General features: G+C 43.3%; 33 protein-coding genes and 1 pseudogene. 10 read left to right on the forward strand and 24 right to left on the reverse strand.

What is annotated here, in order from left to right; translation table 11 throughout:
* Positions 1-119 (forward strand): annotated as a pseudogene (locus V2H77_RS10820) (IS630 family transposase); the annotation flags it as partial.
* Here the strand turns inward: V2H77_RS10820 and V2H77_RS10825 are convergent.
* Positions 95-916, reverse strand: a complete 822-nt coding sequence (locus tag V2H77_RS10825) for a LysR family transcriptional regulator (RefSeq protein ID WP_341498783.1) — start codon at positions 914-916, stop codon at positions 95-97. The pseudogene V2H77_RS10820 and the gene V2H77_RS10825 overlap by 25 nt on opposite strands.
* A 156-nt stretch (positions 917-1,072) precedes the next feature.
* Between V2H77_RS10825 and V2H77_RS10830 the strand changes: the two genes are divergently transcribed.
* Together V2H77_RS10830 and V2H77_RS10835 are read left to right on the forward strand one after the other, a co-directional pair.
* Complete coding sequence (locus tag V2H77_RS10830; protein WP_341498809.1) at positions 1,073-2,305, forward strand: MFS transporter; 1,233 nt, start codon at positions 1,073-1,075, stop codon at positions 2,303-2,305.
* A gap of 189 nt (positions 2,306-2,494) precedes the next feature.
* Positions 2,495-3,514 (forward strand): hypothetical protein, encoded by a 1,020-nt coding sequence (locus V2H77_RS10835; protein WP_341498784.1) that lies wholly within the window; start codon positions 2,495-2,497, stop codon positions 3,512-3,514.
* Positions 3,515-3,681: 167 nt separating this feature from the next.
* On the opposite strand, the gene V2H77_RS10840 is transcribed toward V2H77_RS10835, so the two are convergent.
* The 12 genes from V2H77_RS10840 to V2H77_RS10895 all read right to left on the reverse strand — a co-directional run bounded on the left by V2H77_RS10840 (position 3,682) and on the right by V2H77_RS10895 (position 18,716).
* Positions 3,682-4,218, reverse strand: coding sequence for a hypothetical protein (locus V2H77_RS10840; protein ID WP_341498785.1), 537 nt, complete (start codon positions 4,216-4,218; stop codon positions 3,682-3,684).
* 361 nt (positions 4,219-4,579) lie between these two features.
* On the reverse strand, positions 4,580-5,275 hold the full coding sequence (locus tag V2H77_RS10845) for an SDR family oxidoreductase (protein ID WP_341498786.1): 696 nt from the start codon (positions 5,273-5,275) through the stop codon (positions 4,580-4,582).
* 110 nt (positions 5,276-5,385) lie between these two features.
* A complete protein-coding gene (locus tag V2H77_RS10850) occupies positions 5,386-5,568 on the reverse strand; it encodes a hypothetical protein (protein WP_265378997.1) in 183 nt (60 codons plus the stop codon).
* A gap of 60 nt (positions 5,569-5,628) precedes the next feature.
* Positions 5,629-6,552, reverse strand: coding sequence for a hypothetical protein (locus tag V2H77_RS10855; RefSeq protein ID WP_265378998.1), 924 nt, complete (start codon positions 6,550-6,552; stop codon positions 5,629-5,631).
* Positions 6,542-7,465, reverse strand: a complete 924-nt coding sequence (locus V2H77_RS10860) for a hypothetical protein (protein WP_341498787.1) — start codon at positions 7,463-7,465, stop codon at positions 6,542-6,544. Before V2H77_RS10860 ends, V2H77_RS10855 begins: the two co-directional genes overlap by 11 nt.
* Positions 7,466-7,467: 2 nt before the next feature.
* Entirely contained in the window at positions 7,468-9,285 is a 1,818-nt protein-coding gene (locus tag V2H77_RS10865; protein WP_341498788.1) for a HEAT repeat domain-containing protein, read from the reverse strand.
* Between the two features lie 461 nt (positions 9,286-9,746).
* Entirely contained in the window at positions 9,747-14,612 is a 4,866-nt protein-coding gene (locus V2H77_RS10870; RefSeq protein ID WP_341498789.1) for an RHS repeat-associated core domain-containing protein, read from the reverse strand.
* A 163-nt stretch (positions 14,613-14,775) separates the two neighbouring features.
* A complete protein-coding gene (locus V2H77_RS10875; protein WP_341498790.1) occupies positions 14,776-15,786 on the reverse strand; it encodes a hypothetical protein in 1,011 nt (336 codons plus the stop codon).
* A 23-nt stretch (positions 15,787-15,809) separates the two neighbouring features.
* A complete protein-coding gene (locus V2H77_RS10880; protein WP_341498791.1) occupies positions 15,810-16,370 on the reverse strand; it encodes a hypothetical protein in 561 nt (186 codons plus the stop codon).
* 52 nt (positions 16,371-16,422) lie between these two features.
* Complete coding sequence (locus V2H77_RS10885) at positions 16,423-16,668, reverse strand: acyl carrier protein (RefSeq protein WP_341498792.1); 246 nt, start codon at positions 16,666-16,668, stop codon at positions 16,423-16,425.
* Positions 16,669-16,680: 12 nt separating this feature from the next.
* Positions 16,681-17,457, reverse strand: a complete 777-nt coding sequence (locus V2H77_RS10890; RefSeq protein ID WP_341498793.1) for a hypothetical protein — start codon at positions 17,455-17,457, stop codon at positions 16,681-16,683.
* Between the two features lie 5 nt (positions 17,458-17,462).
* On the reverse strand, positions 17,463-18,716 hold the full coding sequence (locus V2H77_RS10895; protein WP_341498794.1) for a beta-ketoacyl-[acyl-carrier-protein] synthase family protein: 1,254 nt from the start codon (positions 18,714-18,716) through the stop codon (positions 17,463-17,465).
* Positions 18,717-19,401: 685 nt separating this feature from the next.
* Between V2H77_RS10895 and V2H77_RS10900 the strand changes: the two genes are divergently transcribed.
* Positions 19,402-20,028 (forward strand): RES family NAD+ phosphorylase, encoded by a 627-nt coding sequence (locus V2H77_RS10900; RefSeq protein WP_341498795.1) that lies wholly within the window; start codon positions 19,402-19,404, stop codon positions 20,026-20,028.
* Positions 20,029-20,067: 39 nt separating this feature from the next.
* Here V2H77_RS10900 and V2H77_RS10905 read toward each other — a convergent pair whose 3' ends face one another.
* From V2H77_RS10905 to V2H77_RS10915, 3 genes are all read right to left on the reverse strand, one after another.
* On the reverse strand, positions 20,068-20,757 hold the full coding sequence (locus V2H77_RS10905) for a hypothetical protein (RefSeq protein WP_341498796.1): 690 nt from the start codon (positions 20,755-20,757) through the stop codon (positions 20,068-20,070).
* A 112-nt stretch (positions 20,758-20,869) separates the two neighbouring features.
* Positions 20,870-21,280 (reverse strand): putative toxin-antitoxin system toxin component, PIN family, encoded by a 411-nt coding sequence (locus V2H77_RS10910; protein WP_139656532.1) that lies wholly within the window; start codon positions 21,278-21,280, stop codon positions 20,870-20,872.
* On the reverse strand, positions 21,280-21,519 hold the full coding sequence (locus V2H77_RS10915; RefSeq protein ID WP_049581671.1) for a ribbon-helix-helix domain-containing protein: 240 nt from the start codon (positions 21,517-21,519) through the stop codon (positions 21,280-21,282). The genes V2H77_RS10910 and V2H77_RS10915 overlap by 1 nt, the downstream gene beginning before the upstream one ends.
* A 547-nt stretch (positions 21,520-22,066) precedes the next feature.
* On the opposite strand from V2H77_RS10915, the gene V2H77_RS10920 reads away from it, so the two are divergent.
* Positions 22,067-23,677, forward strand: a complete 1,611-nt coding sequence (locus tag V2H77_RS10920; RefSeq protein WP_341498797.1) for an ABC transporter substrate-binding protein — start codon at positions 22,067-22,069, stop codon at positions 23,675-23,677.
* 207 nt (positions 23,678-23,884) lie between these two features.
* Here V2H77_RS10920 and V2H77_RS10925 read toward each other — a convergent pair whose 3' ends face one another.
* Entirely contained in the window at positions 23,885-32,884 is a 9,000-nt protein-coding gene (locus V2H77_RS10925; RefSeq protein WP_341498798.1) for a TcdA/TcdB pore-forming domain-containing protein, read from the reverse strand.
* Positions 32,885-33,418: 534 nt separating this feature from the next.
* On the opposite strand from V2H77_RS10925, the gene V2H77_RS10930 reads away from it, so the two are divergent.
* Entirely contained in the window at positions 33,419-33,709 is a 291-nt protein-coding gene (locus tag V2H77_RS10930; RefSeq protein ID WP_341498799.1) for a hypothetical protein, read from the forward strand.
* Positions 33,710-33,800: 91 nt separating this feature from the next.
* Positions 33,801-34,094 carry a hypothetical protein gene (locus tag V2H77_RS10935; RefSeq protein WP_341498800.1) on the forward strand — a complete coding sequence of 98 codons (294 nt, stop codon included), beginning with the start codon at positions 33,801-33,803 and terminating at the stop codon, positions 34,092-34,094.
* A 393-nt stretch (positions 34,095-34,487) separates the two neighbouring features.
* Here V2H77_RS10935 and hcaD read toward each other — a convergent pair whose 3' ends face one another.
* From hcaD to hcaE, 6 genes are read right to left on the reverse strand one after another with little or no spacing between them, the layout of a single operon-like run.
* Positions 34,488-35,657: a phenylpropionate dioxygenase ferredoxin reductase subunit gene (gene hcaD / locus V2H77_RS10940; RefSeq protein ID WP_341498801.1), complete on the reverse strand. Its 1,170-nt coding sequence runs from the start codon at positions 35,655-35,657 to the stop codon at positions 34,488-34,490.
* 1 nt (position 35,658) lies between these two features.
* Entirely contained in the window at positions 35,659-36,612 is a 954-nt protein-coding gene (locus tag V2H77_RS10945) for a 3-carboxyethylcatechol 2,3-dioxygenase (protein WP_341498802.1), read from the reverse strand.
* A complete protein-coding gene (hcaB, locus tag V2H77_RS10950) occupies positions 36,602-37,444 on the reverse strand; it encodes a 3-phenylpropionate-dihydrodiol/cinnamic acid-dihydrodiol dehydrogenase (protein ID WP_341498803.1) in 843 nt (280 codons plus the stop codon). The genes V2H77_RS10945 and hcaB overlap by 11 nt, the downstream gene beginning before the upstream one ends.
* Positions 37,445-37,446: 2 nt before the next feature.
* Complete coding sequence (gene hcaC / locus V2H77_RS10955) at positions 37,447-37,761, reverse strand: 3-phenylpropionate/cinnamic acid dioxygenase ferredoxin subunit (protein WP_139656928.1); 315 nt, start codon at positions 37,759-37,761, stop codon at positions 37,447-37,449.
* On the reverse strand, positions 37,761-38,303 hold the full coding sequence (hcaF, locus tag V2H77_RS10960) for a 3-phenylpropionate/cinnamic acid dioxygenase subunit beta (protein WP_046394601.1): 543 nt from the start codon (positions 38,301-38,303) through the stop codon (positions 37,761-37,763). Before hcaF ends, hcaC begins: the two co-directional genes overlap by 1 nt.
* Positions 38,300-39,661 carry a 3-phenylpropionate/cinnamic acid dioxygenase subunit alpha gene (hcaE, locus tag V2H77_RS10965; protein WP_341498804.1) on the reverse strand — a complete coding sequence of 454 codons (1,362 nt, stop codon included), beginning with the start codon at positions 39,659-39,661 and terminating at the stop codon, positions 38,300-38,302. The genes hcaF and hcaE overlap by 4 nt, the downstream gene beginning before the upstream one ends.
* Positions 39,662-39,797: 136 nt before the next feature.
* Here hcaE and hcaR point away from each other — a divergent pair, with 136 nt between their 5' ends.
* The 3 genes from hcaR to V2H77_RS10980 all read left to right on the forward strand — a co-directional run bounded on the left by hcaR (position 39,798) and on the right by V2H77_RS10980 (position 42,550).
* On the forward strand, positions 39,798-40,676 hold the full coding sequence (gene hcaR / locus V2H77_RS10970) for a DNA-binding transcriptional regulator HcaR (RefSeq protein ID WP_341498805.1): 879 nt from the start codon (positions 39,798-39,800) through the stop codon (positions 40,674-40,676).
* Between the two features lie 119 nt (positions 40,677-40,795).
* The gene (locus tag V2H77_RS10975) at positions 40,796-41,698 is read left to right on the forward strand and encodes an alpha/beta fold hydrolase (RefSeq protein ID WP_341498806.1); all 903 of its coding nucleotides are present in this window, start codon (positions 40,796-40,798) and stop codon (positions 41,696-41,698) included.
* Between the two features lie 69 nt (positions 41,699-41,767).
* Positions 41,768-42,550, forward strand: a complete 783-nt coding sequence (locus V2H77_RS10980; protein ID WP_341498807.1) for a fumarylacetoacetate hydrolase family protein — start codon at positions 41,768-41,770, stop codon at positions 42,548-42,550.
* A gap of 114 nt (positions 42,551-42,664) precedes the next feature.
* Here the strand turns inward: V2H77_RS10980 and V2H77_RS10985 are convergent, their stop codons facing one another.
* The gene (locus V2H77_RS10985) at positions 42,665-43,054 is read right to left on the reverse strand and encodes a hypothetical protein (RefSeq protein WP_341498808.1); all 390 of its coding nucleotides are present in this window, start codon (positions 43,052-43,054) and stop codon (positions 42,665-42,667) included.
* Between the last annotated feature and the right edge of the window lie 126 nt (positions 43,055-43,180).

A 43,180-nucleotide genomic window follows, 5' to 3' on the forward strand; every position in this document is an offset into this window, starting at 1 on the left:
ATAAACATGAATTTCGAGACAAAGTGTTCAAATTTTTCACTACAACGCTACCTGATATAGCGGACTCGCTGACGTCCAGAATTAACGACCATTTTCAGGTGCTAAAAACTGCATTTTGAAGTTTATTGGGTATATACTGGACGCCATCCACTTTCATTCGAGTAAAAGATTCCGTCACAACGCTGACGCCTAATCCAGCAGAAACCAACCCAAGAATGGTCATTGCTTCGCCTGCTTCCTGTGAAATCATCGGCGTCACGCCTGCTTGAGCAAGTAACGTGATAATTTCATCATACAAAGCAGTCCCGACATCGCGCTCAAAAAACACCATCGGATAACCCGCCAACATTTCGAGCTTTATTCCCTGCGGAGCATATTCCAGCAAAGGATGTCCATCATAAACAGCCAGCATAAAAGGTTCTCGAAATAATAACCGATACTCAAGGTTATCGGGTAATGGGGTATTACGCATAATGCCAACATCAATTCGTCCAGTCAGTAATGGCGCAATTTGCTGTTTAGTATTCATCTGATGCATATGAATAGCGACTTCCGGGTAACGTTCCCGAAACTGCCGTAAACTCAGAGTGACCTTATGCATAAACGGTGTCGTAGAGGTGAAACCAATAGATATTTCACCTAATTCTCCTTTTTGCATTCTTGCGGCCTTTGTCGCCGCAGCATCAACCTGAGCTAGGATCTGATAAGCTTCTTTTAGAAACATGTTACCTGCCGGCGTTAAACTCACATTCCGGTTATTACGTTCTAATAACTGCGCATTGATATTATTTTCAAGTGACTGAATTTGTTGGCTTAACGGAGGCTGTGAAATATTAAGCCGTTCCGCTGCACGACCAAAATGTAATTCCTCTGCCACTGCAATAAAGTAGCGTAAATGCCGCAACTCGATAGCCATAATCACCTTTGAGATCTAAGACATATTATTATTAATGATTAATATATTAGACAAAATATTTTGCAATTCATATGCTTGATCTCCATCAAGATACAAGCTAGTTAATAAATTAAGTAAGGAAATGATGTGAGCGCCAGCCCTAGTAGTAATAGTAGTATCAGTGAAAATCCAACTCTTGATAATCATCTTGTTCAAAATAAAAAAAGTTATATTCAGAAAAACGATCCTCTGTACATTAGAGTGACGTTGTCACTCTTTATCGTCGGATTAGCGACATTTGCCCTGCTCTATTTTGTGCAACCGATTCTACCTATGTTGTCGGAAGATTTTGGTGTTTCTCCCGCGACCAGTAGCTTATCTTTATCCCTTTCAACCGGCATGTTGGCGTTGGGTTTACTAATAACCGGCCCTTTGTCTGATGCCATTGGCCGTAAAAATGTGATGGTAACCGCGCTAACAACAGCGGCCCTTTTCACTTTACTCAGTGCATTTATAACCAGTTGGCATGGAATTCTAGTTGTACGCGCTCTGGTTGGTTTGTCTCTCAGTGGCGTAGCCGCCGTTGCAATGACTTATCTTAGTGAAGAAATCCACCCTAATTTTGTTGCTTTATCAATGGGACTTTATGTTAGTGGTAATTCTATTGGCGGCATGAGTGGACGATTAATATCAGGTGTTATCACTGACTATTTCTCATGGCGGGTTTCTGTCATCGTATTAGGTTTATTGGCATTAATTGCGGCAATGATGTTTTGGCGTATGTTACCTGAATCGCACCGTTTTCGGCCAAGCTCTCTTAAACCTAGATCTTTATTAATCAATCTAAGATTACATTTTCGTGATAAAGGATTGCCATTACTGTTTTTTGAAGCCTTTTTACTCATGGGCGGCTTTGTTACCCTATTTAATTACATAAGTTATCGTTTATTAGATTCACCCTATCATTTTAATCAGTCAATTGTCGGTATGTTATCTATTGTTTATTTGGCAGGGACATACGGCGCCTCCAAAGTAGGTACATTAACCCATCAATACGGGCTTGGAAAAGTGCTGATCGCGACAATAAGTATGATGCTAATCGGTACGCTTATTACCTTATTCTCATCTGTGGTGACGATTATCATTGGGATGATAGTCCTCACTTTCGGTTTCTTTGCTGCACATGCTGTTGCCAGCAGTTGGGTTGGACGTCGTGCTCGCCGGGCCAAAGCACAAGCCTCTTCTCTTTATCTGTTTTGTTATTATTTAGGCTCAAGTGTGGCAGGTACTCTCGGTGGTATATTTTGGCTCCAATTAGGTTGGCATGGTGTTGTTTTATTTATTGCCATTCTTATCTTTTTGGCCCTACTTTTAGGGTTTAAACTCGCCAAACTGCCAGAGGCAAGATAATAGAAAACAAGAATTATTCACTATCTATATTTAGCTATTTATTTAGCGTTTTTTATCCGTCAGCTAACATCCTTCATTTTCTGATTTGTCAAAAATTAATTTGTTTTTTTGCAGCAATATTAAAAATCATGACAACATTGTTCAACAAAAAAACAAACATTAATACTCATATATAAGGAAGCATTAATTATGGGAAATTCCAGATTTGAAGGTTTCACTAAAGAGGAAATAAAACTGGCATATGAATTTGATATGCTAAATCAATCTATGGTGATGGCGGAAGCAAATGCCTATGCACTGCAAAAACAGTTATGTCGTCTTAGCGAACCGCAAAAACTGCTCAATAAGATAGGTCGGAATGCACTGGTGGAGATTAAAGACACGATGATACGTTCAGTGCCCGCCTCAATATGTGCAGGATTAGCCGGCGCTGCTACAGCATCAGGTGGACCCGCCATCTCTTTTCTCGCCAGTGCAGCGGCGGGAAGTATTGGTGGCGAATTGGCAAAACCCATTACGTCAAGAACTGGTGTTCATACTCAGTTGTATCCGACCTGTGCCGGCAATACGATTAAAGATATTGAGCAAGAAGTACAGGGGAAATTACAAGGTAAATTGAGTGGCTACCCCAAATTACATGAACTATATCGTACTTATGTGAACAAAGAATATGCGCGGGATTTTGTGCTTGATACTGCACTGGCAAATACGCCTGATATGGTTACCAGCGCTGTAACAGAAGGTGTCAGTAACTGGACGGCAGGCACTTTCAGTTCCATGCTGAAATATGGCCCAATACCTGTTGTGGCTTTAACTGCGGCAGCAGGATTAGATCCCCGTGGTATTTATAACAAAGGTAAAGATACACTGCATGCAATGGCTAGCATAAAACCTGGCCCACACGCAGGAGGTAATCTGAAAGCAAAAAAACTGGAAAAACTACTGCATACTTATCAGGAATATTTACCCTATCTGGAGCAAAATTTATTACGTGCGCGAGATTGCTTAACCCAATTAATTGCGTCGTTAAACAACAATCCGAATAGAAAACTAAACATTGAAGCGTTCATGAAGAAATTCCCTAATCTAGCCTTATCACATCGCAACGCCCGCACGGCATCTGAAGAAATTATCAATATGCTTGATGTGTTAATTATGCTGGAAAAAGAGAGAAAAAATGAGGTAATTAAAGAAACCTGCTTATTATAAAGCTAAATCTTCTTTTGGGTGTGTTGACGCGACGCAGGTCAACCACCCGAGAGAGAGTTTCAATCAAGGTGATAAACTTGACGCCAAAGAGAGCTGTTCATGTAACACAGCATACCTGAAACATCCACCAGCCCCCGCAGCATCATTTGCACAACAAAGTTATGAAACTAACTAATAATAACATTAAAATCTGTGGAAATTAAATTTGCTAAAAAATTTGAACTCACTTTATTTTTTACAAAAAAAGAGAGATTTGGAAAAATAGAATCTTTACCACTATAACTTAGTTCACCCTCTTTTATAATATAACAACAGGGTTCAATTAAATTTATGCTGTACTCTCCGGCACCTGTATCATCGGAATATATGCCAAAATTATCAAAACCATTCTCAACGTATTCCCCGTTATTGAAAAACCAATCTTGAGTTGGCTTCTCTCTGGACATTTCTGCCGTAAAATTTCGTGGAGTGAAAAACTGAGCTTTAAACGTGAATGCAAGATAAAGATTTGAAATATTTGGATAACAAAATAAATTGCGAAATTCTGAAATATTCCGGCCATCCAACCATATAAATCCTGGAGTATAAATACGAAAATTCAAATTCTCCGCACTCCACTTCTCTATCTTTCTATCGGGTGCCAATGGGAATTTCATCACGATACCATTTGGAGCATATTTGTTTACATAGATATTAGTCATCATTGTGCCTCATCTTTTAATTAATTTACTTGGCTCAATAGCCCCAACCTTGTTTATTATCTCTTTTTTACAGTATAATGCCATAATCGGATTACCGCTAATATTCCACGGTCAAAATCACTTCACGCTCATCACATTGCTAAAAAAACAATAAGAAAACCGTGAAATTTATTTAGGGCAGTTGCAAAACATTCACCTGACGAAAAATTATTATCAGCACCGATATCTACCCTAATTGAAATAATATACAGCAAGATTATTCCCATGTGGAAATAAGAAAGTATCGATCATAACGATGCTAAGCTATCTTTGCCTTTATATTTTGTCAATCAAGAGTAACAGACAAGTAATACTTTATTTATGATTAACAACTAGCTATCGGCCGTAAAACAATTTCTGCCGGACAACTACCTGCTGGATGCTGAAGAATAAAAACAATCGCGTCAGTGACGGATGAAAGTGGGATAGTTCCTATATTATTTGGTAACACCGCGCCTAACACTTCAAGCTGACCCGGTGAAATTGCGCATACTCGTACACCTTGTTGCCATAGTTCTTGCTGTAACGCTACAGTAAACCCAGCGACTGCCCATTTTGATGCTGCATAGCAACTGGCCCCAGGCAAGCTGGCTTTTCCGGCCAAGGAGCTAATATTAATAATGGAAGGCTGCGTGCTTGATAATAGATGTGGCAAGGCGAGATATGTCATGTGAATTAAAGCAGTGATATTAGTCGTAATAACTTGATCAATTTCTTCCGGTATTAAATCCATCAAATTGCCAAAATGGAAAGCACCGGCATTATTGATTAATACATCCAATCCACCCAACTTTGCACAAGTGAAATCTATCAACTGCTGGCGGAAATTATCATGACATATATCCCCAGAAAATGAGTATATTTCGCAGTTATCCTGATATTTTCGGGACAATTCTTTAAGCCGATTCTCACATCTTCCCGTTATCACCATTCGAGAACCATTGCATGCAAGCATTTCAGTGATTGCATGACCAAGCAAGCCACTGGCGCCGGTGAGTAATACACGTTTACCATGCAACATCTTCCCTCCCTAATAACGCAAAATAGCGGACCTCCATCCGGTGGTATTTATTCGCCAATTAGAAATCCGCTCAACCTTATATTGCTATCAAATAACTACAGAGTTATTTATCACTCGTTTTTTGATGATTCGGTACAAGAACGACAACCAAAACCAATCACCCTTCCCGCTTCACTACCAGATAAAGTGCGCGGTACTGCCCCAGCCAGACTCACCGGTTGGGAAAAAGTCGCTAACCGGAGAGAATTTTCCATTTGGCTTGTTTCAATCTTGCCCAGATTAGTGTTTTTCATATGATTTACCTCTTTTTTTATATTAGTGCGTCTGGTATGACGCGGTACTATCAACGCTCGCTAGGCCAGCGCTAACATACATTGCTGAGCTTGCACACGGACATAACTACTGGGATCATTCATGGCAAGGTGATAAACCTGATCACGATATTGTGTATCGGTAGCAAAACTCAGCATGGAAACAAAAGCGATAGAACGTAGCTCTTCACGGGTGTGGCTGCTGGCAATTGTATGCAGTAACTCTCTGCTACGTTCATTGCCCTCTTTCATCAAAACAGAAAACAAGGCTTTATGTGCGCGAAATCGTTCAAACCGCCCGTTTTTAATACGTGCAACCTGAAAGCCAGAATTATTTTCCCTATCCAGATCAAATTCATATTGGCGCTGTCCATTCCCTCTAGGTTGAATGATGATATTGATAGAGACGGATAAATTTGGTGGTGGAAATTGAATATGCATATCTTTACTGCGAAAGAAAAATATGACTTTGCCTGGAGATAACATCTTTTCGCCAAAGTAATTCATAGCGACTTCTTCACCCTCAGCGCCATCAACGCTGCCATAGTCGTACTCATAAAGACGTGTCGTATAACCATCACCAAAAAAGTTAGTCGTCAAAAAATCGAAATTATGGTCATGAGGTTCTAACCAGGAAAATGGCGCAGGCGCGGACTGAGGTCCAAGTGGTAACCATAGAACCATGCGAATGGCAAATCTCCGTTCGCTGTATAGAATAAATGTCGGCGGCTGAACATCGTTTCCAGACTGGAATTGGTTGGGGAATACCAATTGGTTACAGATGATGTCCAATATTTCTTGCTTGTTAGCCGCAAAATCCACCAACCATTGACTGGCTATCTCTATCTCTTCCCGCTGGTAATGACCACAGGAAACGTTATCCACCATACTACTGGTCTTCAAAAGCTGAACCAATTCAGGCAATGCCAATGGCTTACCCGGTTTAGGCGTGAATTCAAGAGTCATGAATTTTCTCCTGCAAAGTTACCAATACTGCCTGAATCGCATTACGGACATAGTTGCTACTGTCATCCAACGCACTATCAATCAACGATTGTGAGGGTTGATGACGAAGAATAGCAGCCCATGCCATCGCTCTGGCTTCTTCCGATTGATGATTTTTAGCAATATGGATCAGCAGTTTTTGTGTACGTAGATTCCCCTGATATGCCATCAATGAGAAAATCGAACGCTGAGAAATTACCCGTTGCAAGTTATTGAATATAGGTTTGCCAACAATACGCCCTGCCGATTCCGATAGTTCAAAAATCGTTTGTCGAACGGAAGGAATGCTTTTAGGAATAATGAGATTCAAAGATGCTGACAACGAAACAGGTTCGTGCTGAATGTGCACATCCTTATTAGCGTAATAGTAAATAATATCCCCTTCTTCCAGAAACATATCCCCTGCATAGCTAAAAAGTGTTTCCCCACTGTCACTCTGCTCGATCTGAGAATAGTCAAAACCATATAGGGAGGTGCGGTATCCAGGGCCAAAGAAGCCAACGCTCATCAGGTCGAATGCATGATCATGGGCATAACGATAGGAAAAAGGGATACTTCGAGCCTGAAATCCCACAGGAATCCAGACCATCAAACGCAATGTAAAAATTGGGCAAGTGTACAAAACATAACTTTGTGATTGTCCATTATTGGTATATTGGAAAGTTTCAGGAGTCACTAAGGCGTTACTTATATGTTGCAATACTTCATGGCGATTAAGCGCCAGGGCCTTAAGATGGGTTGCCGTATTTAACATATCATCCTGGCTATAACAGGATGCTCTCAAACTTTCGAGCACGCCGGAATCAGTCAGATATTCAATTAAAGCCGTCAAAGTGATTTGAAAGCTAGGTTCGACTACCAATTTTATCGCCATGTTTAGTCCTCCCTTGCCGCGTCAAACCCACTGAGCCGTAAGCTATTTTTTGCTGTTTCTCGCATCATCGTATCGGTATCTTCACGAGCTATCTGGTGTAACAATTCCAGGCATGCAGCACTATCAATCTGTGCCAAGCTTTCAACTGCCTCCCAGCGAACAAAATTGGCATAATCGGACCTTGCGAGCTTCTCCAATACAGTACTTGCGCCATGATATTTCATCGCTCCTAAGAGCCGAACATATAGCTGAATACGTGACGCACTTAAATTAGTACAAATGGTTTCGACGGGTTGTAAACTTTTTCGATCGTAAATCCAACTGATCCACCCTTTAGCATCTGAATGTGCAATGAGTAAAAAAGATCCATTACGATTCTCATAACCGAAATCAAGAATATCCTCGTAAGCTTTAAAGCTATATAGCTGGTTTGGTTCGAAAGTGAAAACGCCTAATGAAGTCAATGCTTCTGGTTGTATAAATGGATCATTATGATTAATTTTGCATTTATAATAAGGAACTTGTATTGCCTCTTGTGTTGGATTGATAATAAAAGTATCAAATTCATTGACATATAGTCTTTCATTATTCGTTTTACCAATAAAGCGAACAAGTAAATTAAAATTTTTCTGCCGATGAATATAAATACTATCCTCAGAAAGAAGTTCATATTTATCAGTAATTTCTTTCTTTTCTAATAGATCATTCAATATATCGATAATGTTATCACGTGACAACTTACCCAAAACCTCACCAATCGACCAGAAATCTCCACCATTACCCGCCATCTTCTTGGTAATTATTTTCTCTAATTGGTCTAATTTGGTAATTTCTTCTACTGCCTGCTCATCAAAATGTAACTGTTTACTCTGATCAGCTTTGGGTAATCCCTGTTTTTCATATAGCGAGGTAAAATAACTATCACGTGAAGCACGTAACCAGTCTGATAGAGAAATATTTTTTTCTTCTGCTTCAGCGATAAGATTATCAATGCCTTTTTTAGCGATTGACTGGGCAATACCTTTATTAATGAGCATGTTTTCCAAACGGTCTTCTGTTTCTTTATTCACGACAATACCCATGCCAACTGAATATTGTGGCGTATTCCCAATATGATAATGATGTGACGGAAGAATAAATATATCACCGGCCTCTATTATCCAGTTATCGGCATAGGGCCGTAGTTTCTCCATATTAAACCGATACTTTATCCCGTCTATTTTTTCAAAAATATCCTTATCAAACAGAGACATTTCTTTGGCATTAGGCCCACAATGGAAATGCACTACCGAGCTATAAGGATCATCAAGATGAACACCAAATGGCGTATATCCATAGTTACCAATAAACAGACAGGTTCCTATGAAAGTATTTCTTTCCCCAAGAATTTTTCTCAGAGGAGCGAAAATAGAAGAAACTGCTTGAAAAATATAATCAGACCAGCGTTCAGTATCATTGACAATCACACAGAACCGTTCACCCCCGGTGGCTCGTGATATCCAACTCTCAAATGTTTCGTCTTCATGAGGCTCAGTATAGAGAATAGGATCAATATGTTCCGCACTCAATCTCCCCTCTATATATACCCGAATTAAAGATTCCTGGGAAACCATCATTTCTTTTTTCAATATGCTAAATAGTGAAAATAAGACATCATCAGAAAACAACTCAGGATTAAAAGCTGCTTTTATTAACTTAGCTGACATAATCACAGGTTTATTAACTGGATCATAAACTTGTTCATCTTCTCTTATCTTATGCATCTGATAATGCTCACAAACCTCATTAAATTTTTTAACGTACTTAATATAAGCGTTCATATGTGATCCCGCCTTTTGATGATAGCGAAGAGAGATAGATAAAATAGGTAGGTAGATAAAAAAATAATAGGTGAGGATGATAAAATAGCAAGGGACAATTATATAAGGCGCTTATTAATGTGAATAGGTCAAGATGTACTTCGGAGAGCGTTAATTAAAACAGGAACTGGATAAAAAAACGAATTCAAGAATATGATCTATAAATAATTTATTTTAGTTTTATAATGAAATAATAATTTATTAAAAATAAAATCATAAAACGATTTCGCGTAGTAAGCGCAATAAAATTAAATAATCAAAGGCATTATATTGATATATAAATGCGAACAATATCACATATTTTACAATTAACTATTATCACCCTTGACACCATTTCACTCTATTTTTTATCTCAAAGAAACCAAAAGGCGACGCAGACGTCGCCCAATAGTTATTTTCTGTGAGGCTTAACAATCGAATTTTTATATTGTCAAACGGCCTCGTAACACATTACGAGTTTCAATGGACGATTGACTAAACAGAGTCCCGGTACTATTCCGAAACGCTTGATTCACTTCCACGGCTCGAATAGATGGGTGAACATTTACCGCTTCCGGCTCCAATTGTGTAAAACGAGATAAAGTATAGGCTTCACCTCCCTCAGAAGTACCTGCCGATGAACTCAGTTCCCAAGTTTGATGATTCACTGCATAAGCTGTGCGCGCAAGCTCAATTATCCCTGAGGTTGTCGATACCGCACCAAAACCAAAGGATACCCATCCTAGAATATTAGCTGCCTTCGCATTACTGTCTGCAACCGCAGCAGCCGCTATCCCCGTAGAGAGCGACACCGCATTTGCGCCCAACGATATCGAAGATAATGCGATATCCCACCGTCTGCTGGAACGGCTGGCAACTTCACCAAATTCAAGAGGCACTGACCCGATAACACCCGCGCTGATTGACTGAGAACCACTCCGTACCGATTTTACCAACGAAGAGGCGCTGATACCAAAACTCACAACACCTAATCCAAGACTAATCCAATTTAATATCCCAGATGTTTTCGGATCTTTTTCCGATAATGCTGCTGAGGCAATCCCTATCGAATCGGCAGCCAATCCAATAACGGTCGCAGTAACTGCAAACGCGCTGGTAGAAGCAATCGCCCCCAAAGCGCTCCCCGCAGCAATGAGACCCGCGCTAATTGCCGCTCCGGCCCCCAGCGACACAATCCCGACAATGATGCCAATTGCCCCTAGCACAATGCCTAATATCCCGCCAGCACTAAGATGACCGTTCAGATCAATCCGGTTTATGGGATCGCCTTGGCAATAGGTATAAGGGTTAACCCCTCCCTGACCAAAGGGACTCCAACTGTCGGGACTATGAAATCTCATGAGCACCGGATTGAAAACACGATATCCGTTACCTAAGAAGTACCATCCTGTTACCGGATCAACCTGAGCGCCATTCAAACCCGGTAATGAGGAAATTAAGCTTCTGAAACCATAAGGTGTGTAGGATAAAGCCATCAACTCGTTTTCGTTCTGACTGGCGATAACCGTACTGTTATGGTCAGTACCATATTGATAGTAGACAGACTGACCATTCTTGGTACTCTGATGACCAAGCCGTTGCTTATCGCTGTTCAACCAGGTAATGGTTTCATCACCCAATTGAACATTCGTCACTTTACCAGAAGCATAATGCTGTCGATTAACCGTACCATTCACCAAAACCTGTGCGGTTAATTTGTTCAATGCATCATACTGGTAGCTGCACACCAAATTACCCAACCGGTCTTTGACCTGTACCAAACGATTATTCTGATCGTAAATGAGCGTCTGCCCTTTTTCGTCGCGAGTTAGATTACCGTTAGCATCATAACTTAACTCTATTTGCTGTTTGTCACTGGTAATACGAATAAGTTGAGTTGGATCAGTTTGACTGAAATGATAGTCCACCGTTTCCTTACCATCTCGATATGTATTATCAAGCCGTTTAATATTTCCCCATTGGTCATAATGGTAAATCTGCTGATTTAATACACGACCAGTATGATCAATCGGAGATTGTTCCCCCTCACATTGGTACTGGCTTAGGCGTTGATTACTATCATATTGATAACGTTCATTTTTCATAACCACGCCATCGACGGAAGTGGTACGTTGGCTGATTTGATTATTCTTTGTGTAGCTTAAAGTAATGACTTGTATTGAGAAGTCACTAATTAGCGAGCGTTTTATTTCTCGATCAAAAACATCGTATTCAGTTTTTGTCACTAATTGGGATAATGATGTTGCATCTTTTGTCGTCGTTGTTATCAACCGTCCAACATTGTCATATTCAAATGTAGCGTATTGTGAACCTTGCTCTGTTTTAACTAATTTTCCTTGTCCGTCATAACTATAAACATGATCATGACCAAAACTATCTTTATGGCGCTGAATCAAGCCGGACATCGTATAACGGTAATCGCCTGACGAAACTGATTTATTTTCTCGTGAAAACGATTCATGCTGTAATACACCCGATGGGAAATAATTGTAATTGCTCTGGGATACCCCCTCTGACGCAGATAATAATGCCCCCGTTTTCGGATGGTAACGAAAGTTTTGTTGGCTCGTCTCTGTGGTAAATTTGGACATCACACTGCCAAGAGAGTAAAGATAATCGATGTTTTGTTTATTATGCGCAGGAGTGACAGACTGAATAGGTTTGTCACCTTGAGGTCCATATAAATATTCTGATTTACGTCCTCCCACTGTATCGCTGGTTACTCGCCCAAGGCCATCATAAACTAACGAACCCAATTGTGTTCCATTCACATTCAGTGCAGAAATTAATTCTTCATGGCTAAAGCTTGCATAAGCGGATTCTAATACTGTTCCGTCTGGCAAAGTTTTTTTCACTATACGATCAAACACATCATATCCAATTTGGGTAGCATGACCTTCTGCGTCTGTTTCAGTCACAGTACGACCAAATCCATCATAACGATAGGTACGAATGCTATATACCGTACCATCAGGATGCACAGCTTTGATAGAAGCCGGTTGTTCAAAATTATTTTGCTGAATATTTAACATCCCCAACCCTTTGACCCCTTGAGTAATTATCCTCGTAATAGGATCATGGATTTCCAGTTCTATCCGGCCATCGCTGTATTCAGTACTGTAACGATTTCCCCAACCATCATATTGATAGGTTTTCGTTGTAACTAAAGGAGTAGTCAGACGAGTCAAAGGATTAGCAGATAAATCCCATAACCAATCATTTGAAATTTCCTTGCTCAACTGCCCCAAAACATCATATTGTCTGGCAAGAACTTTTCGATATGTACCTTGATAAATCCCCGATGTTCCCCAAATACCATCATCATCTTGTTCTTCAATCGAACAAATACGTCCCATTCCATCGTAATGGGTTTTACGTCTGACGCCTTGGGAATCAATTTCTATCATTACCGGCCAAAAATCATTTTCATCCCCGCCGGGATATTGATAAACATAACTACGTTTAATCTCTTTTGTCGTACCCGGGTCAATAATTTGACCTACAATTCGGCCCAAAAGATCATAAGACTGATCGGTAATCACACGGTTTACATCAATTTTACGAAGCTGCCGATGGGTATAAATAGAGGTCACATTTTTCGATTCCATATGCGCCCCATCAAACCCTGTCACTGTAGAGTTTGTGGTTATCTCATTTTCTGAATATTCATATTTAAATGTAGTGACCGTTTGTTGGTTATTCATTACCGATGTTATTTTCGCTAATGAGCCATGAGATTTGTTTGTCGGTGAATTAACATAGTTAAAGGTTCTCACTATTTTACCGTCTATGGTTTCTGAGGCTTTGCTGATATATTCCTTAACATAAGCGCCGGTAAAAGCGGGCAATTTTTGATATGTGTAATGAGTCACTTTATTTACTACACTTTGAGCTGCATCAGGCGATCCTTTTTGCGTAGCCGATTTTAAAAATCGGGAAAAACCCAATGGATCGGCAGGACAGTTATTACCTTCGCCGTTCACCGGATAATAAACGTATTCTTTCTGTATCCCACTGGTCTCAGTAATAAGTAGAGTATTTCCCCAATCATCGCTTTTAATATTAACACTCTCTTCTCGTGAAGTATTGGTTTGTATATCCGTATAATGGGTTAACACCCGAGAGGGTTGTTGTAAATTTTCTGGTTGCTCTGAGAAACTTTTTGATGGATCTTCATTGTAAGTAATTTCTGTTGTAATTCTTTTATTGTCTTGTGTTTTTGCTTCTTTGGTCATTAAATGGAATTTATTAAACACTCTTTCTATTACTGAAACCACATTTTGACCGTCTAAAATACGTTCAATGGATGAATAGGTATATTTACCTGTGACCAAATACAAATTATCCTGACTAGAATCAAAGCTTGTTCGGCCAGAAGAATAGCCCAAAAAATTATGCACTGAGCTATATTCATAGGATTTGCTGATCGCAGGTTGCCCATTACCCGGTTGAATAGTCAGTGCAGCAGCATAAGGAATATATTCTGTGTCCGTCACTTTGTGCCCATTCTCTTTATAACTCACCAGCTCAACATAACCGGTTGGTGTACGGAAGATACTAATAACCGGAAATACACCTTTTAATGTCTGATAGGTCATCTTAAATCGGGCAGAATCAATGGGACCAGAAGCATCGTAAGGTACAGTCACCGTAATAAGGTAATCGTTACGATAATCGAATGCTATTTTCGCAGAAATATTATTATCATCAGGGTATTCCACTGATGTACAATTATTGCCAGAGTAATTGAGTTTAAGGTAGGTTTTACCGGTCACACGGTATTTTATTTCAGACAATGCAAATCTTGAATTATAAATTAAATCAAATGCTTCGCCATCAGGAAATTCAAGTGCAACTGTTTTTGCAATGTCACTTGATCCAATTCGTTTAAGTATTTCTATAATGCCATTCTTGTTATAAACATAGAAAGTGTTACTATCGAGTTTATATACGCGCAAATCTTTTAATTTTTTATCTTTAAAGCTAAGATCATTATTATTAGGCGGCAATGGTTTACATTTAAACTGCTCCCCATTTGCTCGGCTAAATGTAAGTGTTTTTACATCTAATGTTGTTAATGAAAATCGCCAGCCAATACCAAACCCATTATTTAACGTTGTTAATGGCGAGAATGATAGATTAATAACCTGTTCAACATTACCAACATTATTTGGTCTTAACGTGATAATATTGATATTTGCGCTATATTGGCCTGTTCTGGGATCGACACCGGTATTAATATAAGAGCCAAAATTAAAAGCATTAGAATATATATCAGTAGCTTTCATTTTAAATTTCCTGTTTGATCAATTAATATTATATTTGAGTAAAAGTTCGTTTATGTACAATTACAGATATGGCTATATTCCTATTTCAATAACGGAATATATCAATTGCTGGTAAACGCACATGCGATTACCAGCATAAACAAAGGTCTTTTACTAAGGAAAATCAACTTATTCTCGCTATGCTTAGCGCACGTCCAATGTTAACCGAAGATATTCTAAATTTATGTTGACAACCGTAGTTATCAATGATTGTGATATCATGATATCCATCGCGATAACCGGTCGTCCATGAACATCCTGTTACATGGATCACCTCAGCAGCAAGCTGCGTGTCTGGAATAGTAACGGTATAAGCATGGCCCATAACACACCCTCCACCCATGTCATCCCTGGCATTTACATATGAGGTTCCTCGTTTAAATACTCTTGCTCTTGTCAAAAATCTATCGTCTTCTGGATTTTTACCAAGGTTATATACATTATTCACTGTCCTGTCATTCCCTTCCAAAATTCTCAAGTTATGCGGCAATGTCCAAGTATAAAGATTGATTGTTTGATGATGAGTATCGGATTTTGTCGGCTCTTCTGTTTCATCAAACAATATATTGGTGTTTTCATGCAATTTATCTGCATTAATTGCATAAGGAGCAATAGCTTTTAATAAAATCTTGCTGTCAAAAACTTCATCACCAACCGACATATTCGTTGTTAGTGTACGTTTCCCATCCGTGTCTTCAAATGTCATTTTTGCCATTAGGTATTCTGTACTTGTTCTATTACTACTGACATAACGATAAATAATTTCAGGAACACTTTTCACGCTGTTCTGATAATTTTCATTTGTACAGCAATCTCCCGCATGATTCGTTACCGGCTCCTCAATAAAAATATCGGCGCTATAAACACCATTTAATAACCCAAGAGCATATTTATTTTTCGCATCTGTCGTTGTCCAACTTGAAGGCATTTTTAATTGATCATATATGAGGCTATCACTTAATGCCGCCACCTGAATCGATCTTTTTTCAGCCTCACTAAGCGCTAATTTTACCCAATCACCATTCCTATATTCTTGTTTAAGTACAGAGATTTTTACCATACATTGATGACGTCCATTAGCATAAAAACTGTCATCAGTTTTCTCAATGGTAAATGTTGTTATTCTCTTTTCCATAACACTCTCCATAATATTGTAAATTAAGCTGTAATAGAAATAATATCAAGTTCAAAACCATAATATGGCCCCTGCAATTCAGAAATAATTCTGACGCGATAACGTTTTGATAATTCGTCTTCAACTGCCTTCAAGGCATTCATGATAAATTCACTGTACTTTCCTTGTGCAAAGAAGATAAATTGTGTGGTTGAAGGATTAATAGCGACATATTTACCAAGCGCATGGCGTAATGTTTTAATAAACAGCGTACTATCTTCATTTAATTCGAATAGCTTTTTATCTGTCGTCGTTCTATCCATAAAATTACCTTCACCTAAAAGATAAATATTTATCTCACGATGGTCACGGCGCAGTAAAAACTGTTTATTGATATCCAAATCGAATACTCTGGGTTTAACCGTTTTATCAAGTAAATGATCTGGAATAACAAATTCAATCAAGAAACGACGCCCATTCACGATAATAGGCAGATGTTCCCGATCAGTTGAGAAACAACACAAATTCCCAATCCACGAAGAACCTTCTGTTTCCGAATAACCTGAATATAAAGCAGCAACCTTACCTTGCTCTAGAATGTTCATTATAACCTCTTAATATTAATGGTGAGAAAAAAGAATTAAGTAAAACCTTAGATTACAGCTTTGATTTTACATAATCAGTGAGTTCATTTAATGTTAAAATAGAGTGATTTGAAAAAAGCTCAGCTTTAATACTAATACCATATACCTCTAATATAAAAACCTGAATTTCTACGTAGTCAAGGCTATCAAATTCAAGCGAAACAAAAGAAGATTCTGGTGTTATTTCTTCCTCTTCTATATCCTTCATCACTAATATTCTATCCTTTATCTTAGTAAAAATATCATTTTGTGTTGTCATTTCACTTTCCTTTTATTTCATCTTAGAGATAATTGAAGCCTTTGACACAAAAATAGGTTTTCTATCATATAAACATCGATAATAGAAAATACGAATATAGTCTTTAGGACCATTCTTAATTATTAATGGTGGATTTAATTCAATACAGATATCCGGTGCAGATGATAATAGTGTACTATTAACAATGGTTTTATTTATCTTAATTGCTTGCCCTGTATGCAAAGTAAAAGATTGGTTCAGATAATCTTGTAATTGGTTAAAATGGTAGTGCTCAAAATTAAGAAAACTTGTCGAATTAATGATAAGATGAAAAGCAAACGCATCCAAGAACCACCCAATAGAAGTGACACTCGGAAAATAGTGCCTAAAGATCACATATTTTTCACAAACCTCTCTCCACGTTATCGTTAATTTTTGACAATTATCTTGAACGATCCAATCCTCAACTGATTTCATTGTATTTTCTACGCTGGTATTGCCGGACAACATGTTTTCTTTGCTAGGATTTTCCAATTTAAACGTTTTGTTTTTAGTATCAATCCTCAGTTGATGAGGTAATGCGGTATAAACATATTGACGGAACGACGCATCAATGTTCAATATTCCAGTTGTAAAATCCGAAGTTAATTGAGAAAACTGTTGCCGCACATAGAGCAAACTTAACATCCCCTGTACCGGATATTGCTGCATATTATGTAAGGACTTGCTTTTCGCCGGATAATGGATGGGATTAAAATCCCCAGAGAAATTCGACCAATGTTCAATATCTTCCATTGCAAAAATCAACATATCAGTTACCTTACCTTAGCGATAACCAACGCAGCGTTATGCCCGCCGAAACCTGCACTAATATTGAGTGTCACCTCTGGTTGAGCGGTGTAGCAATGTTGATTAGGTAAATAATTGAGATCGCAATCTGGATCGGCCCGATGTAAATTCAATGTTGCTGGCAAGCAATTTTCAGCTAATGCTTTCACACATACAATCGTTTCAAAACTACCGGCGGCAGCAATAAGGTGGCCAGTATAAGATTTTGTGCTTGATATAGGTACCTGATAAGCATATTGGCCCAGTGCTGCTTTAATTGCCTGAGTTTCATAAAGATCATTTAATGGTGTAGAGGTACCATGAGCATTAATGTAGTCAATATCTTCCGACGAAATCTGTGCCTGCTCAATGGCTTTAGTTATCGCTAATATTTTAGGTTCAATATCTTCTGTCGGCCGGGTTAAATTAGCGGCATCTGAATATTGAGCGTAACCTTTAATTTCCGCCAGAATTGTTGCACCACGCGCGACGGCTGAATCATAATCTTCCAGACAAACCACCGCCGCTCCTTCGGCCAATACAAATCCAGAACGATCAAGGCTAAATGGGCAACATGCGAGATTTGGGTCCGTTTGTTCTTTCGATAATGCATTTAGTACATCAATACTCCAAATATTACATTCCCGAGTAAGCGATTCAGCGGCTCCGGCAATCATACATTTTGCACGTCCTGAGCGAATAATTTCAAAGGCGTCGCCTATTGCCATTGTGCCCGTTGCACAGGCGGCCATAATGGTATTCTGATAACCACGTAGTCCATACATAATCGAACATGCCGCCGTCATGGAGCTTGGCATAGTAATAAGATTACTCATAGGATGAGCTAATTTAGCTTTATTATATTGGCAGGCATAATCTCCAGCATTATCGATAGCTCCCCAACCACTGCCAATTATTACTCCACATTCGTATTTATCGTAATATTCAACAGGTGATATGTTCACGCCAAATGCTTGCGTAACAGCTTGAGAAGCCGCCTTCAACGCCGTTTTTCCACAATCTGAAAGCGTATGAGTTAACTTTTTTGGTAATAACTGATAGCGCGATGGGTTTGGCGCAAGGAAAGAAAAGAAACGCGAATTAATGAATGAATCGGGAAATTCAATTCTGTGAAATTGATGTTGTTTCTCGATAATACTTTGCCAACATAATTCAACATCTTCACCAATCGGTGTGACCGCTCCCATACCTGTAATAACAACTCTTTGAGTTCTCTGCATATTGATTACCATTCATACATGGATTGAGAATGTCAATTTTTCTAGTTATAAAAGTAGGCTAATGAAGATATATCACCATAATCATAAATAAGTATTTTCAATATTTCTGGTTAATAGAATCGCTATTTGTGAATTATGTAAAACTAATTGATAGATTATTTCCTCCATGTAATAAAACCGATGATAAATGTCCATGAGAAAATAATTATTCACATCACATTCGGCTGTAATATCATGATAAATCCCAAAGGTTTATTTATCACTAACTCATTATTCTGTTTAATAAAGCATATCATTGTATAAAAACAAAATAAAAATAATAGCTTTAATTATTGCGCGACTTTTATTTCATAGCATATGAATTCAATTATTATATTAATAATCAAGAAGTAAAATTAAATAAAAGAAAAATAATAAACATTTCATATTATTCTCGTGAATGAGTACATCAACAATGAATACACCAATATTGTCCTACCGCATATTCTCACGGCTAACTGATAGCATACAATGACGTACATTTTCCAATCATTTTCTGTATCAAAACATATACCCTGCCCCGTTGTCTGTAATATACTGACACAACTGGATGAATACACAGCATTGTGCATCTTCACTGTCCAGTTAATGTAATAAAACCGGAGGCAATATATGGCTGAAACAGGCAAGAATACAGGAGTGTTCAGTGGTAATAAAATCAGAGGCAAGCTCTGACTCTGTGACAAAGCAGCAGCTCGACGCCCTCACCACCGATAAGATTACGCAAAGTATCATTATCATTTCAGTCGGCACAGTTTTTTACCGTCTACAAGAGGGTAAACACGGAGGCAGCGGCGTATTCTTTAACCGCGACGGAGGACATACCCGGTACGGGTTAACGAACGGCACAGTTGGTAATTTATATCTTGCCAACTCGCCAAGAACATCGATGAAGGAGGTGTTTCAACGTCTGCCAGCCATAACAGACCGGGAATTGGATGGGTACCATATGGCTACATTAGTGACAGAGAAAGATTTACGCATTGTAGACATTACCCGGCTTGCGCCGAAAATGCATATCACCGCCCATCAGCTAACCGGCACAGACTACCGGATCACACAGCAACTCGCGGCGAAGCTGTCACCGCACGCGGATGGGCTGGCTTATATGTCCAACGTCACGCTTGAGCCCTGCATCGTGCTCTGGCATGACGATCCTTCGGGTAAAAACGTGATACGCACCGAGGAACTCAAGATGCTCAGGGAATTTGAATATGAAGGAGAAATTGCCGAAGATATCCTGGTGAACGACTTGGATATCCCCGTAATATGACAAAAGGGGAACCGGTATGTGCCTGTTCCCCTTCTTTATTTATGCAGCATCTTGAGTGCCGAACAACTTGGCTAAACGAATTATCTGATCAAATTTATCATCCGCAACACCATCTCTCAGCAAATCAATAACAGTGAACTCTTGGCCTTCTGGTAAACGATGATCCAGTACATTACGTTTCTGTACGAAAAATCCGTACTGCATTACACCGCTAAAGTGATTAAGATGAAACAGAATCTCCGCCACCCCCCTGAGTACACCTTTTTCGCCTTTGCTTTCATCATCGGTGAACTGAAAAGCCGGATAAATAAACTCACCATCGTATTCCAAGGCTAGTAATTTACCTGTGTCTTTCTTCTTTTTAACGGTTACTTTACTGACACCGAGTAAACTCGCTACCTCGGCCGAATTTAACACACCACCGTTCTCACGCACGTTGTCAAAAAAGCGCGCTCGGCTACGCACACGATTGAGTAACCTCTTCTTTTCCGGCGTCAATTCAGCAAGCGCCCGTGCCGGTATCGCCAAAAACAACATATTCATCAGAAACTGATTATCCGGCAACGCTAGCTGACGCTTAATGTTAACCTTACCTTTACTGCGAATACCATCAGCCAGTTCCTTAATAATATTCTCAAGGCGATCAGCCGCTGCATCAGCGTCGTCATACTCATCATGAGGTGCCGACACGTTATTATTAAGTCTGGTCTTCCTGTACAAAGTTTGCATAATGCACCTCAAGCTAACGATTGATAGCATAAAGAATATAACCACAATCGTTAACCAATGCAAATTTTATCCATCTATACTGTGTGCTATTTCTCCTCCTAGATTCTTTCCTTTATAAAACCTCAAGGCAAAAATTAGCAGGCGTAATAATACGAGTACGACCAAAACACCCACGCTGTAATAATCCAGCCCGACGATCTCCGGTTACAAGATAGTCTGCTTCACCAGCACATGCCATAGCGAGTAAAAACGCATCATCAGGATCATCCGTATCTTCTTTAATATATAGTTTCTCCAATACCAGAGCACGTTGTAAATTGTTGATCATCGCCCCCACTTTAGCGGGTTGTAAGACAGTCTGGAATTTGGGATAACGACTTGCACGGCGAATTTCATCAAGCTGTAACCGTGAAGTCACCACTTCGAAACGTGCCGCACGCCAAGCACGGTAAATCGCATCTGGCGCACCATGTGGTGAGATCAAAGCACTAAATAGGATATTAGTATCAAGAACAACCTTCATTAGCGTTTACGTGCCCAATCTAGAGCCTCATCAACTATTGAAGCTAGCTCTATTTCACTAACATCAGTGTTAGCCACTTTAACTTGTTCTGCTGTCAGTTCTAAAATGTGTGACCGTACTGCCTCTTCTATAAAACGGGATAAGTCCCCTTTTTTTCCACCTCCTTGACTCGCCAGAAATATACGAAGAGATTGGTCAGTATCGGCAGAGACAGCAACGTTCCAACGAACACTATTCATAATATATTCTCCTTTCTTATGTGTTTATGTGTTTATGTGTTTATACGCCAATTTTACATGAAACGCAAAATCTTACACACCCGCTCCGCTAATCTACAACACTTATGCTCACTTCTTACCTTGCCGTCGCGATGCACCTTGAAATCCATAGGGTATATGTAAATATTCATTAATACCCGGCAATAGCGGAAATCGTACTATTGATAAACTGTGAATACATTCACAAAACACGATTTTCAAAGTTAAAAACCAACTAATATCTGAAGCAGATAATACGGTCATTAAATAAATTTTTTTAATCAAAAAATTAACAACGCTCAGATAAATTTTTATAAAAATAAGTCATTAAGGTTATTTTTATCACTCTTTAAACAGGGTAATTAGAAAAATAAAATTATTAATCACCAACATCTGTAATGAAATAATACATATTTAGCTATAATTACCCTTGGTTCCACGTTTAGCCGAATGACTTACCCTAGATCCAATTTCAGGCGTTACAACTTGCAATATTAATCCGAAAAAATGCGTTATTATTGGAGAAATCATGATGAAAAAAACAATAAAAAACATATCTTTATTCACAGGAATTATGCTTGGAAGCTTGACATTATCTCATGCAGCAATTATTCCACCCGGTACACAACTGGCGACCAACCAGAATATTATCCGTCATAATGGTTCAGAACCTGCTTCCCTTGACGTTCATAAAGTTGAAAGCGATGTTGAGTTTGATATTATAAACGACTTTTTTAGTGGATTAATTAGTATAGGAAATGATGGTAAGTTAAATCCTAATTTAGCGATTCGTTGGGAAACTAACGATAATAAAACCTGGGTGTTTCATCTAAGAGAAGGAATAAAATGGTCTGACGGCTCACCTATTACTGCGCACGATGTGGTTTTTAGTTGGCGACGTTTAATTGATCCCCAAATGGCATCTCCGTATGGCAGTTATATTGAAAACATGTATATAGCAAATGCCAAAGATATTCTTATCGGCAAGAAAAAAACCGATGAATTAGGTGTAAAAGCATTGGATGATTTAACGGTAGAAGTGACATTAGAACAACCGCTATCCTATTTTTTAAATATGTTGGCACATCCAGTTATGGTTCCCATCAGCCAAAAAGCGGTTGAGAAGTATGGTGAAAAATGGACTCAACCGAATGTGTTTGTCAGTAGCGGCCCATTCAAACTCGCTGAATGGATCGTCAATGAGAAGGTGATTGGCGTCAGGAATCCACAATATTGGGACAATGAACATACCGTGATTAATAAAGTCACCTATCTAAACGTAACATCAGAAACCGCAGTGGTGAACCGTTATTTGGCAGGAGAAATAGATATCACCAAACTTATCCCATCGGTTTTATTTAATTCTTTAAAAACCAAGTTGGGTAACCAGGTCCATATTTCCCCTAAATTAGGTGTTTACTATTACGAATTCAACACCCAAAAAGCCCCTTTTAATGATATTAGAGTCAGGCAGGCATTAAATCTGGCTTTAGACAAAGACATCATAACAGATAAAGTCTTGGGGCAAGGCCAAAAACCAGCCTATAATAATACTCCGCCAAATACAGGAGGAATGAACTTAAAACAGCCGGATTATGCATCATGGACGCTGGCAAAAAGAATTGAAAAAGCCCGGCAGTTATTGAATGAAGCGGGTTATAATAGAAATAACCCATTGAAACTTCATCTTCTTTACAATACATCAGAGGATCATAAAAGGATTGCTATTGCAGCCACCTCAATGTGGAAGAAAAATTTGGGCGTGGATGCTGTTTTACAAAATCAAGAATGGAAAACAATGTTAGACACCATGCATCAAGGCAATTTTGATTTAGTAAGACACGCATGGATAGCTGATTACGATAATCCTGCTTCGTTTTTAAATAATTTTGTCACCAATAGTTCTAATAATACATCATCATATCATAATGATGTTTATGATGATCTGATCAGTAAAGCCAAAGCAACAAATAACATAGAATATTTCCAGCAAGCACAAGATATTCTTACAAGAGATGTCCCGACAATTCCTATTTATTACTATGTTAGCGCCAGATTAATAAAACCTTATATTGGAGGATATTACATCAGCCCACTCGGTCTTATGTCATCGAAAGATCTCTATGTTATTAAGCACTAACAGGGGCATCTATACCCTATGGATTTCAAGATGCATCGCGACGGTAAGGGAGTGAATCCCCGGGAGCATAGCTAACTATGTGACCGGGGTGAGCGAATGCAGCCAACAAAGAGGCAACTTGAAAGATAACGGGTATACAGAAAGAATCGACCTGAGCCCGGAGACAGGAAGGGCTTTACGCCCCTCCTGTAGTTTCTCCTGCTAAGCTCAAAGCAGAGACGGCACCAATAACGCCTGTGTGGCCTGATGGTATTGCGGCAAGTGCTCGCTGGCACCGCCGATATCAGGGAATGAGGCCATAGCCTCGCTCAACTTCGCCAGGTTCGGCCCATCCGCTTCCGGGACAGCAGCAACTGCATGGGCCTCGATGACAGGTTGCCTGCTGGCCCAAGACAACTCCACCAATCCTCCTTTGGTGTAACCCGGCTGGGTAAAGTTCTTGACCAAGTGGTCCACGCTGATCATCGACGAGGAACCTTCCAGCTCGATCTCTAGATGCCGGTGCGTCATCGCTTGGCTACCAAATACCTCACGAATCACCAAGGTCGTACCATTAGCCGAGTCAGTCAACATCAGGTCATCCTCGTGGCGGCTGACAAGCATTTTTTCCGCATCAGCCACCGGTATGATCAAGCGGTCCAAAGCCTGGCCCGGGTCATCGTTGTCAATGATCACCGTGCGGTAATGTGACCACATCGCCTGATTGAGGCGGTAGGTATCGTTATCAGCACCGCCATGCAACACCACGCTATCAACACCGACAATCAGCGGTGGGGTCAGATCGTCCAGATGACCGCCCACGCCGCCACCCTGAAGCAACAGCGACGAACCAATACGCTCGACGCCGGTGTAGTGGTTCAGCTTTCTCACACCGCCTTCCTGAATCCAGTACAGTGACTGGTTCGTTGGGTTGTACACATACGCGCCCATCTTCCCGGCAGCAACTCCGACAAAACGCAGGTTGTCTGCGGCAGGGATGCTATTGCGGGAAAACACCTGACCACTGCCGATATCGAACCAGCCTTGCGTGTTATCGCCTTGCAAGGTCAGCACGCCTTTGGCTCGCCACTGACCGGCGATCTTAGCAAGCGCCTGTGGCAGACGGGCGAAGTTATCCTGTTGCCAACCTTTATCGACGGCAACTAACTGCAATTTGCCGTCATTGGTTCGTAGCAGGATCTCGCCCTTGACGGTAGTCAGGCGCAGCCCGGCATCAACTTGCTCCGCCGCTTTGAGGTGCAGTTCAGGCGCCAGCTCACTGGCAGCGGGAAGCTGTGCCGAAACGTCAAGCACCTCGTCGGTACCGAACGCGTCAGCCAACTCATCAGCAGTCATAGGCGGTTGACGATATAACTTACCACTGGCGGGTTCGAACAGTCGCATGCTGGAGCCGTCCGCGTCGAATCCCAGAAACTGTAGATGCTTGTCTTGCAGGGGAGCGGAAGCCACCACGACCTGACCGTTGTGGTACCACACCGGTAGCAGACTCTCGCCATCGGCGCCCTTAACCCCGAACACCGCCAGTGTGGCTCTGTCGCCAGTAACACTCGCCAGATCCTGCCACCAGTGGGAACGTCCCTTGAGCCAATGTTCGTTGACCGCTTCGTAGTTAAGCTGCCCCAGTGCATCAAGCCGGGCCACTCGCCCATCCTCAGTGACGGCGATCAGGCTACCGTTCAGGTTAACCAGATTGGCCAACGCCGGAGTGCTGATGCGCAATGCGCTCGGCTGATTGGCGTCAAGTACCTCCGGCCCGGGTCCTTCCTGACGGAACAGGGCTTTCTGCTGCTTACTGTAGAAAAAGAACACTTCCGCGCCAGCGGGACGAGTAATGCTACCCGCCAACACCAAGTCGGCCGGGATTTGCCAAGCGCTGCGGGTCTGTTCGTGCTCTTTGAAATACAACGTCTGATCCGCCGGCGGCGCCAGATTCGGCTTGATTAGCGTACCGTCGCTGGTACGTATCCAGTAGCGGTGCGGCACGCCAGCCGCATCCACGCCGAACACCGTGACTAACGCCGCGTTGGTCGGCTTGATCAACAACCGTGCGTCCAACGTATACGTCGGAGTCTCACGCTGTGTGCCATTGCTCTCGTAATCCTGGAGTATGGACTTGAGCTCATCACTATGCCGGTCAGTACGTGCCAAAAACTGGAGCAGCGCATCATCACCCACCACACTGACCAACTCCATTCGGTCACCGAGGATTCGGTCATCAAAGATTCGATAGCTCAGTTCAGCTTCCCGCTCCTTTAGCTGATAACGGCGCGCCAGATAAACCGCCCCCCCTTCCTGCCATAGCCGACTGATCTTGCCTGCATTCTGGTTGAACCACGGCTCAAACTGCGCGTCGATCTGTCCGGTGGCGGCGTTTACTCGCCACGCCGCTGCATTGTCGGCATCGAAGAAATAGGCATGGTCACCTATCACCGCCCCTAGTTGGGCATGTCTGGCCTGTTCGTGAGTGGTATCGGTGAATAACATCCGCTTTTTGGCTACGTCATAGAAAGCTCGACCAACATTACGCCCATTATGACTGTAGTTCTCCACCACTACGTACTGCCCGTGCAACTGATGCGCCTTGGCTAAATCACTTAGATGCTGCTCGATTTGCTGGCCGGGTATCTGCCATTTGCTTGCATCTTCACTTACCACCTGAGTTGTCAGGTCGGTAAAGTCAACTTCGCGCACCTCGCCCTTGCCATTGACCACCAATACCTGTCCGCTCTGGGTCGGGTCAAGTTCTACCACAACCCCGCCGACCATCAGTTGGTTCTTCGACACGCTGATGCTGCTACTGGCGAGTTGGCTGCTATCGATAATCCAGCGCGACAACGCACTGTCGCTATCACTCATGAGCTTAACCCGGGTGCCTTCGTTGAGGCCGATCAGATATTCGCCGCCCGCCCCCTTGATCTCGTAGCGCAGAAAACCGTGCAACTCCTTCGGCAGCTCAGGTACCACCAGTTGCCGGTTGCGCTGATCGAGCACCACCTCGATCGGGGTATCGACGTACTCATGATGAATCCTGCGAATCGTCTCTTCCCCCGGAAAGATGTAGAAGTCGTAGTCGAACCGCTTGTCTTCCTCAAGCCTGCGGATCACGTCAAAGCCGGCATCATGGCGTGTGGTGGCGCCGGGGAGCAGCATGTATTCGTAACGGATGTAGGACTTGGGCGTGCCCGGCAGGATCACAACATTGCTGTCGCCGTGCTCGAGGGTCTGGGAAGCCTTATTATAACCAATGCCGCTACGCACCTCGATCGCCTGACCACGGTCCTGGACCATTCGAGGAAAATCACCAACCCAGAAGAAATAATTGATTTTCCCTGAACCGGTAGAGCCGGAATGGGTGCGGTAAATGTACTGGCTATCGAAGACTATCTGGTTATTGTGCAAGTCGAGACGCTTGACCACCGCCCCCGGCAGGGGTACCAGCACCTCTTTCTTGTCGTCATATTTATAACCATTGTTCTTGTAAGCCTTATCGACTATATCGAAGTAACGGCCTACCGCCTTAGCATCCTCGGCGACCGCGCCAAAAGCCTGCGCCAGTGCCGTAAAGCCCACCGCGAGTCCGCCAAAAATCACCCCGACCCCACCAAGAACTGCCCCGGCCGTCGAGGCGCCCATCAACCCGGCCCCCACCCCGGCGGCGCCAGTGACGAAGCTAGCCGAATCGAATGCCAACTGGGTGCCGAACACCGCCTTCTGTACGTCATTCTCGGCGTGAGCCAGCTCATAGGCATCCAATCCAACCATAGCGCCGCCAAACAACACACCGGCGCCTTCATTAACAATGTGCCCTAAGGTAGAGGCAAAGTCTTTGAGCGAGGTTTCAGCGGCTACCACTTCGCCGCGCAGCGCGGTACGCACCAGTTCAGTGACCTTAGCCACGTCCTGTACGCCACCATGAGCCATCTGGACAAAGTTAAGGTAGCTGTGGACTTTGAGCGCAGTGGCTAAGTCAGGCGAAGCGATCCCATGCGCCACGTCGTTACGGTTTTTGTCGGCAAACCACTGGATCAGCGTCTGCACCGCAAACCCGGCGTTCAGCCCATCAACCGGAGCTGCTTCATTGACACCCGCCTTGGGTCGCATCTGGTTACGTTCGAGGGTGAAATGTTGGCCTAGGGTGAGCATATGTTCATCGACAAAGCGGCGGAATTCGATAAAAGCGGCATCGCCGCTGCTTACCCAACGGGTCTCCTCTGGCTGGTCGCGATTGATAAACTGAACCCGGTAGCGGCCTTCGCCCAAATCCTGAGTATTGCCAATCACTGGCATCCAACGCTGGTCAAGACTATTTTCCCGGGCGAGACGTATACTGGCCTCATCGAACTTTGCCCCCCACTGCTCGGCATCAAAGGTCGCCAACGCCGTGTGCAACCGGGTATCCTCGACAATCCGAGCCTGAGCGTTGACCGTCTGCTCAATCTGCCGCCGTTGTTCTATGACCGTAGTCAATTCACCGGGGCGGGTCAGGTCGGCCACATCCAGACCATTACCCACCGGTACCTCGGCCATCTTGCCGGCATCGATCTCCACCAGGTTGAAGATAGGGGTCGACTCGTTGCCAAGCGCACCGTAATGAACAGCCAGTTTGCGCTCCACCAAGTGTTGCTTCATGGCCTGAGAGAAGCTAACTGTGTCGTTGAAGGCAAAAATCCCGACATTCGGGTCATAGAAATAGTAACGACGCCCTGCGGTGTCGACCGTACTCCCCACCATCATCGAGTGATTCAGGGTATTGAGCGCGAACGTCGAGGTCCCAGTCGCCTCTTTCAACAGGGAAACCACCTCGGATAATTTGACCTGCCCCAATGCCGTTGATGCCTGTACGGCCTCAATATTATTAGAATGCAGCCTGATCAGACTGTTCTTGAGCAGCGTGGAACTGCCTGCCAGGGGATCGGCGGCAGCCAGGAAGAGTTTTTCCACCAGACTGTTGATACCCGCCTCGCCCCTGCTAGCTAGCGCTACCGCCATAGCCCTGACCAGAGGGTAGCAACGACCGCCGGATTTGTCGCCGACCAGCGACAAATAAAAGTCCTGCGGCGCCAGACGGTCAAAGCTACTGCCAGCGCGATGAAAGTCCTCATTGTACACCGCCGCCCGCTTCAACACCTTGTCGATGTACTCGGCCTGACTGGCTTCAGTGATGCGGCCGCTCAAGGCTCCTTGTTGCTCAGGGGTAAGATGACCTTTGAGAAACAGACGCTTCATCTCCAGGGCTGACATTTTGTCATCCACCTTCGGAATGCTGATGTTACGGAAGTTGCGCAAACCATCGGTAAACGCGGTACCCTGCACGCCTCGCTGATAAGCTTCGGCGATCGCATAACGCTCGCCCACGCTGCCGGTATGCTCCTGCCCGCTATTTCGGATAGACGTATCGTCAATCCGCACCACAGCCGCTACGCCGTTCTTAGCCTTGATCTGCTGCCATAACCAGCTTTGTTCGACCAAACTCGCTTCACGCAGGACTGTATCGTATTGCGCCTTGTAATATTCCAGTGTGATATCGACCTGCTTTATCTGTTGGTCAATCAGGGCGCGCCGAGTGGTATTGCCCCGCTCCTCATAGAGTTTACCTCGCTTGTCCATCAACTGTTTGATGTCAGCATTGAACCGGTTGTGAACCTCAGTGCGAAGTTTGGTCCACGCAGCAATCGCCGGATGATCAGGAGAAAACTCTCCCTCTGTGTAGACACCGTCGGCGACCCCTTCAACTGGCACCCCGAACTGAGCAGCAACCTTTTTCAGTTGTTGGTGGACCTGCTCGCGGTAAGTGGCGAATTGAGCCTGGTTGCGTTCAATGACTTGACTGCCTGCGACCTGGATCGAGAGCGAATCTTCGCCGCCGCGCAGTTTCGGCCAGAGCATCTGACCGTCTCGCTGATACTCCTGACGCTGGAACACGAGTTGCCATTCTCCATCGACGTACTGCATGTACGCTGCGGCGAGGTCTTCAGTGGCGCCGGCTACCCGGTAATCTTTGTAGTCCACAGCCATGACCACATTGTCGTACAGCAGCGAGCTATTGACCCGACCGTCGCGGTAGACCCGGTAGGTATTCTCGTCAAGACTAGTCACCACCAACGAGCCGCCCGACAGCGTTCCGGTGAACAGAAAGTTCCTTATGGTCGCATGCTTGGGAATATCCACATAAGCCGGCGACGCATTAGCCTGATCGACGCTGCTGTAGCCAAGGAAATACACCGGCACGCTGTTAGTGTCTCTTGCCTTTATATCGTTGGCGCTTCTATCGATGTATTCGAGCTCGTATAAACCTGACTCGACCTTTACCAACTGGGCGCTCCCTTCTGCCGAGAGACGCCCCGATCTGACTAATGTCTCGGCGCTGATGGTGTTGGATCTGGCGAACAATACTGGATCGGCGACAAACTGATAGATATCTGCGCTGCTCTGGCGGGGTTCAAATCCATCACCTACAGGCACCAACCCGGCCTTAAGTTCGAGATCCCTCACCGCCTGCCCCAACAGCGCCGGCCTTGGACCAATGATGGTAAAACGCGGTGGATGGAACTCATCAGCCGCCGACAAACCCTGATTGACGATCGGCAGAACTCGCGCCATCACGCCGTCATACAGTTCACCCTGCAACACCCTCTTACTGCCCTCAGCGCGGTACTTGTCGAACATCTGCAATATGTCCTTGCCGATACTGTCCGCACCTTCCGGTTCGTAACGCGCGGCGACATAGAAGGTTTCGAAAAACGAGTGATAACCGTTACGGATCATGAAGGCTGCATTGGTCATCTGGAACTGCCAATACTGTTTGACGCTCAACTTGCCACCGAACAATTCCGGCAAAGCATTGCTGACAGTCTGGGTGGTCCCGGAAATCCCCCCCACGAACGGAGTGTCCAGATCATGCATGTAGCGGGTGGCGCCATTCTTGGGATCTGGACGGAACTGGTTGTAGCTGCGGTATTTATCTTCCTTGATCAGGGACGAACCCTCTTGATACGCCGGCTCCTCAGGGTGGGTATTGAGGATCAGGTACGGGTCGGGCTGATTCAGCCGGTTATTGATTATAACCTTGTCTTCCCCCAACGCAGCGTGAGGATTGACCGGAACCGCAGCCTTGGAAAGGCTATCGGCTACCGGGCGCAAAACATGGAACAAGACCTGTTTACGTAGACTTCTTCCCTCATTGCTTAACAACGCCGTCTCAACCTCTGGACGCCATTGCGCATCGGCGCTCTCCAGACCCTGCGGACCGGTCAATAACAGGGTGAGCAACTTACCATCCAGCAAATGCTCAACCGTAGCCTTATCGAAGACCTGCACTCTCGGGTTGCTTGGATGCTGTGCTGCATTGGCGCTGGCGACCCGCCGGGTTTCCTCTTCGATGGCCTGAATACGCCATTGTTCGTACAGCGGCGCCAGCAGCCCCTTAGCCTGAGCAATATCACTTTGCACATAACCACTTTGCAGAACCTTGTCCACAGCCGGGTTCTTCGCCAGTTTTGTCGCCAGCTCGAACAACAGCGGGTCATTATCGGCGCTCTGCCAGACCGAAGCGGCGAACGCTTGTTCCCACAGCACCTTATTCAGATTATTGCCCTTGATATCGCGCATGCTGTTACGCGTGTGCTCCGGCGCCAACACCCCTGCGGGGGTGATGTGGTTGCGTTCGAGCAAACGCAGCAACTGCTGCTCGAACGCCGTGCGCTCGCTGCTGTCTTTGAACAAACGACTGGCCTTCGTTCCGCCGTCACGCAGTTGCTCCAGCTTCTCGAAAAATGCAGCGTTGTATTGATACAGTGCGTCGGTCTGAATCTTGTTCAAGTGACTGCTGCTCACCTTATCGCCGTCAACGGTCATCACCCCAAAAGGCGTCGCGGACAGGTAACCGTTGTCCTGAGGCATTTCCAGCAAGTATTGGCGATTGGCAAAACCGACCGAACGTTCCAACTCATGAATATTGACGAAAAGTCCGTCACGGTCCGGGTGGTAATTATTCTGGCGAAACCCCTCCAGACCGATAGTCTGGAAGCTGGTGATATCCGCATTCTGGTTGATCAAGTCACTCAAGGCGCTTGCCAATGGCACCTCACGGGGAAGTGTGGTATTCAGGGCCTGACCGGACACCTGAATCCCAACCTGATTCGGCACCTTGCGGTCAACATTGGTCAGCAGCATCTTGTGACCGTTACCCAACAACTGCGCTTTGAAACCTTCACGCAAGGTGCTTTCCGAAACCAGATAGTTGGCAAAGTACTTCTCGACGAATGCGGTTTTGACCAGCACCGAGCGAATTGGCGCATAAGTCGGCGAGCGCGAGGATGGCGGCTCGCTCTTGAGCCGATATTGCTGTTGCCAGGCTAGGGAGCGAGCAGCGGTGCCGAAGGAGAAGTTGAGTACCCCGTCCGTCGGCACGACCAGCCTGCCGTTCTCCAGGAAGAAATCCTTGAAGCGGCCATCAGTGCTGGCATTGACCAGCGCGACGTTCATACGGATGTAACCCGGACGCTCCTCCATCATCAACAGTGAAATATTTACCGGTAGATCATCGGAGGCCCGAGGCGCCTTGGTCAGTGTGTTGAGGGCCGCAGCCTCTTCCGTAGAGGATGCCTTAAGCAAGGCGTTGTAGCGGGCATTAACCTCCTTGTAAGCCTGTAACTCGGCAAACAGCGTCACGTATCTCTGGCTGAATGTGGAATCGGCCGCCTGTATGGTCAATTTCTGTTCCAGACGCTTGATCTCGGCATTCAACCTGATCTGCTTGCTCTCTGCATCCTCTCTCAGGGTCGCCGCACTCAAGGTACTGGAGCCGCCGGGATTAAGCGTGGACAAAACCTTGTTCCAAGTGCTGTCAAAATGCGTCATGGCCGTCTGCTGGCGACGGTATAACAGGATGTCGCGGTCCAGTTGCTGTTTATAGGCATTGATCGCCGGAGTGCCGGCCACATCGTTCATCTGCTGCCGTCTTTGCTGCAATGTCTGTAACTGGTCGCTGACAGAAACGGGGTTGTCCTGCATCTGAAAATGCTGAGCAGCCAGCACACTCAAGGTGCTCTGCTGCATTTCCTGTAGCCGCTCGTCTACCTGCCTGACGTAGTCGGCACGCTCATCGGGGCTCATGTTGAACCATTCGGTTTGACGATCTGCCGCCTTGATCTGTTGATCGATCAGGGTATTGAGTAAATGCATGAAGTCTTTGGATATAGAAGCCATTACAGTAATCCTTTGTCTGTTTTTAAGCAAAACCCTTTAGTAGCAAGTCTCATGGTTCTTTAAGTTCGTGAATATTGGATAGCCAACATCTATTTGCTCTGTAGTTGTGAGCATGATTATTTCCTTATATTTTTCGTTTATATTGCAGATTATATGAATGATAACATCGAATTATAGTTACAATTGTATAAATTTAAATATAAATTATTATAATTTTTAATTATTCATATATATGATTATTCCATGTTAAAACATTCCCCAGTCATATTGTTGAGTTTTTTATAGAACATTAAATAATAACGAATTTTAGGAGGGTTATTTGTTAGCAAATTGTTATATCTGATTTTTAGGAATAACGAGATAATCTTACTTCCATACCGTTATTTACAGTTTGGTCGATTTCCGCCGGGACGAAACCGTAAGTTTCTGTTCAAATGCCACCCGCTGGTCCATACTTAATATTGTTAGTACGTGCCAACACTCTAAGAAATTAAATCTTAATAAAATCAGATTGAAATAGTGAGGAGTTGTAATATGGGTATTATTCACGTTACCAACAGTATGAAAGAGGATACGATTGAAGTTGCAATTAACTACTGGAGCACTGATTACGCACGATTCACAGTGTCGGACAATTATTTTAATATCACGCCGGAACATTTTAGGGCTGCTTGGTTTGTTGACGATTGGCGCGGTTATATAATGTCAATCAAAAAGCTAGGAATTACATATTCATATTTCATTTTACCTGACACCAAAATTATCGTCGGAGAAAATCGGGTGACAGAAAATGAGTACGTAATAAGACCTTTATTGGTAAGCTAGTTCATTTATATTTAATGTTGTTAGTCCGAAACAGCATCCTAATAAATCAAATCTTAATAAAATCAGATTGAAATAGTAAGGAGGTTGTAATATGGCGAGCATGATTCACGTTACCAACAATACGAAATGTGACACGATTGAAGTTGCAATTAATTACTGGAGTACTGATTACGCACGATTCACAGTGTCCGACGATTATTTTACTATAGCTCCTGGAAATTTTAGATATTCTTGGGTTGTCGATGATTCGCGTGGTTATATAATGTCGGTCAGAAGACTAAAAATCATATATTCATATTTCATTTTACCTGATACTAAGATTATTGTCGGAGAAAATCGGGTGACAGAAAATGGGTATGTAATAGAACCTTTACTTGTAAGATAATTCATTAACTTGATTGAATATATAAGATTATATACCCTATGGATTTCAAGATGCATCGCGACGGCAAGGGAGCGAATCCCCGGGAACATAGATAACTATGTGACCGGGGTGAGTGAGCGCAGCCAACAAAGAGGCAACTTGAAAGATGACGGGTATATACCCAATGGATTTCAAGATGCATCGCGACGGCAAGGGAGCGAATCCCCGGGAGCATAGATAACTATGTGACCGGGGTGAGTGAGTGCAGCCAACAAAGAGGCAACTTGAAAGATAACGGGTATAAATGATCCAATATGACCCTCGTCGATGACCGTCCACATGGTCACCGAATTCAATAATAAAATCACTCATTGCCAATAAAATACCGTTATTGCCTATTTCTATAAAACTAACCTACACCGGAACAACCGTAGGATTAGCAAGTAATTTCCGTAAATTGCGCATTTCCCTTCCTTGATTAATCGCAACAGCGCCCACTAAGACTTCATTTTCTGTACCAAATAAAATGGCTTTATCTGATTGCAAATCGCCCTGAATATGCCACTCTTCAGCCTGCATGTTGCCAACCATCTGGATGTTAATACCCCACTGATCAGTCCAGAACCAAGGCGCCCCCGGCTGCGGAGGTTGCAACCCCATCATGGCATGCGCGGCGATAGTCGCCTGACGGTTAGCATTTTCCCAAGTTTCACGGCGCTGGAGATCACCTGTCAGCGGTTCTCTCTGGAGGCAAACATCCCCGGCGGCAAAAATATCCGGTTCAGAAGTCTGGCAACGGCTGTCAATGACGATACCGCCATTAGTCACTAAACCAGCATCAGCAGCCAGCTGATCCCTGAATTCAGCGCCGATACCATAAATAATAATATCCCCGATCACCTTTTCACCGGTGTTCAATATAAGCATTAATTCACTCCCTTGCTGTTGCGCGGAAACAATATTGGTATCAAGGAAGAATTGCACCCCCTTTTCCTGATGACGATTCAAAAGATAATCTTGCAATAACGGAGGAGCGCAACGCCCCATGATGTTGTCCGCCTGTTCGATAACCGTAACATTTGCTCCCAATTCACAGGAGGTTGCCGCCAGTTCCAAGCCAATCACGCCACCACCAACAATCAAAATCCGTTTGTCTTTTTTCACCGCCTGGCGTAAACGTTGCGCATCATCCAGAGTTCTCAGGGTATAAACATTTTCACCCAATTTATCGAGTAGCGGGAATCGTCTGGCTCTTGCTCCCATTGCAAGTAAGAGTTTGTCATACCTGAGCTTGCCGCCATTTTCTAAAATAACGCAATGTTTCAATGGCATAATCTGGCTGACCGCCTGACCTATGCGCAAATCTATCCGGTTTTTCAGATAAAAATCTTCGGAGAAGAGATATTTCGGCGCTTCCTCTGGGTTGATTAAATACTCTTTTGATAAAATTGGCCGCTCGTAAGGCGCATGATATTCCTTACCAATTAAAATAATATCGCCATCAAATTGTTGCTGCCTTAAGGTTGCGGCGGCCATCGCCCCCGCTTGTCCTGCTCCAACGATAATAAAAGTCTGATTCCGCATACTACGCTCCTATCTGAGTTACAGGTTGAGCACTGACCATTGCCATCCCTGTCAGCCACTCCTTAATAGGTTGGTAATAATGCCGTTGCGCTTTATATTCGCCGTAAACAGAAAGCGCCGCAAAAGCCGCAATCCAACAGCGAATTTCCTGTCCACCTTTCCCACCCTGAATGGCGATTCCTCCCTCCGTTAATGAAGCAAGACGCCGAATATCGCCACTACAAAATATACGTAATAACTCGTCATCCCACTGTGGATTCAACGGAGCAACGACATTCTCGCCACGAGCCAACGATTTTCCAACCTCAATTACCCGGTTTTGCCGTTTTTGACGCGCTTCTTTTGTCGGATTTCTCCCGGCAATCAACCCTTCTTCAACTTCCGGTGGAACTTGTCCCATCTGTGGTATCGGAGGGTCATGTGATAAACCACCAGAACCTAACAACAATACCCGCTGATCTGTGGTGAATAGGAATTGACCAACCGCACGACCTAACGCAACAACACGACGGCATGTCGGCAACGGTTTAGCTGCACAATTAATAAATATCGGGATGGTTGGATAGCGCTGTAAATCTTGACAAAGCAGCATCAAGGGTTGAGTAAAGCCGTGATCGGCCTGCATACGCCAAGAGTGAGCCACATCAATCCCTGAATCATATAAGGCAGAAATTAACTCCTTCGCGGTGTTTTCAGGAACATCGAGTGGACCTTTACCAATATCCCAATCCCCTACTGCATTCGCCCTTACTCCAACGCAAAATGCCGGCATTAGATCATAAAAAAAACCATTAAAATGGTCAGGAGCGAAAATCACTATCAATTGCGGGTCGTAAGCCTTTATCTGTTCAGCCAATTGCTGAAAAACTTGCCGAACATGCTTTTCTGTCGTTTCAGGCGGAGAACCAAAATCCATCAAAGGCGTGTGTGAAGTACAAATTAATTTAACGGTCATTTGAACTCTCCTTTTTGTTCGGAGACATCACTCCCGCTGTAGTTTGGCGAATGCCGCGGATACTTAATCCTGCATCAGCCGTTATCATCACCCCCGTTAAAGTACGGTTATTGGCACGAGAAGCCAGCATCACATACGGGCCAGTGAAATCTTTTGGCTGAGGCGTAAATTGCAAAGGTAAAACTGCACCGAAACTTTCTAATGACAGGTTATCTGTAATACATCTATCTTGCTGAGATAACGTGGCAGGTCCACGAAGATCACTTGGCATACCGCAAGGGGCAACGCCATTAACCCTGATAATTGGCGCTAATTCATAAGCTAGCTGGCGGATCATGCCGACCGCGCCGTGCTTGCTGGCGGTATACAACACACCGCCGCCGCCAGAAAACCATGACGAGTTTGACAACGTAAAAATCATGCTGCCTTCTGATGCGGTTAGCGCCGGTAACGCGGCTTTAGCCCCTAAAATGTACCCTTTCAGATTAACCCCCATCAGCTCATCAAATCCTTTATCAATCTGCTCTGGTGAAGCATCCAGTAGGCTGATTTTGTGATCCCATATCCCGGCATTACCAACAAAGCAGTCTAGTTTGCCAAAACGCCGAACAGTTTCAGCCACTGCTCGTTCATTATCCTCAAAAGAAGCAACATCACCGTGAATAACACAGATATCTTTACCAAAACAGTGCGCCAGAGCTGTCGCTTTTTCTGCCGATAGCTCCAAAACGCCCACTTTAGCTCCTTCAGCAATAAAACGTTCTACTAAAGCCAAACCTAAACCGGAGCCACCGCCTGTTAATAAAATGACTTGATCTTTGATCCAACTCATTATTACTCCTCCGATACAGTGATATAAATGTTTCCGTCTTTAACAACAACAGGATAGGTCTTCAATGGATCTGTTGCAGGAAGGCAAAGCGCCTTCCCGGTTCTGAGACAAAAACTGGCCGTATGCAGTGGACACTCAACTGTCGCATTGTCTTCCAAATACCCTTCGGATATAGAGGCATTACCATGACTGCACCGGTCATCAACAGCAAAGAATTCGCCATCATAGTGAAACAGCGCAATATCCGGTGTGTATTCAACCTTACGCGCTTCTCCATCGGGCAATTCTTCAACAGTACATACGAATAATTGACTCATCAGAATAAGACACTCAAGTTATGGAAAGTTAAGACTGCCTGATCCAAGGTAATTTCACGTTTGCAAATCAGCCAGCTATCCGTTTTCGGATTACGGCGAACACAATCCAGCCGCTTACCAACATAAAAAGCTTCATCTCGCTCTTTTTGTGAACGGTACAGCAAATAATTAGACTGAACATGAAATTGGTCAGGCGAATCCGTTTCAGTAATCACTAAATTTGTCAGTAAATGACGTGTACGAGATGGGGGTTCTTCTGCCCATGCCATACCGGTTTCCAACCGGGCAATCCGACGTTCAAGCTGAAATTTATTGTCATTAAACAACCAAGTGGTTGGCGGCTGGATACTCTTACGGCGATCGCGGGTTTGAGCATTAACAATGGTGCGCATGGTATAGCTGAGATCTTCTGACAACAGCTCAAGCCAATCACGAAATTTCCACTCATCCAGTAATGCAATTTCGTAATACAAGAACTGGCTTATTTCATAATGCAGTTCCGGCGATACCCTTTTTTCCTGATTGACGATTAACTCTTTCATTTGACCAACTCCTGCTGATAAGCCCGGCTTTTTTCCTCTACCTCATCCCAGGTTTCACTGGTGAGTAAGTCAGCCCAACGCTGATACATGCCACGGGCAACGGTTTCGGAAAAAACATAATTGGTCACACCCGGAATTCCATCATCCCGCACTCTTTCTTGTCCCAATCTCATTTCCATACACAATACGCTGTTACGGGCTTTGTAACCTCTAAGGACCTTCTGAATTTCTACCCAATTTTCTGAATCATCCTGTTCGAGAAAACCTGCCGGACCAAACGCACGGGTAGTGCTGTTCTCAAAAGCGGATTTTACTTCTGGGGAAGCTGCTTTATCGGCAATGCAGAATGCCCAAACTTCCACCTGATCCGGTCCACGTGGATGCCACACCCGCATAGTTGCAGTACCGTTAAGCCAGGAAAGTGTCGGGAAAATATTGTTGTGACCGGCAAGACGCAGTGCTCTGACTTTTCCCAGTCGTTGCTCTGCCTCAGCATAGGTGTCACGGTAGTAACGGGCAACGGCGCCATCAACCCAAACGTTGGCATCGGGTTTTTCGGTCAAGAAAAATCCACAACCGTGACCATTCTGAGCAAATTGCACGGCATCTTTTGCCGTTTCCCAAACTGGCCGTGAAGTCTGATCAGCACCTAATGCTTTTTTATCGTCGCCATCTTTTACGCTCAAAACCTGTACAGCGGAGGCATGACTAAATAAAGCATGGTATTGATCGCCGGCAAACTGTTCAGCAGGTAATTTCCAGTTACAATTGATCACCCACTTTTGCACACCACCAATAACTTCTGTTCCTCCTTCGCGGCGATCAAGCACACCATCAAGATACCAGGCTATATCACCGAGATAATCAATCAGGGAGGGTGCTGTCGTATCCCAAGTACCAAAAATCAATCCCTTATAACTTTCCACACACGGCACTTCCTGAAGTCCCCATTGCTCTTTGCAAAGCCCATGTGGATAAGCACATGCTTCCAACGGAACGTCAATTAATCGCCCATCTACACCATATGACCAACCGTGATAAGGGCAAGTAAATGCACGGGTATTACCGCTATCCGCGTAACAAACCCGCATGGAACGATGGCGACACTGGTTAAGGAAAGCTTTGACGGAACCATCTTTCTGGCGGACAACAACAACACTGTCCTCTCCCATATAAGTATTGAAAAAATCACCCGGTTTGGGGATTTGGCTCTGATGAGCGAGAAACAGCCAACAACGGCCAAATATTCTTTCGAGTTCTAACTGATAGAGTTCGGGATCGATATAAATCTGAGGAGTTACACGACCGGCTCGGGCATCAATCAGGCGGTAAATATCTGAATCTTTGCTCAATGTCATATTATTCAATCCTCATGTAAAAGAAAGGTTGACTTTTTGCCAACATGCAAAATGAATGCTATTAATAGATTAATATTTTGTGAAATACATTGTTTGTTTAAATTGAGACTTTTTTTCGATATGTGAGGAAACGGCAATGGAATTAAGACACTTACGCTATTTTATTGCGGTGGCAGAAGAATTAAACTTTACTAAAGCCGCAAAAAAGTTACATACGGCACAACCGTCATTAAGTCAACAAATAAAAGATTTAGAAGATTATATTGGTTCCACACTATTAGAGAGAAATAAACGTAGAGTCTCTCTAACCAAAGCGGGAGAAGTTTTTTTCCAACAAGCCAAGCTTATTCTTGACAATGCAGAGAAAGCAAAAAAAATGGCCCGTAGAGCAGCACAAGAACAAATTGTGCTAACTATTGGATTTGTTCCATCTGCGGAAGTTAAAGTATTACCTGAAGTCATTCCAATATTTCGCCTGGCTCATCCTGAAGCAAAAGTAGAACTTATTAGTTTATTTAATCCAGGACAAGAAGAGAAATTATTACAAGGTGACATTGATGCCGCTTTCATGCGTCCACCGATAAAGAGTGATTATATTGATTTTAAAGTCATTCTTAATGAACCGTTGGTGGTTCTGATGCCTGCTAATCACAGATTAAGATATTGTGAGAAAATTTCAGTCGACGACCTACACGGAGAAAATTTTATTACTCCCGATCCAACACAATCTGGCGTATTACAACAAATTATAGAAAACTATTTTACCGAACATAATGTCGTTCCTAATATTATTCAAACAGCTAACAATATGCTATTAATTTTAAACATGGTTAGTCTGAATTTAGGGTGTGCAATAGTACCGCTCTATATTACTAGCATCATGACAGATGCTGTTATTTGTCGGCCATTATCAGGATATTCTCCCACAATAGAGTTAATAATGGCGTGGCGAAAAGATAACACATCAGAATTATTATCTCACTTAATAGATGTTGTTGAAAATAAATACCTGTAAGAATAAAAATAAGCACCATCGTTTTTACCTTTCAGACTAGACATATTAAGTATTAGTGAATGTTACCTGCTGTCGTTATATTAATAACGTATTAACTTAAAATAAATAATGGAGATATCATGATGTCAATATCAGCGAATCCTCAACATAAACCTATACAGCCTGAATTACGTTCGCTTTGGTCGGCTATTGCCAGCGGTGAAATCCATCTACATCATCTCGATGTAAAAGGGATAAAAACCCGTGTTCTTGAAGCAGGCAACGGACCTACTCTGATTTTTTTACATGGTATTGCCGGTCATTTAGAAGCTTATATGCGCAACATTCTGCCACATGCCGCCCACTTTCATGTACTGGCGATCGATATGCTAGGGCATGGTTTCACGGATAAACCTGTCCGTTCCTATGAAATTATCGATTATGTGGAACACCTACGGGATCTGATTGAGACATTAAATCTAAAGAAAGTTCACCTTTCTGGCGAGTCGTTAGGTGGGTGGGTTGCAGCCCGGTTTGCAGCAAAATATCCGCAATATATTCACCGTCTGGTGTTGAACACAGCAGGCGGCATGATTGCTGATCCAAATGTGATGGAACGCCTGCGCACACTGAGTTTAAACGCGGTGAAAAACCCGGATAGAGAAGCTACCCGCAAGCGTCTTGAATTCCTGATGAAAGATCCTGCTATGGTGACAGAAGACTTGGTTGAAGCCCGTTTCGCCATCTATCGTCAGCCAGGTATGTTGTCTGCAATGGAAAACATTATGTGCCTGCAAGATATGGACACCCGTTTACGTAATCTTTTGACCGAAGATGAGCTGGCAAAAATCCAGGCTGAAACCCTAGTGCTATGGACCACACACGATCCGACCGCTGCGGTTTCAGTAGGTCAGCGCCTTGCCGGGCTTATCAAAAATAGCCGTTTTGTCGTAATGGAAAAATGCGGTCACTGGCCTCAATATGAAGACCCGGACACATTCAACCGGCTCCATATCGATTTTTTACTCAACGGCAACAAATAATGTCTCTTTCAGACAAGTGATATTCCAGTTGGAATGTCACTTCTTTGGTTTGATCAGGAGTAACAATAGATGAATAACGTCATAAACTATCTTGGTGAAAAACTATTTCAATCGTGGCAGAGTCGTCAGGCTATCGATCCTATCTCGAATGAATATCCAGAATTAACATTACACGATGCCTATCTCATCCAGCAAAAAGTTATTGTTCGCCGGCTGGAAGCAACCGGGGCACAAATTGTCGGTAAAAAAATCGGTATTACCAGCCAGGCAGTTATGGATATATTGGGTGTCGATCAACCCGATTTTGGCATTCTCACCTCAGATATGCATTACAAAAACAATGCCATTGCACCCATTGAGCAATTAATTGCACCGAAAGCGGAAGGTGAAATCGGCTTTATCCTGAAACACAATCTGAGTGGACCAGGTATTACAGCGGGAGATGTGCTCAGAGCAACAGATTATGTCGTGCCCTGTATCGAAATTGTCGATTCCCGTATCCGTGACTGGAAAATAAAAATTACAGATACTGTTGCTGATAATGCCTCATCAGGATTATTTGTCATTGGCAATGGCTCCCGTCTGCCATCAGAAATTGATTTAGCCGCCGTTACAATAACGTTGGAGAAAAACGGTAAACTGGTTGACACCGGCATTGGCGCCGCTGCCTTAGAGCATCCAGCCAATGCAGTTGCCTGGCTAGCAAATATGCTAGGAACATTGAATATGGCATTGCTCGGTGGAGAAATCATTCTCTCTGGCTCCCTCACTACAATGGTTCCAGTTAATATTGGCGATCAGTTGAAAGTTAACTTACTCGGGGTGGGATCTGCCAAGGTCAGTTTCGCCTGAAAAATTAGCCTTAATTTCTAAACAGGGGTCATAAAAAGCCCCCACTAAAGTTAATAGCAACAAAATTACTAGCAACAAAATTACTAGCAACATAGTAGCAGGGGCGTAAATCATTTATATCATTTCAAGCTTAATAGAATGTACAACTTGTCCGTGGACGGCGGAGAGCCGGAAAATTTTATCTCCCCCACCTCGATTATTTCCCTGAATTTCCTGTGCATTCTTATAGGAGAATTCACCTACACAATATTTGATTGCATTTTCACCTGGAGGACGATAGTAATCTTGAAAAACCCAAATGATATCTCTATACCCTCCTAATACAAATATTCTAAATGCTTTCCAAGACTCACTTTGATCACCAATCCAGGGGACCCGCAAACTACCATGCCAATATCTATTCCTTTCAATCACAGTCCCAACATTACTGTCTTCACCGTTTATAATAACCATTGAATCTCCGGTTATATTCTCAATAGTCTTAATTGTTGTTACAGAGGCCATATGATATTCCTTTCGTTAATATTATTTTTACCAAATTAAATACAGCGATTTCACAAATACAATTTTCCGCATTAATATTGTAGGCAATAAACATCCTTATTAAGAACTTATTTTATATTATTAAAT

Source organism: Photorhabdus sp. P32 (assembly GCF_038085095.1).
Classification (GTDB): domain Bacteria; phylum Pseudomonadota; class Gammaproteobacteria; order Enterobacterales; family Enterobacteriaceae; genus Photorhabdus; species Photorhabdus luminescens.

Excerpts from the sequence above, each read along its gene's own strand:
- V2H77_RS10825 (WP_341498783.1), bottom strand. The coding sequence starts at position 916 with ATGGCTATCGAGTTGCGGCATTTACGCTACTTTATTGCAGTGGCAGAG.
- V2H77_RS10835 (WP_341498784.1), top strand. The coding sequence starts at position 2,495 with ATGGGAAATTCCAGATTTGAAGGTTTCACTAAAGAGGAAATAAAACTG.
- V2H77_RS10840 (WP_341498785.1), bottom strand. The coding sequence starts at position 4,218 with ATGATGACTAATATCTATGTAAACAAATATGCTCCAAATGGTATCGTG.
- V2H77_RS10845 (WP_341498786.1), bottom strand. The coding sequence starts at position 5,275 with ATGTTGCATGGTAAACGTGTATTACTCACCGGCGCCAGTGGCTTGCTT.
- V2H77_RS10850 (WP_265378997.1), bottom strand. The coding sequence starts at position 5,568 with ATGAAAAACACTAATCTGGGCAAGATTGAAACAAGCCAAATGGAAAAT.
- V2H77_RS10855 (WP_265378998.1), bottom strand. The coding sequence starts at position 6,552 with ATGACTCTTGAATTCACGCCTAAACCGGGTAAGCCATTGGCATTGCCT.
- V2H77_RS10860 (WP_341498787.1), bottom strand. The coding sequence starts at position 7,465 with ATGGCGATAAAATTGGTAGTCGAACCTAGCTTTCAAATCACTTTGACG.
- V2H77_RS10865 (WP_341498788.1), bottom strand. The coding sequence starts at position 9,285 with ATGAACGCTTATATTAAGTACGTTAAAAAATTTAATGAGGTTTGTGAG.
- V2H77_RS10870 (WP_341498789.1), bottom strand. The coding sequence starts at position 14,612 with ATGAAAGCTACTGATATATATTCTAATGCTTTTAATTTTGGCTCTTAT.
- V2H77_RS10875 (WP_341498790.1), bottom strand. The coding sequence starts at position 15,786 with ATGGAAAAGAGAATAACAACATTTACCATTGAGAAAACTGATGACAGT.
- V2H77_RS10880 (WP_341498791.1), bottom strand. The coding sequence starts at position 16,370 with ATGAACATTCTAGAGCAAGGTAAGGTTGCTGCTTTATATTCAGGTTAT.
- V2H77_RS10885 (WP_341498792.1), bottom strand. The coding sequence starts at position 16,668 with ATGACAACACAAAATGATATTTTTACTAAGATAAAGGATAGAATATTA.
- V2H77_RS10890 (WP_341498793.1), bottom strand. The coding sequence starts at position 17,457 with ATGTTGATTTTTGCAATGGAAGATATTGAACATTGGTCGAATTTCTCT.
- V2H77_RS10895 (WP_341498794.1), bottom strand. The coding sequence starts at position 18,716 with ATGCAGAGAACTCAAAGAGTTGTTATTACAGGTATGGGAGCGGTCACA.
- V2H77_RS10905 (WP_341498796.1), bottom strand. The coding sequence starts at position 20,757 with ATGCAAACTTTGTACAGGAAGACCAGACTTAATAATAACGTGTCGGCA.
- V2H77_RS10910 (WP_139656532.1), bottom strand. The coding sequence starts at position 21,280 with ATGAAGGTTGTTCTTGATACTAATATCCTATTTAGTGCTTTGATCTCA.
- V2H77_RS10915 (WP_049581671.1), bottom strand. The coding sequence starts at position 21,519 with ATGAATAGTGTTCGTTGGAACGTTGCTGTCTCTGCCGATACTGACCAA.
- V2H77_RS10920 (WP_341498797.1), top strand. The coding sequence starts at position 22,067 with ATGATGAAAAAAACAATAAAAAACATATCTTTATTCACAGGAATTATG.
- V2H77_RS10925 (WP_341498798.1), bottom strand. The coding sequence starts at position 32,884 with ATGGCTTCTATATCCAAAGACTTCATGCATTTACTCAATACCCTGATC.
- V2H77_RS10930 (WP_341498799.1), top strand. The coding sequence starts at position 33,419 with ATGGGTATTATTCACGTTACCAACAGTATGAAAGAGGATACGATTGAA.
- V2H77_RS10935 (WP_341498800.1), top strand. The coding sequence starts at position 33,801 with ATGGCGAGCATGATTCACGTTACCAACAATACGAAATGTGACACGATT.
- hcaD (WP_341498801.1), bottom strand. The coding sequence starts at position 35,657 with ATGCGGAATCAGACTTTTATTATCGTTGGAGCAGGACAAGCGGGGGCG.
- V2H77_RS10945 (WP_341498802.1), bottom strand. The coding sequence starts at position 36,612 with ATGACCGTTAAATTAATTTGTACTTCACACACGCCTTTGATGGATTTT.
- hcaB (WP_341498803.1), bottom strand. The coding sequence starts at position 37,444 with ATGAGTTGGATCAAAGATCAAGTCATTTTATTAACAGGCGGTGGCTCC.
- hcaC (WP_139656928.1), bottom strand. The coding sequence starts at position 37,761 with ATGAGTCAATTATTCGTATGTACTGTTGAAGAATTGCCCGATGGAGAA.
- hcaF (WP_046394601.1), bottom strand. The coding sequence starts at position 38,303 with ATGAAAGAGTTAATCGTCAATCAGGAAAAAAGGGTATCGCCGGAACTG.
- hcaE (WP_341498804.1), bottom strand. The coding sequence starts at position 39,661 with ATGACATTGAGCAAAGATTCAGATATTTACCGCCTGATTGATGCCCGA.
- hcaR (WP_341498805.1), top strand. The coding sequence starts at position 39,798 with ATGGAATTAAGACACTTACGCTATTTTATTGCGGTGGCAGAAGAATTA.
- V2H77_RS10975 (WP_341498806.1), top strand. The coding sequence starts at position 40,796 with ATGATGTCAATATCAGCGAATCCTCAACATAAACCTATACAGCCTGAA.
- V2H77_RS10980 (WP_341498807.1), top strand. The coding sequence starts at position 41,768 with ATGAATAACGTCATAAACTATCTTGGTGAAAAACTATTTCAATCGTGG.
- V2H77_RS10985 (WP_341498808.1), bottom strand. The coding sequence starts at position 43,054 with ATGGCCTCTGTAACAACAATTAAGACTATTGAGAATATAACCGGAGAT.